Annotated in this window: 43 protein-coding genes and 2 pseudogenes (1 of these 45 running past the window's edge); 27 read left to right on the top strand and 18 right to left on the bottom strand. The window is 63.2% G+C overall.

Translation table 11 applies throughout. The annotated features are described in order from the left end of the window. From JQ641_RS33395 to JQ641_RS33380, 4 genes are all read left to right on the top strand, one after another. Positions 1 to 2,663 carry the 3' portion of a transglutaminase family protein gene (locus tag JQ641_RS33395; protein WP_212000594.1) on the top strand. Its footprint begins 613 nt before the window's first position, so only the last 2,663 of its 3,276 coding nucleotides appear in the window; the start codon falls outside the window, past its left edge; it ends in the stop codon at positions 2,661 to 2,663. A 23-nt stretch (positions 2,664 to 2,686) separates the two neighbouring features. Continuing rightward, positions 2,687 to 5,209, top strand: coding sequence for a circularly permuted type 2 ATP-grasp protein (locus tag JQ641_RS33390; RefSeq protein ID WP_212000592.1), 2,523 nt, complete (start codon positions 2,687 to 2,689; stop codon positions 5,207 to 5,209). Continuing rightward, the gene (locus tag JQ641_RS33385; protein WP_212000591.1) at positions 5,206 to 6,084 is read left to right on the top strand and encodes a transglutaminase family protein; all 879 of its coding nucleotides are present in this window, start codon (positions 5,206 to 5,208) and stop codon (positions 6,082 to 6,084) included. Before JQ641_RS33390 ends, JQ641_RS33385 begins: the two co-directional genes overlap by 4 nt. A gap of 154 nt (positions 6,085 to 6,238) precedes the next feature. Further along, complete coding sequence (locus JQ641_RS33380; protein WP_212000588.1) at positions 6,239 to 6,694, top strand: VOC family protein; 456 nt, start codon at positions 6,239 to 6,241, stop codon at positions 6,692 to 6,694. A gap of 152 nt (positions 6,695 to 6,846) precedes the next feature. On the opposite strand, the gene JQ641_RS33375 is transcribed toward JQ641_RS33380, so the two are convergent. Together JQ641_RS33375 and JQ641_RS33370 are read right to left on the bottom strand one after the other, a co-directional pair. Further along, on the bottom strand, positions 6,847 to 7,362 hold the full coding sequence (locus tag JQ641_RS33375) for an ATP synthase subunit B family protein (RefSeq protein WP_212000587.1): 516 nt from the start codon (positions 7,360 to 7,362) through the stop codon (positions 6,847 to 6,849). A gap of 186 nt (positions 7,363 to 7,548) precedes the next feature. Next, positions 7,549 to 9,255, bottom strand: coding sequence for a methyl-accepting chemotaxis protein (locus JQ641_RS33370; RefSeq protein WP_212000586.1), 1,707 nt, complete (start codon positions 9,253 to 9,255; stop codon positions 7,549 to 7,551). A 559-nt stretch (positions 9,256 to 9,814) separates the two neighbouring features. On the opposite strand from JQ641_RS33370, the gene JQ641_RS33365 reads away from it, so the two are divergent. The 5 genes from JQ641_RS33365 to JQ641_RS33345 all read left to right on the top strand — a co-directional run bounded on the left by JQ641_RS33365 (position 9,815) and on the right by JQ641_RS33345 (position 16,985). Continuing rightward, on the top strand, positions 9,815 to 10,414 hold the full coding sequence (locus JQ641_RS33365; protein ID WP_212000585.1) for a hypothetical protein: 600 nt from the start codon (positions 9,815 to 9,817) through the stop codon (positions 10,412 to 10,414). A gap of 51 nt (positions 10,415 to 10,465) precedes the next feature. Next, positions 10,466 to 11,848 (top strand): ethanolamine ammonia-lyase subunit EutB, encoded by a 1,383-nt coding sequence (locus JQ641_RS33360; RefSeq protein ID WP_212000583.1) that lies wholly within the window; start codon positions 10,466 to 10,468, stop codon positions 11,846 to 11,848. 149 nt (positions 11,849 to 11,997) lie between these two features. Then, positions 11,998 to 13,587 (top strand): B12-binding domain-containing radical SAM protein, encoded by a 1,590-nt coding sequence (locus JQ641_RS33355; protein WP_212000581.1) that lies wholly within the window; start codon positions 11,998 to 12,000, stop codon positions 13,585 to 13,587. Positions 13,588 to 13,594: 7 nt separating this feature from the next. Beyond that, on the top strand, positions 13,595 to 14,368 hold the full coding sequence (eutC, locus tag JQ641_RS33350) for an ethanolamine ammonia-lyase subunit EutC (protein WP_212000579.1): 774 nt from the start codon (positions 13,595 to 13,597) through the stop codon (positions 14,366 to 14,368). Positions 14,369 to 14,603: 235 nt separating this feature from the next. Continuing rightward, positions 14,604 to 16,985: an efflux RND transporter permease subunit gene (locus JQ641_RS33345; RefSeq protein WP_212000577.1), complete on the top strand. Its 2,382-nt coding sequence runs from the start codon at positions 14,604 to 14,606 to the stop codon at positions 16,983 to 16,985. A gap of 105 nt (positions 16,986 to 17,090) precedes the next feature. Here JQ641_RS33345 and JQ641_RS33340 read toward each other — a convergent pair whose 3' ends face one another. After that, complete coding sequence (locus JQ641_RS33340) at positions 17,091 to 17,594, bottom strand: hypothetical protein (protein WP_192737358.1); 504 nt, start codon at positions 17,592 to 17,594, stop codon at positions 17,091 to 17,093. 419 nt (positions 17,595 to 18,013) lie between these two features. Between JQ641_RS33340 and JQ641_RS33335 the strand changes: the two genes are divergently transcribed. The 6 genes from JQ641_RS33335 to JQ641_RS33310 all read left to right on the top strand — a co-directional run bounded on the left by JQ641_RS33335 (position 18,014) and on the right by JQ641_RS33310 (position 24,229). Further along, positions 18,014 to 18,250, top strand: coding sequence for a hypothetical protein (locus JQ641_RS33335; RefSeq protein WP_192737359.1), 237 nt, complete (start codon positions 18,014 to 18,016; stop codon positions 18,248 to 18,250). A 189-nt stretch (positions 18,251 to 18,439) separates the two neighbouring features. Continuing rightward, entirely contained in the window at positions 18,440 to 19,318 is an 879-nt protein-coding gene (gene hpnC / locus JQ641_RS33330; RefSeq protein ID WP_212000576.1) for a squalene synthase HpnC, read from the top strand. Then, complete coding sequence (gene hpnD / locus JQ641_RS33325) at positions 19,315 to 20,154, top strand: presqualene diphosphate synthase HpnD (protein WP_212000575.1); 840 nt, start codon at positions 19,315 to 19,317, stop codon at positions 20,152 to 20,154. Before hpnC ends, hpnD begins: the two co-directional genes overlap by 4 nt. After that, entirely contained in the window at positions 20,154 to 21,401 is a 1,248-nt protein-coding gene (gene hpnE / locus JQ641_RS33320; RefSeq protein WP_212000574.1) for a hydroxysqualene dehydroxylase HpnE, read from the top strand. The genes hpnD and hpnE overlap by 1 nt, the downstream gene beginning before the upstream one ends. A gap of 69 nt (positions 21,402 to 21,470) precedes the next feature. Beyond that, entirely contained in the window at positions 21,471 to 23,468 is a 1,998-nt protein-coding gene (gene shc, locus JQ641_RS33315) for a squalene--hopene cyclase (protein ID WP_212000573.1), read from the top strand. A 26-nt stretch (positions 23,469 to 23,494) separates the two neighbouring features. Beyond that, positions 23,495 to 24,229: a phosphorylase gene (locus tag JQ641_RS33310; RefSeq protein ID WP_349628665.1), complete on the top strand. Its 735-nt coding sequence runs from the start codon at positions 23,495 to 23,497 to the stop codon at positions 24,227 to 24,229. Positions 24,230 to 24,360: 131 nt separating this feature from the next. Here JQ641_RS33310 and hpnH read toward each other — a convergent pair whose 3' ends face one another. Next, the gene (hpnH, locus tag JQ641_RS33305; RefSeq protein WP_192737364.1) at positions 24,361 to 25,521 is read right to left on the bottom strand and encodes an adenosyl-hopene transferase HpnH; all 1,161 of its coding nucleotides are present in this window, start codon (positions 25,519 to 25,521) and stop codon (positions 24,361 to 24,363) included. A gap of 46 nt (positions 25,522 to 25,567) precedes the next feature. After that, positions 25,568 to 26,494, bottom strand: a complete 927-nt coding sequence (gene ispH, locus JQ641_RS33300) for a 4-hydroxy-3-methylbut-2-enyl diphosphate reductase (RefSeq protein ID WP_212000570.1) — start codon at positions 26,492 to 26,494, stop codon at positions 25,568 to 25,570. A gap of 445 nt (positions 26,495 to 26,939) precedes the next feature. On the opposite strand from ispH, the gene hpnN reads away from it, so the two are divergent. Continuing rightward, positions 26,940 to 29,528 (top strand): hopanoid transporter HpnN, encoded by a 2,589-nt coding sequence (gene hpnN / locus JQ641_RS33295; protein ID WP_212000568.1) that lies wholly within the window; start codon positions 26,940 to 26,942, stop codon positions 29,526 to 29,528. Here hpnN and JQ641_RS33290 read toward each other — a convergent pair. Beyond that, positions 29,496 to 30,194 (bottom strand): DUF2147 domain-containing protein, encoded by a 699-nt coding sequence (locus JQ641_RS33290; protein WP_212000566.1) that lies wholly within the window; start codon positions 30,192 to 30,194, stop codon positions 29,496 to 29,498. The two genes, hpnN and JQ641_RS33290, sit on opposite strands and share 33 nt — an antisense overlap. Here JQ641_RS33290 and JQ641_RS33285 point away from each other — a divergent pair. From JQ641_RS33285 to JQ641_RS33275, 3 genes are all read left to right on the top strand, one after another. Next, the gene (locus JQ641_RS33285) at positions 30,133 to 30,297 is read left to right on the top strand and encodes a hypothetical protein (protein WP_192737455.1); all 165 of its coding nucleotides are present in this window, start codon (positions 30,133 to 30,135) and stop codon (positions 30,295 to 30,297) included. The two genes, JQ641_RS33290 and JQ641_RS33285, sit on opposite strands and share 62 nt — an antisense overlap. A gap of 3 nt (positions 30,298 to 30,300) precedes the next feature. Beyond that, complete coding sequence (hpnO, locus tag JQ641_RS33280) at positions 30,301 to 31,692, top strand: aminobacteriohopanetriol synthase HpnO (RefSeq protein ID WP_212000565.1); 1,392 nt, start codon at positions 30,301 to 30,303, stop codon at positions 31,690 to 31,692. A gap of 141 nt (positions 31,693 to 31,833) precedes the next feature. Then, positions 31,834 to 32,238, top strand: a complete 405-nt coding sequence (locus JQ641_RS33275; RefSeq protein WP_212000563.1) for a GFA family protein — start codon at positions 31,834 to 31,836, stop codon at positions 32,236 to 32,238. Positions 32,239 to 32,274: 36 nt separating this feature from the next. Here JQ641_RS33275 and JQ641_RS38780 read toward each other — a convergent pair. The 6 genes and pseudogenes from JQ641_RS38780 to JQ641_RS33245 form a co-directional block, all read right to left on the bottom strand. Beyond that, positions 32,275 to 33,138, bottom strand: a pseudogene (locus JQ641_RS38780) (Rossmann-like and DUF2520 domain-containing protein); the annotation flags it as partial. 18 nt (positions 33,139 to 33,156) lie between these two features. Next, the gene (locus tag JQ641_RS33265; protein WP_212000561.1) at positions 33,157 to 33,999 is read right to left on the bottom strand and encodes a class II aldolase/adducin family protein; all 843 of its coding nucleotides are present in this window, start codon (positions 33,997 to 33,999) and stop codon (positions 33,157 to 33,159) included. Positions 34,000 to 34,009: 10 nt separating this feature from the next. Next, a complete protein-coding gene (locus tag JQ641_RS33260) occupies positions 34,010 to 35,695 on the bottom strand; it encodes an acyl-CoA dehydrogenase family protein (RefSeq protein ID WP_212000558.1) in 1,686 nt (561 codons plus the stop codon). Continuing rightward, positions 35,692 to 36,339 carry a TetR/AcrR family transcriptional regulator gene (locus JQ641_RS33255; RefSeq protein ID WP_212000553.1) on the bottom strand — a complete coding sequence of 216 codons (648 nt, stop codon included), beginning with the start codon at positions 36,337 to 36,339 and terminating at the stop codon, positions 35,692 to 35,694. The genes JQ641_RS33260 and JQ641_RS33255 overlap by 4 nt, the downstream gene beginning before the upstream one ends. Positions 36,340 to 36,500: 161 nt before the next feature. Further along, positions 36,501 to 37,403: an alpha/beta fold hydrolase gene (locus JQ641_RS33250; protein WP_212000551.1), complete on the bottom strand. Its 903-nt coding sequence runs from the start codon at positions 37,401 to 37,403 to the stop codon at positions 36,501 to 36,503. After that, on the bottom strand, positions 37,400 to 39,022 hold the full coding sequence (locus JQ641_RS33245; RefSeq protein ID WP_212000549.1) for a GMC family oxidoreductase: 1,623 nt from the start codon (positions 39,020 to 39,022) through the stop codon (positions 37,400 to 37,402). The genes JQ641_RS33250 and JQ641_RS33245 overlap by 4 nt, the downstream gene beginning before the upstream one ends. Before the next feature lie 290 nt (positions 39,023 to 39,312). Here JQ641_RS33245 and JQ641_RS33240 point away from each other — a divergent pair, with 290 nt between their 5' ends. The 3 genes from JQ641_RS33240 (at position 39,313) to JQ641_RS33230 (ending at position 42,110) form a co-directional block, all read left to right on the top strand. Then, positions 39,313 to 40,485, top strand: a complete 1,173-nt coding sequence (locus JQ641_RS33240; RefSeq protein ID WP_212000546.1) for a M20 aminoacylase family protein — start codon at positions 39,313 to 39,315, stop codon at positions 40,483 to 40,485. A 98-nt stretch (positions 40,486 to 40,583) separates the two neighbouring features. Further along, complete coding sequence (locus JQ641_RS33235) at positions 40,584 to 40,778, top strand: hypothetical protein (protein ID WP_212000544.1); 195 nt, start codon at positions 40,584 to 40,586, stop codon at positions 40,776 to 40,778. A 159-nt stretch (positions 40,779 to 40,937) separates the two neighbouring features. After that, entirely contained in the window at positions 40,938 to 42,110 is a 1,173-nt protein-coding gene (locus JQ641_RS33230; protein ID WP_212000541.1) for a M20 aminoacylase family protein, read from the top strand. Between the two features lie 306 nt (positions 42,111 to 42,416). Here the strand turns inward: JQ641_RS33230 and JQ641_RS33225 are convergent, their stop codons facing one another. The 3 genes and pseudogenes from JQ641_RS33225 to JQ641_RS33215 all read right to left on the bottom strand — a co-directional run. Next, positions 42,417 to 44,045, bottom strand: a complete 1,629-nt coding sequence (locus JQ641_RS33225) for an inorganic phosphate transporter (RefSeq protein ID WP_212000538.1) — start codon at positions 44,043 to 44,045, stop codon at positions 42,417 to 42,419. A 122-nt stretch (positions 44,046 to 44,167) separates the two neighbouring features. After that, a complete protein-coding gene (locus JQ641_RS33220; RefSeq protein WP_212000537.1) occupies positions 44,168 to 44,752 on the bottom strand; it encodes a GNAT family N-acetyltransferase in 585 nt (194 codons plus the stop codon). A gap of 321 nt (positions 44,753 to 45,073) precedes the next feature. Continuing rightward, positions 45,074 to 45,730 (bottom strand): annotated as a pseudogene (locus JQ641_RS33215) (TIGR03915 family putative DNA repair protein); the annotation flags it as partial. A gap of 270 nt (positions 45,731 to 46,000) precedes the next feature. On the opposite strand from JQ641_RS33215, the gene JQ641_RS33210 reads away from it, so the two are divergent. The 5 genes from JQ641_RS33210 to JQ641_RS33190 all read left to right on the top strand — a co-directional run bounded on the left by JQ641_RS33210 (position 46,001) and on the right by JQ641_RS33190 (position 53,843). Beyond that, entirely contained in the window at positions 46,001 to 46,795 is a 795-nt protein-coding gene (locus tag JQ641_RS33210; protein WP_212000535.1) for an ImuA family protein, read from the top strand. Then, a complete protein-coding gene (locus tag JQ641_RS33205; RefSeq protein ID WP_502755021.1) occupies positions 46,686 to 48,395 on the top strand; it encodes a Y-family DNA polymerase in 1,710 nt (569 codons plus the stop codon). The genes JQ641_RS33210 and JQ641_RS33205 overlap by 110 nt, the downstream gene beginning before the upstream one ends. Positions 48,396 to 48,406: 11 nt before the next feature. Further along, the gene (locus tag JQ641_RS33200) at positions 48,407 to 51,856 is read left to right on the top strand and encodes an error-prone DNA polymerase (protein ID WP_212000650.1); all 3,450 of its coding nucleotides are present in this window, start codon (positions 48,407 to 48,409) and stop codon (positions 51,854 to 51,856) included. A 355-nt stretch (positions 51,857 to 52,211) separates the two neighbouring features. Further along, positions 52,212 to 53,315, top strand: a complete 1,104-nt coding sequence (locus JQ641_RS33195) for a helix-turn-helix transcriptional regulator (protein ID WP_212000533.1) — start codon at positions 52,212 to 52,214, stop codon at positions 53,313 to 53,315. Between the two features lie 45 nt (positions 53,316 to 53,360). Next, a complete protein-coding gene (locus JQ641_RS33190) occupies positions 53,361 to 53,843 on the top strand; it encodes a hypothetical protein (protein WP_212000531.1) in 483 nt (160 codons plus the stop codon). 196 nt (positions 53,844 to 54,039) lie between these two features. On the opposite strand, the gene JQ641_RS33185 is transcribed toward JQ641_RS33190, so the two are convergent. The 3 genes from JQ641_RS33185 to JQ641_RS33175 all read right to left on the bottom strand — a co-directional run bounded on the left by JQ641_RS33185 (position 54,040) and on the right by JQ641_RS33175 (position 57,003). Further along, positions 54,040 to 54,219: a hypothetical protein gene (locus JQ641_RS33185; RefSeq protein WP_212000530.1), complete on the bottom strand. Its 180-nt coding sequence runs from the start codon at positions 54,217 to 54,219 to the stop codon at positions 54,040 to 54,042. A 120-nt stretch (positions 54,220 to 54,339) separates the two neighbouring features. Beyond that, a complete protein-coding gene (locus JQ641_RS33180; RefSeq protein ID WP_212000529.1) occupies positions 54,340 to 55,857 on the bottom strand; it encodes an ABC-F family ATP-binding cassette domain-containing protein in 1,518 nt (505 codons plus the stop codon). Between the two features lie 375 nt (positions 55,858 to 56,232). Beyond that, entirely contained in the window at positions 56,233 to 57,003 is a 771-nt protein-coding gene (locus JQ641_RS33175; protein WP_212000528.1) for an SDR family NAD(P)-dependent oxidoreductase, read from the bottom strand. Between the last annotated feature and the right edge of the window lie 668 nt (positions 57,004 to 57,671).

Here is a 57,671-nt window from a genome sequence, read left to right as displayed (position 1 = left end):
TCATTCAACTCCGCCCCGACATCGATCCGGTCGAAGGCCCGCGCGAGGTCGAGAGCGATTTCACCGACCTGCACGCCTGGGCCGAGGTCTATCTGCCGGGCGCGGGCTGGATCGGCTTTGACGTCACCTCGGGCATGCTGACCGGCGAGGGACACATCCCCGTCGCCGCCACGCCGCATTATCGCTCGGCGGCGCCGATCTCGGGCACCGCAGGATTCGCCAACACCGAGTTCGGCTTCGAGATGAGCGTCAAGCGCATCCGCGAGGCGCCGCGGATCACGCGGCCGTTCTCGGACGAATCCTGGTCGCGACTCGACAGGCTCGGCGAAGCGGTCGATGCCGATTTGAAGAAAGACGACGTGCGGCTGACGATGGGTGGCGAGCCGACCTTTGTTTCGGTCGATGATCTGGAAGCGCCTGAATGGAATATCGCCGCCGTCGGTCCCACCAAGCGCACGCTGGCCGACGATCTCATTCGTAAGTTGCGTGCGCGCTTTGCGTCCGGGGGCCTGCTGCATTACGGGCAGGGCAAATGGTATCCCGGCGAAAGTCTGCCGCGCTGGGCGTTCGGGCTCTATTGGCGCAAGGATGGCGTGCCGATCTGGAAGAACGCCGAACTGATCGCGAACATCGAAAATCCGCGCAAGGCCGAAATCGCCGACGCCGAACGTTTTGCCGAAGGCGTCGCACAAAAGCTCGGCCTCGCGACCGACTACGTGCTGCCCGCGTACGAAGACACCGCGCATTGGCTGCAGAAGGAAGCGGCGCTGCCGGCGAATGTCGATCCGACCGACTCCAAATTGGCCGATCCGGAAGAGCGCTCACGGATGGCGCGGGTGTTCGATTCCGGGCTCAACAAGCCCAAGGGATTTGTGCTGCCGATCCAGCGCTGGAACGAGGCCTTCAAGCACCCGCCCGGGCACTGGCGCAGCGAACGCTGGAAGATCCGGCGCGGCCATCTGTTCCTGTTTCCAGGCGATTCCCCGCTAGGCCTGCGGCTGCCGATCGCTTCGCTCGAACACATTCCGCCGGAAGAATATCCCTACATCGTCGAGCAGGATCCGATGGAGCCGCGCGACGAACTGGCAGCTTCCGACACCGGGACTAAAGCCAAGGACGCGAAGGCCAAGGAGAAGCCAAAACTCGAACCCGTGCGCACGGCGATGTCGATCGAAATCCGCGACGGCGTTTTGTGCGCCTTCATGCCGCCGGTCGAGAAACTGGAAGATTATCTGGAGCTGATCACGGCGGTGGAGGCGACTGCCGAAGCGCTGCAGCTGCAGGTCCATGTCGAGGGCTACTCGCCGCCTTACGATCCGCGCGTCGAAGTCATCAAGGTGACGCCCGATCCCGGCGTGATCGAGATCAACATCCAGCCGGCGCAAAGCTGGCGCGAGGCGGTCGACATCACCTTCGGCCTTTACGAGGACGCTGCCAAGACGCGCCTCGGCGCCAACCGTTTCCTGGTCGACGGCCGCCACACCGGCACCGGCGGCGGCAACCACGTCGTGGTCGGCGGCTCTACGCCGCAGGATTCACCGTTCCTGCGCCGGCCCGATCTGTTGAAGAGTCTCGTGCTGTACTGGCAGCGGCATCCGTCGCTGTCCTATCTGTTCTCGGGCATGTTCATCGGCCCGACCAGCCAGGCGCCGCGTATCGACGAGGCGCGGCATGACGGCCTCTATGAACTGGAAATCGCGCTGGCCCACGTGCCGCCGCCGGGCATCGAGGCGCCGCTATGGCTGGTCGACCGCCTGTTCCGGCACATCCTGGTCGACATAACAGGCAATACCCATCGCGCCGAAATCTGCATCGACAAGCTCTATTCGCCTGATGGCCCGACCGGCCGGCTCGGACTGGTCGAGTTCCGCGCGCTGGAAATGCCGCCCGATCCGCGCATGTCGCTGGCGCAGCAACTCTTGATCCGGGCGCTGATCGCAAAAATGTGGCGCGAGCCACAACAAGGCCAGTTCGTGCGCTGGGGCACCACGCTGCATGACCGCTTCATGCTGCCGCATTTTCTCTGGGAAGACTTTTTGGGCGTGCTCGAAGAACTCAAGCACTCCGGCTACGAATTTTCGCCGGAATGGTATTCGGCGCAGCTCGAATTTCGTTTCCCGGTGTTCGGCCGGGTCCATCACGGCGGCGTTTCGCTGGAACTGCGTCAGGCGCTGGAGCCGTGGCACGTGCTCGGCGAAGAGGGCTCGGCGGGCGGCACCGTGCGCTATGTCGACTCGTCGGTGGAACGGTTGCAGATCAAGGCGTCGGGCTTCGTCGAAGGCCGCCACGTCGTCACCTGCAACGGCCGGCGGATGCCGATGACGGCCACCGGCCGCGCCGGTGAAGCGGTCGCCGGCGTCCGTTTCAAGGCCTGGCAGCCGGCGTCCGGGCTGCATCCGACCATTCCGGTCCACGCCCCGTTGACATTTGATTTAATTGATACCTGGAACGGACGCTCGCTCGGCGGCTGCGTCTACCATGTCGCCCATCCCGGCGGCCGCAGCTATGACACCAAGCCGGTCAATTCCTATGAGGCCGAAGCGCGGCGGCTGGCCCGGTTTCAGGACCACGGCCACACCCCGGGCAAGGTCGATCTGCCGCCCGAGGAACGCACAATAGAATTTCCTTTGACGCTCGACTTGAGGACGCCGCTCCGGCACTAAAGGCGCTGAGATCGGAGAGTCGGATGGCGGGGCAAGCCGGCAGTCAGGATAACAAGGCCCGTCCGGGCCAGCGCCGGATGGCGCAATGGACCCGTGACTACGCCCGGCTGCCCGGAATTCCCGATGAATATATCGGCCCGGACGGTGCGCCCCGGCCGGCCTGGGCGCGGTTTTTCGACGCCTTTGCCGCGCTTTCGCCCGCCGACATCGAGCGCCGATTCGCCTCGGCCGACCGCCATTTGCGTGAAGCCGGCGTCACCTATCGCGCGCCCGGCGAGACCGCCGACCGGCTCTGGCCGCTGAGCCATCTGCCGCTGATCATCGACGAGACCGACTGGCGGCAATTGACCACGGGCATCGCCCAGCGCGCGCAGTTGCTCGAAATGATCCTGCGCGACCTCTATGGCGAGGGTCGGCTGGTCGCTGACGGCGCCGTGCCCGCGGCGGCGATTGCCGGCAGCAACGAATATCTGCGCGCGGTCTGCGGCGTCAAACCGCCGGGCGGGCGCTATCTGCATCTCTACGCCGCCGATGTCGGCCGCGGCCCCGATGGCCGCTGGTGGGTGCTCAGCGACCGCACGCAGGCCCCGTCGGGCGCCGGCTATGCGCTGGAAAATCGCCTGGTGCTGTCGCGCGCCTTCTCCAATCTCTACAAGTCGATGAACGTCGAACGCGTCGCGCCGTTCTTCGAGGCGTTCCGCGACGCGCTGCGCGCCAGCGCCGACCGCGACGAGCCGCGCATCGGATTGCTGACGCCGGGCGCCTTCAACGAAACCTATTTCGAACATGCGACGATCGCGCGCTATCTCGGCTTCCTGCTGGTCGAGGGCGATGATCTCGCCGTCAGCGGCGACCGCATCCATATCCGCACCGTCGCCGGCCTGAAGCGGCTCGACGTACTGCTGCGCCGGGTCGATTCCAATTTCCTCGATCCGCTGGAGCTCGATGCGTCCTCGCACCTTGGCGTGCCCGGCCTGATCGACGTGCTGCGCAAGAGCGGCGTCGTGGTCGCCAACATGCCCGGCTCCGGCGTGCTGGAGGCGCGGGCGCTGCTCGGCTTCCTGCCCAATCTGTGCCGCCGCCTGCTCAGCGAGGATCTGCTGATGCCGCACATCGCGACTTGGTGGTGCGGCCAGAAATCGGCGCGCGAGGAAGTGCTGTCGCGGCTCGACGATTTTGCGATCGAGGGCGCCTATGGCCGTTCCGTGCCGGGCTTTCCGGGCAGCGGACCCGTGCTTGCGGGCGAGTTGTCGCCGCCCGAGCGCGAGCGGCTCAGGTCTGCGATTTCCGACCGCGGCATCGACTTTGTCGGCCAGGAGCTGGTGCGGCTGTCGACGACGCCGACCTGGGAGAACGGCCGGATCACGCCGCGCCCGTTCGTGCTCCGGGTGTTTGCCGCCGCCACGCCGAACGGCTGGACCATTCTGCCGGGCGGCTTTTGCCGGATCGCCGATCAGCCCGACGCCCGTGCGGTGTCGATGGGCGACGGGGCGCGCGCGGCCGACGTCTGGGTGGTGTCCGACAAACCAATAGCGGCTTCGACGCTGCTGCCGGCGGCCGACACGGTGCGGATCAGGCGCATCGCCGGCGTGGTGCCGAGCCGTGCCGCAGACAATCTGTTCTGGCTCGGCCGCTATCTCGAACGCGCCGAGGCGACGCTGCGGTTGATCCGCGCGCTCGGCACGCCAACGCGCGAGTCCGCCAAGGGCGCACCGAGCGGGGCATCGACCGCGCTGCATTCGGTCGAGCGCATCCAGCGTCTTCTGGTGACCTGGGGGGCGACCTCGCAGGCGAGCCGGGCCAATTCCGCCAAGGTCGCCGCCGAGGCGCTGCAAAGTGCGGAAAAATTCGGCTCGGCACTGTCGCTGCTGCGATCGGCGCAGCGCACCGCGACTTCGCTGCGGGAGCGGCTTTCGCCCGATGCCTGGCAGGTCATCACCGAGATGGTGGAACGCCTCTCCGTGGAAGCCGACGACGATGACGGCATCGTTAGCGCCGCCGAATTGTCCTTGCAGGAGCTCGCGAGCTTTGCCGGGCTGGCGCAGGAGAACATGAACCGCGCCGCGGGCTGGCGCTTCCTCGAGATGGGCCGCCGCGCCGAGCGCGCGATCAACACCGCGCGGTTTGCGCGTCAGTTCGCCTATGACGAAGCCGGCGACGAAGACCTCGACGTTCTGCTGACGCTGGTGGATTGCCAGATCACCTACCGTTCGCGCTATCTGGTCGGGCCGGCGCTGGCGCCGGTGCGCGATCTGGCGGTGCTCGACCCCTATAATCCGCGCTCGGTCGCGTTCCAGGTGGCGGCGCTCAACGAGCACATTGCGAGCCTTCCGAGCCTCAAGGAGCATGGCTTGATCGAGCGGCCGCAGCGTCTGGCCGTGGCGCTGCAGGCGATGCTAACGACCGCGGAAGCCGCAGCGCTGGATGTCAAAGCCCTGTTCGCGCTGGAGCAGGATCTGCTCAATCTCGCCGACGCCATCGGCCTGCATTACTTCCCGCACGGACCCAATGCGAGCCGGCCGGAGAAGCTGACGGGCCTCGCGTGATCTACGACATCCGTCACGTCACGACCTATAGCTATGAGAGCCCGGTGAGTTTTGCGCGCTGCTCGCTGCGGCTCGAGCCGCGCAGCGGCGACGGGCAGCAACTGGTCTCGCATTCCGTCGAGATCCGACCCAAGCCGGCGGAGCGCACGATACGGCGGGATTTTTTCGGAACCCATACCGAGAGTGTGCTGATCGAAACCGCGCATCGCAGCTTGCGGATCGATTCCAGGTCGCGGGTGCAGGTATCGCGGCAGGCGCTTGGCCGCACCGCGCCGAGCCCGTCATGGGAAAGCGTGCGCGACGTCGCCCTCGAGGCATCGAGCCTCGGCCCCGCCTCGCCGGTCGGCTACGTCTTTGCCAGTTCGCTGGTGCCGGTGCTTGGGCCGGTCACCGCTTACGCCGCGGCGAGCTTTTCGCAAGGGCAGGGCATTCTCGTGAGTGCCGTCGACCTGATGCACCGCATCCGCCGCGAGTTCAAATACGACCCGAAGGCCACCGTGATCTCGACGCCGCTGAGGGAAGTGTTCGAGAAACGCCACGGCGTCTGCCAGGACTTTGCCCATGTGATGATCGCAGGCCTGCGCGGCCTCGGGCTGCCGGCGGCCTATGTCAGCGGTTACTTGCGCACCTACCCGCCGGCGGGCAAGCCGCGCCTGCAGGGCGCCGACGCCACCCACGCCTGGGTATCGGTGTGGTGTGGCCGCGAGATCGGCTGGATCGGGTTCGATCCGACCAACGACCTCTTGGTCGAGAACGACCACATCATCCTGGCGGTCGGGCGCGACTTCTCCGACGTCTCGCCGGTCGACGGCATCATCGTGGGCTCGCGCAAGCAGAAGCTCGCGGTGGCCGTGGACGTGGTGCCGGTGGAGTAATCCGGCACCGCCGCCAGTGCGCTCACGTCTTCGACGCGCTTTGGGTGGTATCCGGCGGCCCGGAATCAAAATCTCGAAAACAACCCCATGCAAAGATAGAATGAAGCCGGCCGGTGCGGCCGAGTGCGCGGTGTCGATGACAGGGAGTAACAGGATGATACTCAATCCGGATCATATCACGATCGCAGTTGCAGACGCCGACCGGGCGATCGAGTTCTTCGCGCTGCTTGGCTTCAAAAAGGGGCACGTCGCGACGATCGACGGTGGCGTTCCCGCGAGGTACATGGGCATGCCGGCCATGAAAGCGCAGCACATCACCCTCGCACTCGAAGGCGCAAATCCTCATTTCGAGATCCAGCTGCTTGAGTTCGACCCGCCACCGGGGACCGATCCGGGTGCGCACCCGACGAATCTGCGAAAACTGGGCTTCAATCATCTCGCGTTCCGCGTCGACGACATTGAGGCGGCCACCGCGGACCTCGTGGCCAACGGCGTGACCGTGCTGAGCGACGAGATGGACTACATCAGCCGAAAGCTGCGGCTCTTCGAGGGTCCCGAGGGCATCACCGTAGAGTTGGTACAGTGGGACGGCTCAGACGCTTCCGGCTAGGGTCTCCAACTCGCGCCCGCTGTCACCTGAGCTGGTTGCGATGTCGCCTTATGCATGGCAATCGCGCAGATTGGGCAGACTCATCCGCGTAGAAAAAGCGTCAAAACAAAAAACTGGAGCTCGGTTCTGATTCTATCAGAACCGACAATGTTCTATGCAGCCGAAGAGACCTTGTCTGGCTGGCAAGCGCGCTTGTCGGCGAAGGCCGTGTTGATGGCGTCGTGGAAGCGACGCAGCCAGTGCTCGGCCGTGTTCGCGCGCGCTTCGGCTTCGGCCAGTCGTTTGGTGAGTTGTTCTACGTTGGCCTCACTTGCAATCAATCTTTCCTGGAGGCTGGCAATCTGTTGTGAAGCCTCAATTCGCTTCGAACGTGAATGCTGCAACAGTTCGAACGCCTTGGCCTGGATTCTGTGGGAGTGACTTTCCACCATCTGCATGGCCTGGGCGGCGCCACTGATCAGCTCAAGGGCTTGAAGATGGTCTGGAGAATCGGCGTCTTTCGGCAGGGCCGCGACTGACGGGACTGACGGGGCCGACAGGGCCTCTTCGAGTTCGAAGCTGAATTCCGAATCACCCTGGTCCTCCGTCCGCGGTACAACGAGGTTGTAGACGTGAGGGCGACGGATTGCGTTTGGCTGCCTGTTGGTGGCTCTGCTGTCCCGGGCCATGGTTGTTCTCCTCCAATGCGCTGGGGCCGTGAGGAGACAATCGCAAGCGTATGGTTAACAAAAGGTTAATGCGCACACGCGAAAAGGATGGTTGAGGGCTTGATACCCTTTGGCGTTGCCGTCCTGGGATCAGTTCTCCGCCGGTTTGGGAAGCCGATATCGCTTCAGGAAAACCCTCATCCCGCTCTAGGTGCCGGTGCGCCTGAAATCCTCGACCGGGTCGGCGCGCAGGTTCCTGAAGAACGTTTCGACTTCGCGGGACAGCGTTTCTGCCGTCGCCGTCAGGTCGCTGGAGGCCGTGAGGACCGACGCCGCGGCAGTACTGGTCTTGCCCATGGCGTCGCTGAGCGAGCCGATATTGACCACCAGCGTGCCGTTGCCTTGCGCCGCCAGTTGCGCGTTCTGCGAGATTTCGCGGGTCGCCAGATCCTGCTGCTCAATGGCGCCGGCAATCGCCGACGTCACATCGTTGATCTCGCGCACCGCGTTGCCGATTTCGCGGACGGCTTCGACCGAATTCTTCGTCGAGGTTTGGATCAGGCCGACATTCTGACCGATCTCGGCAGTCGCCTTGGCGGTCTGCTCGGCCAGCGCCTTGACCTCATGGGCGACGACGGCAAAGCCGCGGCCGGCGTCACCGGCGCGCGCGGCCTCGATCGTCGCGTTCAGCGCCAGCAGATTGGTCTGCTCGGCGATCGCCTGGATCAGGTTGAGCACGCCGTCGATGCGTTGCGTTGCGGCGGCAAGCCCTTCGATCTCGGTGACGGATTTTTCCGTGCGAAAACCGGCCTGTTCGACCGCGCTGGCGGACTGGCGAACCTGGCGGCCGATCTCTTCAACGGAAGCGGACAGTTCTTCGGCGGCGCTGGCGACCGCGGAAACGTTGCTGGAAGCCTGCTCGGTGGCGCCTGACGCCGCAACGGCGCGTCCGCTGGCATCCGACGCCACGCTGGCGATGGTCTCGGCGGTGCCGCGCATCGACGTCGCGTTGTCGGTGACGGCGCGCAAGACGCCGCCGATCGCTTCGCGGAAGGCGTCCACCGAGGCTTCGATCTGCCGGGTGCGCTGTTCGCGGGCCTTGGAATCCTCCACTACCTGCGAGTTCAGGTTGCGGTTGCGGTCCATCGCCTCCTGGAAAATCTTGATGGCGCGCGCCAGCGCGCCGATCTCGTCGACGCGATTGGCGTGCGGCACCTCGACGCCTTCGGCGCCCTCGGCGACGCGCTTGATGGTGTCGGTGATGACGGACAAGGGACGCGCGACCGAGCGGGAAATGATCAGCACGCCGATCACGACCACGATGATCGCCAGCACGCCCAGACCCGTGAGCACAAAGGCCAGCGTATGGTTGGCGTCGGCCTGCTGCGCCAGCTTCTTGCTGCGCTCGGCGTAGACCCTGGAAAGTGCTTCGAGATCCTTGTTCAGGGCCGAGCGCACCTGGCGGTTGGCGTCATTGTCGCCCCATTCGCGGCCAGCGGCGGCGCCGATTTCGACGCCACGCCGAACCAGTTCCTTGCGGAAGTCGATGAATTGTTCGATGCGCTTCTTGAAGGTGGCGAATTGCTCGGCATCGTCGGCCTGGACCAGTGCTTCCCAGTTCTTGACGACGCCAAGAATGCTGTCGTTGAACTTGAGCAGCCCATCGCCGTACCTCTTCACGACGGCGGGCTCCGTCGACATGTAGACGCCGCGCGATTCCATCACCACCGCATAGACCAGCGAATTGACCCGTTCGACGTTCAGCGCTGCCCGGCTTGCCGTCGCGACGGCCTCGGTGAGGGCGGTGTTCTGTCGGGTGTTGTAGTCGGAGAGGGCCGTGATGGCGGCGACGAGAACCGCGAACAACGCGAAGATTGAGTACAGCTTGGCTGCAAGCGAAAGGCGGGAAAGCATCGATCTACCAGGAAAAGAGCCAGGGGATTTTATGGATTGGGTCATCGCGGCACTCCAAATGGGGCCGGTTGAGCACCGTCGGCCGTCGACAAATTGTGCAGAATTTTCATGGACAATGTCTTAACGCGCGAGATTCGCAGAGCTGCAACTTTTGGAATTATTGTATAAGAAGTTCAAATGCTTATCGGGGTGGTCGGCCAGGTGCGACACTGCGACCGGAGCACGCATGTCTTACCAAAGCGTTACTCGCGGACGAGGTGCAATTTCGATGTACCGCCAGCTCACTCGCGGCTCTCGCTCAATGCGCGCGGCAGGCCGGCTAACCGAGGTGAGGGCGCGCCAACCTGCCGTAGAATGGCAGAAGTGCTCTCTCGCAGGGTGACCCGCAATCACGGCGAACGCGAATCAAGCTAGACAGCGAATGCAGCGACGGAACGAAGACGGCTCGTCTTGCCCGGGCGGGCGAACGCGCAAACCCTGAAACCATCGTCGGGGACCATCCTGTGCGCGGTACGCCTGCTGCACCGTGTGGTTCGATTGTGATTGAGGACGAGGGCTTATGGCTCAAACTGCCGCCCTGACGGGCAATGTCGATCTCTATCTCCACATTCGCGTGCTGGTCGCCATCATTCTCGGGCTCAGCGTCACCCGCCTGATCAGCGGCATCGCGACATTGATCCAGCATCCCGGCCGCACCCCGATCTGGTCTGTTCATCTGGGCTGGGTCGCCTGGGCGCTCCTGAACGTGGTCACGTTCTGGTGGTGGGAGTTTCGGCTGAGCTTCGTGCAGCAATGGACGTTTGGCCTGTACGCCTTCATCTGCGTGTATGCGTCGATGTACTATTTCCTGAGCGCGCTGCTCTTTCCTCAGGATCTCGATGATTATCAGGGCTATCAGGACTATTTTCTCGACCGCCGCCGCTGGTTCTTTGGCTTGATAGCCCTGACGGAAGCGCTCGATGTGGTCGATACCTTGATAAAGGGCGAGCAACATCTGCGTTCCCTGGGACCTGAATATCTCCCGCGGATCGGCGCATTCGTACTGCTATGCGTGGTGGGCGCGATAACGCGCAATCCGAGATTCCATAAGCTGTTCGTGTTCGCCGCGATCGCTTATGAGATTAGCTTTTTCGGCCGCTATTACGGTACACTGAACTAGCACCGGGCGGCGGCCACGGCGTGGAGCGAGAGCAGGGGCCTGGAGATCAGCATGGTCTATCGCCAAGCCATCGATGCCACCTCATACGTCTTCGACGATTTGCGCGACCTGCTGGCCAAGGCGACGCCGCGGCGTTCCGGCGATCGCCTGGCCGGCGTCGCAGCCGACAGCGCCCAGCAGATGATTGCGGCGCGGATGGCGCTCGCGAATGTCCCGCTCAAGCAGTTCCTGAGCGAGACCGTGGTGCCTTACGAAGACGACGAGGTCACCCGGCTGATCGTCGATAGCCACGATGCGGCAGGCTTTGCCGCCATCTCGTCGCTGACGGTGGGCGGGTTTCGCGACTGGCTGCTGTCGGACGCGGCGACCTCCGCGGTGCTGAAGCAGATATCGCGCGGGATCACGCCGGAAATGGCCGCCGCCGTGTCCAAATTGATGCGCAACCAGGATCTCATCCTGGTTGCGCAAAAATGCGCCGTGACGACGGCGTTTCGCAACACCATCGGACTGAAGGGCCGCATGAGCGTCCGCCTGCAGCCCAACCATCCCTTTGACGACGCCAAGGGCATTACCGCTTCGATCCTCGACGGCATCCTGCTCGGATCGGGCGACGCCTGTATCGGCATCAACCCGGCGAGCGACGATCCGGCCGTGATCGGCGAACTCGTGCGCCTGCTCGACGGCGTCATCGCGCGGCTGCAGATCCCGACCCAGGGCTGCGTGCTCACCCATGTCACCACCACGCTCGGGCTGATCGGGCAGGGCGCGCCCGTCGATCTCGTATTCCAGTCGATTGCAGGGACCGAGGCCGCCAACCGCAGCTTTGGCGTCGATCTGGCGCTGTTGCGGGAAGCGCAGCAGGCCGGGTTATCGCTACGCCGCGGTACCGTCGGCGACAATGTGATGTATTTCGAGACCGGGCAGGGCTCGGCGCTGTCGGCGGGCGCCCATCACAATGTCGATCAGCAGACCCTGGAGGCGCGGGCCTATGCCGTGGCGCGCGCCTTCGATCCCCTGCTGGTCAACAGCGTGGTCGGCTTTATCGGCCCGGAATACCTGTATGACGGCAAGGAGATCATCCGCGCCGGGCTGGAGGACCATTTCTGCGGCAAGCTGCTCGGCCTGCCGCTTGGCGTCGACGTCTGCTACACCAACCATGCCGAGGCCGACCAGGACGACATGGACAATCTCTTGACGCTGCTGGCGGCCGCCGGCGTTACCTTCATCATGGGGGTGCCGGGCGCGGATGACGTGATGCTGAACTATCAATCCACCTCATTCCACGACGCGCTCTATGTCAGGGACCTGTTCGGACTGAAGCGGGCGCCCGAATTCGACGACTGGCTGCTGCGCAGCGGGCTTGCCGGCGCCGATTTCCGCCTTGCGGGTGACGCGGGCCTGCTACCCGAATTTGCGTCACGGCTGATCGCTTGAACCGTCCGGGCGCGCCCGGTGACTAACCTGTCACGCAACCATTGGGCCGCCAGCGCGTTATAAGGGGCCGCCACAATCTTGAAGAATTTCTGGCCCACCCTTCAATGACGTGCTTAAATTTGCGACAGGGCTTTGGCTGAGGAAGTTTGATGAGAGCTGAAGGCATTGAGACGGCACGGCGCATTCTGTGTGTCTTCCCGCGATACACGTCTTCTTTTGGCACGTTCGAGTACGCCTATCCTCTGACCGACGGCGTCCAGGCTTTCATGCCTCCGCAGGGGTTGCTGCTGATCGCGGCCTATTTGCCGGCCAACTGGCCGGTCCGCTTCGTCGACGAAAACCTTCGCCCCGCCACCCAAGAAGATTTCGAGTGGGCGGAAGCGGTGTTCGTCAGCGGCATGCACATCCAGCGCCAGCAGATGAACGACATCTGCCGCCGCGCCCACGCTTTCGACCTTGCGGTCGCGATCGGCGGGCCGTCGGTCAGCGCCTGCCCGGATTACTATCCCTCGTTCGATTATCTCCATGTCGGCGAACTCGGCGACGCGACCAATGATTTGATCGCGCGGCTGGCGCGCGACCCGTCACGGCCCGAGCAGCAGGTGGTGCTGAAAACCGCCGATCGCCTGGCGATGACGGAATTCCCAATCCCGGCCTATGAGCTCGCCGAGATCAAGAAATATCTGCTCGGCAGCATCCAGTATTCCAGCGGCTGCCCCTATCAGTGCGAGTTCTGCGACATCCCCGGCCTCTATGGCCGCAATCCGCGGATCAAGGCGCCGCAGCAGATCATTGCCGAGCTCGACCGACTGCGCGAATGCGGCATGACCGACACGGTGTATTTCGTCGATGATAATTTCATCGGCAACCGGAAGGCGGCGCTCGACCTGTTGCCGCATCTGGTCGAGTGGCAGAAAAAACACGGCTACATCACCCGGCTCGCCTGCGAGGCGACGCTCAATATCGCCAAGCGGCCCGAGATCCTCGAGAAGATGCGCGAGGCCTTCTTCGTCACGGTGTTCTGCGGCATCGAAACGCCCGATCCCGGCGCGCTGAAAGCGATGCACAAGGACCACAACATGATGGTCCCGATCCTGGAAGGCATCCACACCATCAATTCCTATGGCATGGAGGTCGTCTCCGGCATCATCATGGGTCTCGACACCGACAAGCCCGAGACCGCCGACGCGTTGCTGGCCTTTGTCGATGAATCCCGGATTCCGCTGCTGACGATCAATCTGCTGCAGGCGCTGCCGAAGACGCCGCTGTGGGATCGCCTGCAAAAGGAAGGCCGGCTGCTCGAGGAAGAGGACGGCCGCGACTCCAATGTCGATTTCCTGCTGCCCTACGATCAGGTGGTCAGTTCATGGCGCAAATGCATGGAGTTCGCCTATGAACCCGCGCGGCTGTTCGCGCGCTATCAGTATCAGTGCGAATACACCTACGCCAACCGGCTCAAAAGGCCTGTCAGCCCGGAGATGCGTAGCTGGGCCAATATCCGGCGCGGCCTGATCATGCTGCGCAATATCTTCTGGAAAGTCGGGGTGCTCGGCGACTACCGGAAGGCGTTCTGGAAATTCGCGCTGCGGCGGCTGCGGCAGGGCGACATCGAGGGCCTGATCGGGTCAGCGATGATCGCGCATCATCTGATCCTGTTCTCGCGCGCGGCCTCCGGCGGTCAGCAGAGTGCATCGAACTATTCGATCCGGCTGCGCGAGGCCTCGGTCCCCGCCGAGTAACACCGATATGAAAACGCCGGTGCTACCGTCCCGTTCGCTGAGCGATCTGCGGGAGCTGACGCCGGCGCGCGTCGGGCTTGGCCGGGCCGGCGTCAGCATGCCGACCGATGCGCTGCTCGCCTTCACCCTCGACCACGCACGGGCCCGCGATGCGGTTCATGGCGCCTTCGACACGTCGCGTCTCGTCGAGGGATTGGCCAGTCTTGGACTGGCGCCGGTTCTCCTCTCCAGCCAGGCGCGCAACCGGGGCGCTTATCTGCGCCGCCCCGATCTCGGACGCATGCTGGATCCGGCCTCGCAACGCGCGCTGGCGGATCGAAGCGACAGCCCGTGCCAGCTGGCCATCGTGGTCGGCGACGGCCTGTCGCCGGCGGCGGTCAACGTCCATGCGATCGAACTGGTTCGCAATCTGGTTCCGCGATTGCAGGAAGCCGGGATCCAGCCCGGCGGTACCGCGGTCGCCTCCGGCGCGCGCGTGGCGCTGGGTGACGAGATCGGCGCCATGTTCGGCGCGCGCATGGTCCTGATGCTGATCGGCGAGCGGCCGGGCCTGTCGGCGCCGGACAGCCTCGGGGCCTATCTGACCTTTGCGCCGCGCATCGGCCTCACCGACGCTGATCGCAACTGCGTCTCCAACATTCACGGCGCGGGCCTGAACTACGATGAAGCCGCCTTCAAGATCGCCTGGCTGGTGCGCGAGGGGCTGGCCCGGCAAATCACGGGCGTCGCACTAAAAGATGAAAGCGGCGGCGCAGCGCCTGCGCGGATCGGGGCCGATTAGTTCGAGTGTGACAAATCAGAGACTTAGCGCTGATTTTCGTGTTCCGCGCGCTGATTTCTACCCTGTCGTGAGCTTGCCGTATGCGGTCCGGGCCTGTAAAACGGCGGCGGTTAATTTACCGCGTGATTTCAAGGGCTAGCGCCGATCAGCGCCAATCAGATATGGGGCTGACTGAGCCGCATTCGCGCCCGCAACCCAAGCTACAATTCAAGCCGACGTGAGAACTGGACAGGGTATGCTCGAAAAGAACACCGAAAGTCGGGTCCACGTCGAGGAGATCGAGGAGCCGCCGCCGCCCGGGCAGAGCATCGCCTTCGGGCTCGAGCGCATGGGGCTCATCGCGATGAAGGCGCCCATCCTGTCCTGCCTCATCCTGGCCGCCCTGATGATCGCGGCGATCTTTGGCATCCAGCGCATCAAGATCGATGATTCGCTGAGCCAGCTGTTCCGCTCCGACTCCAAGGACTACAAGCAGTACGAAGCCGTCACAAAGCGCTTTCCGGCGACCGAATTCGACGTGCTGGTGGTGGTCGAGGGCAAGACGCTGATGGCGCGCCCCAACCTCGAAAAGATCCGTGACATGGTCACGGACCTGCAACTGGTCGACGGCGTGCGCGGCTTGGTGTCGCTGTTTTCGGCGCGTCAGGCGCCCGAGCGCGGCAGGCTGCCGGCGGCGCTGTTCCCCTCCGAGCTGCCGGAAGGTGCAGCCTACGACAAATTCGTCGAGACCGTTAAGACCAACGAGATCATTCGCGGCAAATTGCTGTCCGAGGACGGCACGCTGGCGCTGATGGTGCTGTCGCTCGAACCTTCGATCGTCGGCAGTTCAAGCCTCACCAAGGTGATCGCCGACATCAGGAAGATCATGGCCGACGATCTCGCCGGCAGCGGGCTCAATGCGCAGCTGTCCGGCGTTCCGGTCATGCAGCTCGAGATCCGCAACGCGGTCAAGCGCGACGGGTTGACCTACAACATCCTCGGCATCCTGGCCGGCTGCATCATCGCGATCATCTTCTTCCGCAAGATATCGTTCATGATCATCGCGGCGTTCCCGCCGATCATCGCGATCCTGCTTTCGCTCGGCGGTCTCGGCTGGGCCGGATTCAATCTCAACATGTTCCTCAACGTGATGACGCCGCTCATCATGGTGATCAGCTTCTCCGATTCGATGCAGCTGACCTTCGCGGCGCGCGACCGGCTGATCGCGGGACAGGACAAATACACCGCCTTCAAGAACGCCGTGCTGGTGGTGGGGCCGGCCTGCGTGCTCACCCACGGTACCGCCGGCATCTCGTTCATCGCGCTCCAGTTCTCCGACTCCGAGCTGATCCGCAAATTCGGCGAGGCCGGCCTTGCCGCCACCATCATCGCGCTGATCGCGGTGCTGTCACTGGTGCCCGCCTTCGGCGTGCTTCTGGTGCGTAACGAAAAGATCATGGCGGTGAAGTTTCAGGGCGCCGACGCCGGCGTTCAGGCGCTGCGCAATTTCTGCTACTGGATCGCTGTACGCATGGTCAGCCGCCCCGGGCTGTTCAGCCTGCTCGCGGTGATCCTGGTCGCCGGCCTCGGCTACATCTACGCCACGCTGGAACCGCGTTATCGTCTCGCCGACCAGGTGCCCGACAAGCGCCAGGCGGTGGCGGCGTCGAGCCGTCTCGATGCCAAGCTCACCGGCGCCAACCCGATCGACGTGCTGATCGAATTCCCCAAGGGCGCCTCGCTCTATTCGGCGGACACCTTGAAGACGATCGCCGATGTCCACGCCATGGTGGAAACGGCGGCCGGCGTCGGCAACGTCTGGTCGCTGGAAACGCTGCGCCGCTGGTTGGCCGAAAAGGCAGGGAGCAGCGATGTCGCGACGCTGAAGGAATATGTCAGCGTGATTCCCGAACATCTGGTGCGGCGCTTCATCTCGGCCGATCAGGACGCCGTGGTGGTGTCGGGCCGCGTTCCCGATCTCGATTCAAGCGAGATCCTTCCCGTGGTCGACAAGCTCGACGCAGCGCTCAACAAGGTGCGCGCCGAGCATCCAGGCTATGAGATCGCAGTGACGGGTCTGTCGGCCATCGCCGCGCGCAACAGCGCCAACATGATCCAGAAGCTCAACCACGGCCTCACCATCGAATTCCTGCTGGTCGCGATCTTCATTGGCCTCGCGTTCCGCTCGGTGGTGGTGATGTTCTCCTGCATCCTGCCCGGCATTTTCCCGGTGGTGGCATCGGGCACCGTGCTGTGGATGCTGGGGGAGGGACTGCAATTCGCCAGCGTCGTGGCGCTGACGGTGTCGTTCGGCCTCGGCCTCAGTGCGACGATCCACTTCCTGAACCGGTTGCGGCTGGAGTCGAAGCCCGGCATCAGTCCGGAACTGGCGGTGGAACGCGCGACCGTGCTGGTCGGCCCGGCGCTGATCCTGACCACGGTGGTGCTGGCCTGCGGCCTCGTCGTGACGGTGTTTTCGGACCTGCCGTCGCTGCGCCTGTTTGGCTGGCTCAGCGCGTTCTCGATGGTCGCAGCATTGGTCGCGGATCTCTTCATCCTGCGGCCGACGTCGATGTTCCTGATCAACCTGTCGGAAAAGATCCGCGGCACCGGCGCTCACGCCAAGCCGGCAAAATAGCCGCAAAATAACCGATCGGCAGCTTTTGCAAAAAGCCGTCTGCACGAGAAAGAGCCAGGTTCTGATCAACAGAACCTGGCTCTGATACTAAAGAGGATTGTTCGATCAGGTCTTCGTCAGCGTGATGTTGACGCCGCGGATTTCGCCCTTGGAACTGATCTGGACGATCTGCTTGGTGCCGTTGGTCCGCAAGTTCAAATTGGCCGCAAATCCGGACGCCTCGACGAACACGTCGATCTGTCCGCCGCCTGCGGTGCCCTGCAGGTTGCCGAAGATGTTGCGGCTCTTTTCGCTCCAGTTGCCGGAGATACGGTCACCCTGGCTGGTGACGTCGCTGGAGAGAACGAATTTGTAGCTGTCGCTGGCGCAGTTCAGGTTCTGCTTCAGGCCGAGCCCGTTGGCATTGACCTTGTAGTCGGCCTTGCAGCGGATGTTTTCCGTGGTTCCGTTGGACAGCGCGACCGTGCCTGCGCCCGCCCAATTTCCGTCAAAACCGGCAAACGGGCCTCCCGCCTGCGTGTAGCCTGCGGAGACCGACAACATCAGCGCGGCGCCAACGCCGACGGCCGTGAGAGCCTGACCAAACAGGCTGGAACCAAACATTTTCATTGTGATTTTCCCATCAAAATAGACGCTCTATCAAAGACACGTCTCGCCCACATCGAAGATTTAGTGTTCCCGCGATATGTTAGGTTCAAATGACAAAATGCCAGCTGCGGCGATAGCGTCACGACAGGCGGCATTTTCACGCACTGGAATCAAAAAATCCCGGCGAGCTTCATCGGCAGCATCTAGCTTTGCGGGGTCCGGTCCGCAACAGCCAATCAAGAAGAAAGTTATTCCGTAAATAAACGTGATATATCAATTGGTTAATGGATGGGCGGCGGCGCCGCAAATTTGGCCGCATTTACCAGCGCTTGTCGTCGGCTCATTGCTGCGCTACGCGGCGTCTTCAGACAAATCCGTCCCGGCGATGCCGAAACACGATTCGGGAACAGGATTTCTTGCTGCCGAAATGAAGGAATACGATGCGTAAACTTTTCCTGGCTCTCTCTTTATTGTCGATCGCGGTGTCATCGGATGCCTTCGCCCAGCAACAGCGCAGTGGAACGCCGGAAGAGCAAAAGGCTTGCTCCCGTGACGTGCAGCGCTTTTGCCGCGCGGTGATCGATCAGGGCGATTTCACGATCCTGGCCTGCCTGCAGCAAAATCGTCCGAAGATCACGTCGGCCTGCGACCAGGTGCTGAAAAGCCACGGGCAATAACCCCGTCCGCACCGGTTAACCGTCGTACAAGGCCCGTTTCCGGCGTATTTGCCGGGAGCGGCGGCATGGGCTTGATGCCCCAGACAGCATTGGTTTTGGCGGCGTATTCCCCTATATGGGGCTCGCGATCCGTCGCGCGCGCCTGATATCGGCGCGTGCCGCCATTTGGACCAATGTAGCCAGCCTTCGATGACCAGCGCGAGCGAACTGCGATCCGGAAAAACCCACCGTGACGAGAACTTTCCGGTCGCGTCGTGGATCATTCATCCGCGTCACCGGGCGCTGATTCTCAGCTTCTACAATTTCGTCAGGACGGCCGACGACATCGCCGATCACGCGACGCTGCCGCCAGACGAAAAGCTGAGGCTCCTCGACCTCTTTGAAGCGGAGTTGCTCGGCAAGGGCGACACCCAGAAAGAGGCGGTCAGCCTGCACCATGCGCTCGCCACGCGCGAGATGCCGCCGCGCCACGCGCTCGACGTGCTGATTGCGTTCCGGATGGACGTTACCAAGCTGCGTTACGAGAACTGGGACGACGTGATCCATTATTGCCGTTACTCGGCGATGCCGGTCGGCCGCTTCATGCTCGACGTCCACGGCGAGAGCACCTCGACCTGGGCCGCCTCGGACGCGCTGTGCGCCGGTCTGCAGATCAACAACCATCTGCAGGACTGCGCCAAGGATTTTCGCGACCTCAACCGTGTCTACCTGCCGCGCGACGCGCTCGCAGCCGCCGGTGCTACGGTCGAGATGCTGGGCGAGGCGAAGTCACCGCCGGCTTTGCTGAAGTGCCTGCAGGCGCTCGCGGTGCGGACCGAGACCGTGCTCAACGAAAGCAAATCGCTGGCGGCCGAAGTGAAGGATTTCCGCCTCGGCCTCGAGATCTCGGTGATCCAGGCCTTTGCCGACAAGATCGTAGGCATGCTGAAGGTGCGCGATCCCCTCGCTGAGCGCGTGCATCTCAGTCCGCTCGAATTGCTGGCGCAAAGCCTCGGTGGTGTCGCCGGCGAGATCGCGCGCCGCGCGGTGGGCCGGCGGCCCGTGTCGAACCCGGCGGCCGGCGCATGACATCAGAGACGGCGGCGGCCGACGCAAATTACGGCACCACCGCGTCGGGCAGTTCGTTCTATGCCGCGATGCGCATCCTGCCGCGCGACCAGCGCGAGGCGATGTTCCTGATCTACAGTTTTTGCCGGCAGGTCGACGACATCGCCGATTCCCACGAACCGCGGCCGGAACGGCTCGCCGGCCTCCAGCAATGGCGTGACGACATCGACGCGCTCTATCAGGGCCGTCCGCCGGCACGCCTGCAGGATTACGTCGCCGCGGTGCGGACCTTCGGCCTCAAGCGCGAGGATTTTCTGGCGGTCGTCGACGGCATGGAAATGGATGTGCCGCAGGACATCCGCGCGCCGGATTTCGCAACGCTCGACCTTTATTGCGACCGCGTCGCGAGCGCCGTCGGACGCCTGTCCGTGCGGGTGTTCGGGTTGCCCGAGCACGACGGCGTCGAGCTTGCGCATCATCTTGGCCGCGCGCTGCAATTGACCAACATCCTGCGCGACATCGATGAAGACGCCACCCTCGGCCGTCTGTATCTGCCGCGTGAAGCCCTGCTGCATGCCGGGATCACCAGTGACGATCCGCACAAGGTGATTGTCGAGCGCGCCTTGCCGAAAGTTTGCCAGCCGCTGGCGGAACGGGCCAAGGCGTACTTCGAGAAAGCCGACGAGATCATGAAGCGCAATTCGCGCCGCAAGGTGCGCGCGCCCCGGATCATGTCGAAATATTACCGCGCCATCCTCGAGCTGTTGCTGGAACGGGGCTTTGCCGCGCCGCGCGCGCCGGTCCGCGTCACCAAGATGGCCAAGATCGGCATCCTTCTCCGTTACGCGATCATCTGATGCAAAAAACCGCTCACATCATCGGCGCCGGCATTTCCGGCCTCTCCGCCGCCGTCCGGCTGGCGAACGCCAATTACAAGGTGTGCGTCCACGAGGCGACGCAAACGACCGGCGGCCGCTGCCGTTCCTATTTCGACGCCGCCACCAATTTGATGATCGACAATGGCAATCACCTGCTGTTGTCGGGCAACAGCCATGCGCTGGCCTATGCGCGTTCGATCGGCACCGAGGCGGGACTGGTGGGACCGAAGCGCGCGCAGTTTCCCTTCTGCGACGTCTCGACCGGCCAGCGCTGGCAGCTCGATCTCGGCGATGGCCGGCTGCCGCTGTGGGTGTTCGACGAGGCGCGCCGGGTGCCCGACACGTCCTTGCGCGATTATCTCGCACTGATGCCTCTGATCTGGGCAGGGACGGACAAACTGGTCGGCAAGGCGATCCCCTGCGAGGGCACGTTGTACCAGCGGCTGGTGCAGCCGTTGCTGCTGGCCGCGCTCAACGTCGATCCGCCGGAGGGCTCGGCGGGGCTGGCCGGCGCGATCGTCCGTGAAACGCTGCTCGCCGGCGGTCAGGCCTGCCGGCCGCTGATCGCCCGCGAGGGCTTAAGTTCGGTGCTGATCGAACCTGCGATCAAGCTCTTGCAGGACAGGGGCGACACAGTTCAGCTCGGCCACGAGTTGCGCGAGTTCGTGATGAACGGCAGCCATGTCGGCGCACTGAAGTTCGGCGATGACGCGATTGCGCTGGCGCCTGACGATGTCGTGGTGCTCGCCGTTCCGCCGCGTCCCGCCGCCTCGTTGCTGCCGGGTCTCAAGACGCCGACGAAATACCGCGCCATCGTCAATGCGCATTTCCGCTTCGATCCACCAAGGGATGCGGTGCCGATCCTTGGCGTCGTCGGTGGATTGGTGGAATGGCTGTTTGCATTCCCGCAGCGCCTGTCGGTCACCATCAGCAATGGCGACCGTTTGGTCGATATGCCACGTGAAGAACTCGCACAGGCGATCTGGCGGGATGTCTGCAAGGCAGGTGGCGTGCAGGGCGAGTTACCGCCCTGGCAGATCGTGCGCGAACGCCGTGCTACATTCGAGGCGACGCCGGAGCAGAACGCGCTGCGGCCGGGCCCGGTCACCGCTTACAAGAACCTGTTTCTCGCCGGAGACTGGACTGATACGGGGTTGCCGGCAACCATCGAGGGATCGGTGCGGTCGGGTGACCGCGCGGCCGATCTGGTTCTGGCCAGGGCATGATGGCCTGACTGGAAGAGCGCGTGACCGGCTTTACGGTGCGCGATCGCGAACAGAGGGATGTCTGACGAAATGTCTTCCGTCGATCAAAGCGTTGTTGCCGATCCCGTCGCGGCAGCCGATGCCATCGCGGCAGTCGACCCCGTCGCGCTGGAGAAATCGATCTCCTCGGCGACGCAGGCGCTGCTCGGCTATCGGCAATCCGACGGGCACTGGGTATTCGAGCTGGAAGCCGACAGCACGATCCCGTCGGAATATGTGCTGCTGCGCCACTATCTCGCCGAGCCCGTCGACAGCGAACTCGAAGCCAAGATCGCCAACTATATCAGGCGCACGCAAGGCAATCATGGCGGCTGGCCGCTGGTGCAGGACGGTGCGTTCGATATGAGCGCCAGCGTGAAGTCTTACTTCGCGCTGAAGATGATCGGCGATTCCGTCGATGCGCCGCACATGGTGCGGGCGCGCGAGGCGATCCGTTCGCGCGGCGGGGCCGCCAAGGTCAACGTGTTCACCCGCTTCCTGCTGGCTTTCTACGGCGTGCTGACCTGGCGCGCGGTACCGGTGCTGCCGATCGAGATCATGCTGCTGCCGATGTGGTCGCCGTTCCATATCAACAAGATCTCCTACTGGGCGCGCACCACGATCGTGCCGCTGATGGTGATGGCGGCGCTGAAGCCGCTGGCAAAGAATCCGAAAGGCGTCGGGATCGACGAATTGTTCCTGCAGGATCCGAAGTCGGTCGGCATGACGGCGAAGGCGCCGCATCAAAGCACGGGCTGGTTCCTGCTGTTTCGCGGCATCGACGCCATCCTGCGGGTCGTCGAACCGATGTTTCCGAAAAAGCTTCGCGCCCGCGCGATCGATGCGGCACTTGCCTTTATCAACGAGCGGTTGAACGGCGAAGACGGCATGGGCGCGATCTATCCGCCGATGGCCAACATCGTCATGATGTACGAGGCGCTCGGCAAGGGACCGGATTTTCCGCCGCGCGCGATCACCCGCAGAGGCATCGACAAGCTCCTGGTGATCGGCGAGCACGAGGCCTATTGCCAGCCGTGCGTGTCGCCGGTGTGGGACACGGCGCTCACCTGCCACGCACTGGCTGAGGCCGGCGGCGAAGAAACGCTCGCGAAGATGAAGCAGGGTCTCGACTGGCTGAAGCCGCTGCAGGTGCTCGACCTCAAGGGCGATTGGGCGGTGAAGGCGCCCGATGTGCGGCCGGGTGGCTGGGCGTTCCAGTACAACAATGCGCATTATCCCGATCTCGACGACACCGCCGTCGTTGTCATGGCGATGGACCGCGCGCGCAAGCAGTCCGGAAGCTCCGAATACGATATCGCGATCGCGCGCGGCCGCGAGTGGATCGAGGGCATGCAGAGCCGCGATGGCGGCTGGGCCGCCTTCGACGTCAACAACCTCGAATACTATCTCAACAACATTCCGTTCTCCGACCACGGCGCGCTGCTCGATCCGCCGACCGAGGACGTCACCGCGCGCTGCGTCTCGATGCTGGCGCAACTCGGCGAAACCGCCGCGACCAGCAAGGCTGTTGCCGACGGCATCGACTATCTGCGCCGCACCCAGCTTGCCGAAGGCTCGTGGTACGGCCGCTGGGGGCTGAATTACGTCTACGGCACCTGGTCGGTGCTCTGTGCGCTAAATGTCGCAGGTATCGATCATCAGGACCCAATGATTCGCAAGGCGGTCGATTGGCTGCTATCGATTCAGAATCAGGACGGCGGCTGGGGCGAGGATGCGGTCAGCTACCGGCTGGACTACAGGGGATTCGAGGCCGCACCATCGACCTCCTCGCAAACGGCATGGGCCTTGCTTGGACTGATGGCAGCGGGCGAGGTCGGGAACCCGGCAGTTGCGCGCGGTGTGGAGTACCTAAAAACCACACAGACCGAAAAAGGGCTGTGGGATGAGCCGCGCTACACGGCTACGGGGTTTCCGCGGGTGTTTTATTTGCGTTATCATGGCTACTCGAAGTTCTTTCCGCTCTGGGCGATGGCGCGGTATCGGAATTTGAGAAGCACCAACAGCAGGGTGGTAGGGGTCGGGATGTGACTTGGGGGGCGGGGGCCGCCGCGATCGTGGACAATTCGAGTGACCTCAATTCGGGTGATCTCAATCAAATTGATCCGCGGCCGGTTTTGATCGTTACAGGCTTGGTACAAGAGGCCCGCATTGCGGCCGGTCCAGGCATGATCGTGATCTGCAGCAGTAGCGATCCGCAGCAATTGCGCGCGCTGCTCGCGACACTGGATTCATCGACATTCAGGGGCGTCATCTCCTTCGGCGTCGCTGGCGGGCTCGATCCGTCGCTGAAGTCGGGCGATGTCGTGGTCGCGACCGAGGTTCTGGCCGGCGATACCCGTTTTCTGGCCGGTCTGGCGCTCAACGAGGAAGTGATTGCCAGCGCCGCGCTGCGGCGGCGTCGCGTGATTCGTGGCGGTCTGGCCGGAGTGGAGCAGGTGATCGCGGCGACCGCCTGCAAGGCCGCGCTGCATTCGGAGACGGGGGCTGCGGCCGTCGACATGGAAAGCCATATCGCGGCGGCCTATGCGGCCAAGGCAGGCATTCCGTTCGCGGCACTCCGCGTCATCTCTGATCCTGCCAGCCGCTCGCTGCCGGCTTTGGCCAAGAGCGCAATCAAGCCGAACGGCGACATCGACCTGCGCAAGGTGCTGCGCGGCGTCGCGCGCAATCCGAGGACGTTGCGCGCGCTGGTGTCCACGGGCATCGATTTCAATCGTGCGCTGCGTTCGCTGCGCGGCTGCCGCGGTTTCATCTCCGGCGGCGAGGGGCTGGCTGCGGCCAACGCCTGACGACCGCTGAATTAGTTCGCTGCAATGAAAAATGCCGTCGCATGTGCGACGGCATTTTTGTTTTGTGCTCTTCGTTTTGAATCTCAGCCTTCACGCAACGCGGGCTGGCCGCGTTGCGCTCTCGGTCGCCCTCAGGCGGCCGTGGAGGCTTTCTGCTGCTGCTTGGCGGCTGCGGCAGCCGCCTCGTCCTTGCGGATCTCCGACAGGCGCTTCTGTACTTCCGATGAGAAGATGTACTGCGCCGGACGCTGTTTATCGAGGTTGATCTCCGGCGCCATCGGACCTGACGTCCGGACGCCGCGCAGCGCCACCCACATCGCCTTCAACGGATTGACCAGCGCGGCATTGGCGGCGGTCGGCTCATAGCCGCAATGCGCCATGCAGTCGGCACACTTCTCGTATTTGCCGGTGCCGTAGGTCTCCCAGTCGGTGGTCTCCATCAATTCCTTGAAGGTCTTGGTGTAGCCCTCGCCGAGCAGGTAGCAGGGCTTCTGCCAGCCGAAAATGTTGCGCGCCGGCATGCCCCACGGGGTGCATTCGTAGCTCTGGTTGCCGGCCAGGAAGTCGAGGAACAGGCCGGAATGCATGAAGTTCCACTTCTTGCCCTTGCCGAGGGCAAAGACGTCGCGGAACAGCTTCTTGGTCTTGGTGCGGTTGAGGAAGTGCTCCTGGTCCGGCGCGCGCTCATAGGCGTAGCCCGGCGACATCGAAACACCGACACCGAGTTCGGTGGTGAAGTCGAGGAACTTGGCGATCTCTTCCGCCGCGTGCCCGTCGAAGATCGTGGCGTTGACGTTGACGGTGAAGCCGCGCGCCTTCGCAGCCTTGATCGCCGAAACCGCGCGGTCGAACACGCCCTTCTGCGACACCGCCTTGTCGTGGTGATCCTTCAGGCCGTCCAGATGCACGGAGAAGAACAAATAGGGCGAGGGCTCGAACAGATCGAGCTTCTTTTCCAGCAGCAGCGCGTTGGTGCAGAGCGAGACGAACTTCTTGCGCGCCACGAGGCCGCGCACGATTTCGCCGATCTCCTTGTGGATCAGCGGCTCGCCGCCGGGGATCGCCACCATCGGTGCGCCGCATTCATCGGCCGCGTCCCAGCACTCCTGCGCCGACATGCGGCGATTGAGGATCGCATCGGGATAGTCGATCTTGCCGCAGCCGACGCAGGCGAGGTTGCAGCGAAACAACGGTTCGAGCATCAGCACCAGCGGGTAGCGCTTACGGCCAAGCAGCTTTTGCTTGATCAGATAGCCGCCGATACGCAACTCCTTGAAGAACGGTATTGCCATTACAGGATTTCTTTCTGGACCTTAGTCGTCGTAACTCGTGAATGGATCAGCCCGCAGTCAGTTCGGCTGGAAGCCGGAATTCGATATTTTCTTCCCTCCCAGGAAGCACCGATACCGTGACGGGTCCGATACGCCTCAAAGCCTCGATCACGTCGTCGACCAAAACTTCGGGCGCCGAGGCGCCCGCCGTGATGCCGACGGCTTTCGCATCCTTAAGCCAATCAGGGTTCAACTCGCTGCCATCGGCAATGAGATAACTCGCGACCCCGACCTCGGTGCCGATTTCGCGAAGCCTGTTTGAGTTGGAACTATTGGCGGCCCCCACCACCAAAATGACGTCCACCAGTTTGCTCAGGTCCCTTACCGCAGATTGGCGGTTCTGTGTCGCATAGCAGATATCCCGGATGTCGGGGCCTTGAATATCTGTAAAACGGGCCTGAAGGGCCGCAATTATGTCCTTTGTGTCGTCAACACTCAGTGTTGTCTGGGTGATATAGGCCACCGGGGTGTCGATCGGCAGCGTCAGGGAGGCCACATCGTCGACGTTTTGGACCAAAAGGACGGTTCCGGGAACCTGACCCATGGTTCCCTCGACCTCGGGGTGGCCGGCATGGCCGATCAGAATCAGGGCCCGGCCCTTCGACATATACCGTTTGCCCTGATTGTGGACCTTGGTGACGAGGGGGCAGGTGGCATTGAGGACGGGCAGGCCGCGGGCGGCAGCCTCCTCCTCGACGCTGCGGGCCACGCCATGGGCGCTGAACACGGTAACGGCGCGCGGTGGAACTTCCGACAGGTCCTCGACGAAGATCGCACCCTTGTTTTTCAGGCTTTCGACCACGTATTTGTTGTGCACGATCTCGTGACGCACATAGACCGGCGGGCCGTATTTCTGCAGCGCACGCTCGACGATCTCGATGGCGCGCACGACGCCCGCGCAAAATCCGCGGGGCTGCGCAAGATATACTTCCATGGGACGCTCATTACCCAAGTTGCACCAAATTCAAACAAATGCCTTCGCGCAGTCAGTCCTGCCGGGCCCGGCCGAACAAACTGCAATAACCGCACCACCGTTCCGGGGGTAATCCACCCAAGCACATGGAAGCACAGGGCTTTGTGTCAAAAAATTAGCGTCTAGAAAAGCCGGAACGCAAAAGGCCGTGTTCGGCTTGGGGGCGACGGAAGTATCATAATACCTGAATTAAGTGCCATTCCTCACCGTTTCGTCACTTTCTCGCCCGCACTGGGCGTCTATATGGGGTTTCTCAATGCCATTTCGGCCCGTTTTGCCTTCTCTGAGCGGGCCTTTCTGACAGTAACCACAACAATAGATCGCCCGATGTAGATCGCCCCCGGGAACTCCGCTAGACAGCGGACGTTTTCGGCAAGCTCCCTATTAAGACTTAGAAAGAAATGATGTGCTGACCAGCCTGGTTGTCTCAATTGTTAGAACGTGCACGCGGTTTGCCACCCTCATCGTCGTCGTCTCGCTGCTCCTCGCGATTGGCGCGGGCTTCTATGCGGCCCGCAACTTCGTCATCAATACCGACATCAACACGCTGATTTCGCCCGACCTGGACTGGCGCAAGCGCGACAACCAGTTTGAGAAGGCGTTCGATCGCGAAAAGCTGATTTTGGCCGTCGTCGAGGGCCCGACCCCCGAGCTCACCAGTGCCGCCGGCAAGGCGCTGGCCGATAAGCTTGCGGGCGACACCAAGAATTTCGAATCGGTGCAGCCGCTCGGTTCCGGCGAGTTCTTCGAGAAGAACGGGCTGCTGTTCCTGCCCGTGGAGGAGGTCGGCAAGGTCGCCGGCCAGCTCGAAGCCGCCGCGCCGCTGATCGAAATCATGGCCGGCGATCCGTCGATCCGCGGTCTGACCGGCGCGCTGGAAACCGGCCTTGCCGGCATCAAGCGCGGCCAGGTCAAACTCGACAATACGGAACGGCCCTTCAACCAGATCTCGCAGACCGTCGAGAACATCCTGAGCAAGGGAACGGCGACGTTCTCGTGGCGTGAACTCGTCAGCGACAAGCCGCTCGCCGATTCCGACAAGCGCGCTTTCATCGAATTCAAGCCGAAGGTCGACTACAACGCGCTCGAGCCCGGCAAGGAAGCCACCGACGCGATCCGGCAGGCGGCCAAGGACCTGAATTTCGCGGGCGAGTATGGCGCGCGCGTGCGGCTGACCGGACCGATTCCGATCGCCAATGAGGAATACGCCACCGTCCAGGACGGTGCGATCGTCAACGGCATCGGCACCGTCGTGATCGTGCTCGTGATTCTCTGGATGGCGCTGCATTCCGGCAAGATCATCTTCGCCGTGTTCGTGAACCTGTTCGTCGGCCTTGCCATCACCACGGCGGTCGGCCTGATGATGGTGGGTTCGCTCAATCTGCTGTCGGTCGCGTTCGCCGTGCTGTTTGTCGGCCTCGGCGTCGATTTCGGCATCCAGTTCAGCGTCCGCTATCGTTCGGAGCGCTTCAAGAACGATGATCTGGTGCTCGCGCTGGAGAGCGCGGCCCGCCGCTCGGCGGTCCCGCTGTCGCTCGCGGCGATGGCGACTGCCGCCGGTTTCCTGTGCTTCCTGCCGACCGATTACAAGGGTATTTCCGAACTCGGCAAGATCGCCGGCGCCGGCATGCTGGTGGCGTTCATTACCAGCATCACGACGTTGCCGGCGATGCTGACGCTGCTCAACCCGCCCGGTGAAAGCGAGCCGGTCGGCTACGCCTTCCTGGCGCCGCTCGATGATTTTCTCGAGCGCCACCGCGTCATCATCATATCAGGCACGATTTTGGTCTCGCTGGCCGGTCTGCCGCTGCTCTACTTCATGAAGTTCGACTTCAACCCGATCAATCTGCGCAACTCGCAGGTGGAGTCGATCGCGACCTTCCTCGATCTGCGCAAGGATCCGAACACCGGCGCCAACGCCATCAACGTGATGACCAATTCGGACGCCGACGCCAAGAAGATCGAGGCGAAGCTGGAGAAGGTGCCGGAAGTGCTTCGCGTGATGTCGCTCGACAGTTTCGTGCCGGAGGATCAGCCGGCCAAACTGAAGCTGATCGCGCAGGCCGCCAAGGTGGTGGGCCCCGCGCTCAATCCGGATTCCGTCGATGCGGCGCCGACCGATGCCGAGAACGTCGAGGCACTCAAGAGTTCGGTCGACAACCTGCGCAAGACCGCCGGCGACGGCAAAGGCCCGGGTGCGGTCGCAGCACGGCGGCTGGCTGATGCGCTGTCGAAGCTGGCCGAATCAACGCAAGCGGTCCGCGACAAGGCGCAGAATGTTTTCGTCATCCCGCTCAAGATAACCTTCGACCAGCTCAAGAACACGATGCAGGCCCAGCCGGTCACGTTGAAGACCTTGCCGCCCGAACTCGTGAGCAGCTGGAAGACCAAGGACGGCCTGATGCGCGTGGAGGCGCTGCCGAAGGGTGATCCGAACGACAATGAAGTCCTGCGCAAGTTTGCCGATGCGGTTCTCGCCGCCGAGCCGACTGCGATCGGCGGACCGGTCTCGATTCTCAAATCCGGCGATACCGTCGTCAAGGCATTCATCCACGCCGGCATCTGGGCGTTGATCGTGATCAGCGTGCTGCTCTGGCTGGCGCTGCGGCGGGTCGCCGACGTGCTGCTGACGCTGGTGCCGCTGCTGGTGGCCGGCGCGGTGACGATGGAGATCTGCGTGCTGATCGGGCTGCCGCTCAACTTCGCCAACATCGTCGCGTGGCCGCTGATGCTCGGCATCGGCGTCGCGTTCAAGATCTATTACGTGACGGCATGGCGCTCCGGCAGAACCAACCTGCTGCAGACCAGCCTGACGCGCGCGATCTTTTTCAGCGCGCTGACGACCGCCACGGCTTTCGGAAGCCTGTGGCTGTCCAGTCATCCCGGCACCGCCAGCATGGGTAAATTGCTGGCGCTGTCGCTCATCACCACGCTGGCGGCGGTGCTGCTGTTTCAGCCTGCGCTAATGGGCAAACCGCGCGATATCGGGGAGTAGGCAGATATCGCCGACGGGATCGGCGGCCGCCTGCTTCTGGCCGCCGACGGGCTTTTGACCCGGCGCCGGGTTCACGGCACCGGTGGTCTTCGGCGCGGCGGTTGCCGCCGGCGAGCCGGGCGCGGGCGTCAGACCCGGCGCCGTCGCCGAGCCGCCAGCCTTCGGTGCCGCACCTGCCTGATTTTTCGGCGCGGCGCCCTTGGCCATGCTGTTGCTGGGGCTTGAGGGTATAGGCGGCCCGACGCGGGTCCAGGTTTCGCCGCCGCACAGGAAGCCGAGCACGCAGCCTTGAATCTCGAGCTGGTCGGTTCCGATCGGCTTGATGGTCGAGCTGTAAGACTGTCCGTCCTTGGCGTTGTAGACTTGGCCTTCCCACGCATCGACGCCGGGTTTCTTCTTCATGTTGATCAGGATCGGCATGCCGAGCGTCGGTCTGCTCTGCTTTGAGGCATCCGGATTATTCGTATCGCGGCCACCCGGCGTCTTCTCCCAGGCGACGGCACCCCACATGTTGCCGTTACATTGTGCTACGCGAATGTTGGCGACGCCGTCGGCCACTTTCCAATCGCCTGTGGGGTCGGCGGCCAGTGCGGAAGTAACACCTGTGGCAAAAATGAATCCGGAAAAAACTATTCTGCGCGCGACAGTTCTTGGGCAGTGCAACATGGTTCAAACCTATGCTTATGCTTATGTAGATGATCCGAGAGGGGTCAAAACGCCGCATTGGGCGTTTTCAGTTGACGAAATGGCCATCAACCGACGTATGTAGCGAATGCTAAGTTCAAATCTAGACGTTTCCGAGATGTTTGTGGAGCGCCAGGCGCAACGCAGTTCCATGCACTCGCGCCATTTGAACGAGCAGCTCGTCCGCGTGCTCAAGACGATTGGCTATGATGTCGGCTTTCAGAAGGGTCAAGGTCAATACCTCTTCGATCGTGACGGGGCCCGTTATCTCGACCTACTGAGCGGATTTGGCGTTTTTGCGATTGGCCGCAACCATCCGGCGTTGCGCCATGCGTTGAAAAGCGTGCTCGACGCCGATTTTCCGAATCTGGTGCAGCTCGACGTCTCGACGCTGGCCGGGGTGCTGGCGGAACGTCTGTTCGAGCATGTGCCATATCTGGACAAGGTGTTTTTTGCCAATTCCGGCGCCGAAACCGTCGAAGCGGCGATCAAATTCGCCCGTGGCGCCACCGGGCGGCCCGGCATTGTCTCCTGTTCCCATTCCTTTCATGGATTGTCCTACGGCGCCTTGTCGCTGATGGATGATTCGAACTTCCGCGGCGGTTTCGAACCGCTGCTGCCGGGATGCACCCAGATCCCGTTCAACGATCTCGCCGCCCTTGAGCAGGCTTTGTCGTCGCGTCAGGTCGCCGCGTTCATCGTCGAGCCGATTCAGGGCAAGGGCGTCAACCTGCCCACCGACGAGTTTCTGCCGGGCGCGCTTGCGCTGTGCCGCAAATACGGCACGCTGTTCATTGCCGATGAAATCCAGACCGGGATCGGCCGCACAGGCAAGTTTTTGGCGGTCGAGCACTGGAACGTCGAACCCGACATGGTGCTGCTGGCGAAAGCGCTATCGGGTGGTCACGTGCCGGTCGGCGCGCTGCTGACGCGCAAGAGCATCTTCGACAAGATCTTCAATCAAATGGACCGCGCGGTCGTGCACGGCTCGACCTTTGCAAAGAACGATCTGGCGATGGCGGCCGGTATCGCCACGCTCGAAGTGATGAAGGCGGAAAAGCTGGTCGAGCAGGCCGCCAAGCGCGGCGCCGAACTTCGGCTCGCGCTGACGCGCATGGTGCCCGGCTACGAATTGCTGAAGGAAGTGCGCGGCAAGGGGCTGATGATCGGTATCGAATTCGGTCCGCCGAAATCGCTGCGGCTGAAAGCATCCTGGAACGTGCTCGAGACCGCCAACAAGGGCTTGTTCTGCCAGCTCATCACGGTGCCGCTGTTCAAGGATCACAAGATCCTGACCCAGGTCTCCGGCCATGGCAGCCACACCATCAAGCTGCTGCCACCTCTTGTCATTACTGAAGAAGACTGCAGCTGGATCGAAAAGGCGTTCGACACCGTCATCGCCTCCAGTCACAAAGTGCCCGGCGCGATCTGGTCGCTCGGCAAGACGCTGGTCGACAACGCCGTGCGGAAGTCGGCGTAACGCCGACGCGCGACACGCAATCGTCATAGAGCAACTGGAAGATCGCTTCTGAATTGCGCGCGGCGTGCATGCGTTTATGCCGCAGTTTTCGGTTGATCCGCGCCATAGTATTCTCTTTCCGAAATCATGCGGAGAAGACTGATGCGCATTACCGGCGGCTGTCATTGCGGCCAGATTCGTTACCAGGTGGACGGCGACCTGATCGTTCATGCGTTGTGTCATTGCGCGGATTGCCGGCGGCACGCCGGCGCACCGATGGTCGGCTGGGCGATGTACGCCGAAGACGCAGTCAAGGTGACGCAGGGCGAGCCGAAGGTCTACGCGTCTTCCGAACACGGAAGGCGGCATTTTTGCGCCCATTGCGGCACCGGCCTGTTCTACGTCAATACGAACATGCTGCCCGGGATCATCGACGTGCAAAGCGGCACCTATGACGATCCCGATGCCGTTCCTGTGATGGCGCACATTCAGGTCGCCGAACGCGTGAGCTGGATGGAGAAGGCGCACGAACTGCCGGTGTTCGACCGCTACCCTCCGCAGACATAGCCGGCCGGCGGATCATCATCCGAAACCTCGATGGCCTCAGGCGTCCGCTTTCGCGTCGATCGCGAGCGTCTCGCCGATGCGTTCGGCGGCAGCCGCGCTCAGGCTGCCGCGGGCGAGCCCGAGCGGAATGTTGCGTTTTGCCAGCGCGCGATAGAGTTGACCTGCATCCGGATTGTACCGGTCCAGCGCCGTGAGGTGCTTGCGCACGGTTCCGATGTCGCCTCTGGCGACACACCCGCCCATGCCGTGGGCGAGGCCGCCATCGCGGACAGCGGAAAGGGTCCCCGCAAGCAGCGGCAGCATCGCATCGAGCGCTTGTTTTTCGCTCGCCCCGAACTTCCGCCACAGGTTCGCGCCTTCGGCGAGCAGCGCGATGAGGAACGGGCCGACATAGTAGGCGGAGGCGTGATACAGCGCGCGCTGTCCAGCAGGCACCTGCACCGGGATGCAACCGATGTCCGATGCCATTCGTTGCAGCGCTTCGAGAAGTTCGGCTTCGGCCTCGACCCCGACGGTGCAACCCGGCAGTCCCTTCAGCGCGACGGCGGGATTGGTGAACATCTGCATCGGGTGGAATCCGCCGATCGAGGCGCCGTGATCTTTCGCATTCTGCAGCGCGTTGATCTCGGTCGCGCCGCTGCAGTGGATGACCCGGTGCCGCGGGCTCCATGCGATGCCGTCTGCCACCGTCGCAATGGCGTCGTCGGCCACGGTCAGCCAGACGAAGTCGCAGGCATCGGCCACCGCCTGCGCGCTTGCAAGCGGCTTTAAGCCAGGCACTTCGCCGGCCATCAGCGCCAGGTCGGCCGCCTTCCGGCTCCAGGCGCCTGTCACCTTGTAACCGGCATTCGCGAAGGCCTGCGCGAGCGTGCGGCCAACGCGGCCGCACCCGATGAAGCCGTGCCTGTTCCTGCATCGTCAACTCCGGAAGGCGGGATCCATGCGATCGAGCTTGCGCAGCAAGGCGTCCCACTCCAGCCCGCCATAACCGCCCGCGTTACCGCGCGCGTCTTCATTGACGGTGGGATTGGTCTCGGCCTCGTTCAGCAGCGTGATTTCGGTGCCTGCAAAGCAGGTCACCGTATTGTCGATGGCGGCAGCGGTCGGCTGATACAAAGGACGGTTGCAGCAGAGCATGTCGACCTGGATGCGGCAGGCGTTCTCCAGCCAGTACATGGCGTTGAAGGCCTGCGGGATGCTGCGGCCGCAGGCGAGCAGCCCGTGATTGCGCAGGATCAGGATGTCGTGGGGGCCAAGATCAGAGGTGATGCGGTCGCACTCCGCCCCGCTGATCGCCGGCCCTTCGAAATCGTGATAGCCGATGCGGCCGAAAAAGCGCATCGCCGTCTGCGACAGCGGCAACAGTCCCTCGCGCAAACCGCTGACCGCCGTGCCGGCGCGGCTGTGCGTGTGGATGATGCACTGCAGGTCCGGCCGGTTCTTGTGAATCGGCGCGTGCAGATAGAAGCCCGCCACGTTGACATTGTAACCATGGTCCGGCTGCAGAAGGGTGGTGCCTTCGACGTCGATCTTGACCAGGCTCGAGGCCGTGATCTCCTCATACAGCATGCCATAGGGGTTGATGAGGTAGTGCTCTGCCGCGCCGGGGATGCGCGCGCTGATGTGGTTGTAGATCAGATCCGTCATGCCATACGCCGCCATCAGGCGGTAACACGCGGCGAGGTGGATGCGGGTTCGCCATTCTTCAGTCGATACCGCGGCTTGTACGTTTGAGATCGGGATGACTTCCATCTTGCCCATCAGGAATTCCTCAGTTGGCAGTGAGCGTGGCGCGGGCGACGATGTCGCCGATATCAGGACCGTTGGCGAGCGTGCCGATCACGCCGGCATGGCGGCTTCCGAGCCGTGAGCTTATGAAGCGATGCGCCACGCTTGCCGGGCTGTGCTTCAACATTTCGCTGGCCTGCAACGCCAGCGCCATGCGCGTGACGATGGCGCGGCCGTTGCCCTCGTCATTGACGCGGGCGCCGAGATCGTCGTTCAGGTCGGACAGGAACTGCCCGTGCGCCCGATCCACCGTTCCCTGGCCGGACACCTCCGTCATGAACGCTTCGAGCGCGCCTTCCTCACGGCTCAGCGCCCGCAGCACGTCCATGCACATCATGTTGGATGTGCCTTCCCAGATCGAGTTCAGCGGCGCCTCGCGATAGAGCCGCGCGATCGGGTTCTCCATGATGAAGCCATTGCCGCCGTGAACCCCGAGGGCTTCACAGACAAAGGTGGTGGCGCGCTGGCAGTTCCAGAATTTTACGACCGGCGTGGCGACGCGCGCGAGCAACCGTTCGCTCTCGCTCAACTGCATGCCGTCGGTCGCGCGCGCGATCCGAAGGGCGGCAAGCGTTGCCGCTTCGCTTTCCAGTGCAAGGTCGGCCAGAACGTTCGCCTGCATCGGCAGGTCGGCCATCCGGTGACCAAAACCGTTGCGCGTCGAGGCGTGGTTGATGGCCAGCGTCAGCGCCTGGCGCATCAGGCCGGCCGATCCGACCGCAAAATCGAGCCGCGTGAGGTGGGCGTGGGACAGTATCTCCCGGATGCCGCCACCTTCCTCGCCGACCAGCATCGCAAGGGTGCGGTTGAACTCGACTTCGCTCGATGCGTTGGAGCGGTTGCCGCATTTGTCCTTGAGGCGCTGCACGAAAACACGATTGGCGCTGCCGTCGGCAAGCAGGCGGGGCACGAAGAAGCAACTGACGCCGGACTTGGTCCGCGCCAGCGTGTAGAAACCGTCGCAGGTGGGGACGGAGAAGAACCATTTGTGCCCGGTCAGCAGATAGACCTGCGCGCCGTTCTCGCTGCCGGCAAACACGCCAATGGTTTGCGTTTGCCGAAGATCCGAGCCGCCCTGTTTTTCGGTCATGGCGTAACCGATCACCGCGCCGGTTTTCTGCTCGACCGGCAGGCGCCTTGGATCATATTGCGTGGACAGCGTCTTTTCGCGCCACAGCGCAAACTCGGGCTTGCCGGCAAAACCGGCGGCGGCGGCATAGGCCATTCCGGTCGGACAGCCGACGCCGCTTTCCACCTGGTTCCAGAGATAACTGAGCACCGCGCGCGCGAAATGGCCCATGGGCTGCACGGCGGTCCAGGCAAGGCTGTGAACACCGTTGCCGAACGCCAGTCCCATCAGTTGATGCCAGGATGGATGGAATTCGACCCAGTCGGTGCGGTTGCCGAAGCGGTCGTGGCTGCGCAGCTGCGGTCCATGTTCGTTGGCCAGCCTTGCGGCTTCCTGAACCTGCGCGTCACCGGCAAGCGCGCCGACCGTCGCGGCGTTGCTGGCGCTCCATGGCGCATGGCGTTCGACCATGTCGCGCAGCACGACATCGCCGGTGAACGCGTTGTACCCGCTGCAGGGACTGGCCTGATTCAGAACCTCGTGGGTTTCGACAGGCGGAAGTTGCTGATCCGCGCGCTGCGCCTGGAGCGTCGCGTTCATTGGGCTCTCCGGGGTTTCTTGAGGCTGGTCAGCTTCGGCGTATTGGCGCGGACCATGCGAACGCACGCGATCGCCACCTGTTCGGCAAGCGCCTCGATCTCCTGCTTCCGGGGTCTCGTGGCGCGTGCGAGCGGCCGGATCAGTGGCTCCATCATGGCGCCGGTCACGCAGGTGGAGATGACGTCGCTCGGCATGTCGATGAATTCGCCGCGGCGGATGCCGTCGTCGATCAGCCGGGCAAACTGCTTGGCGAGCGCATCGCGGTATTGGAGTCTGGCTTCGTCGAGCGCGGGCTCGCAGGGTTCGGCAATCAGGGCGTAGGCCAGGCGGGGCTCGCGCGCGGCCCGCCGTACGAACGTCGCCACGGCGTCATGCATCCGCGAGGTGGCGTCGCCTTCGGAATCGATGATCCCGGCTACGACTTCGGCCTCGCGCTTCGAGACTTCCGAGAGCACCTGCACGCACAGATCGACCTTGGAATCGAAGTAGCGGTAGACCGAGCCGGTCGCGAGACCGGCGCGGCTTGCAATCACGGAAATCTGCGCCGCCGACCATCCGCCCTCGGCGATCAGGTCGCGCGTGACCTTGATGACGTTCTTGAGCGTGTCCTCGATCTGCTGCCGCCGTATCTGCGCTTGCGCCATTGTGAATCCAGGCTTCTAGTATCGTGAATTTATACTCAGGAAAAATGAACCTATATTCATTCCGCGAGCGAGTCAAACAGGCGTGCGCACGCGCGACAGGGTTCGCGCAACGCGGCAACCGTTTCGCGACATCATCGCAAGCGCTGGATTGTGATGGTCCGTTATCCGACCTGTGCTGCGAACGCCTTCAACGCCCCGAGCACGAGTTCAGGCGCTTCCTGGGCCACGCTGTGGCCGGCGCCGTCGAAGGTCCATTGGCTCGCGGCCGGAAGCAGGGCGACCGCGCGCGACGCCATCTCTTTGTAGATCGACCAGGATTTTTCCGTGGTGGCCACGCGCACCGGACATTCGATTTCGGACAGCCACATGAACGGATTGCCGCGCGCGTCGCCGGTGTAAACCTGTTCCATCGCCTCCATGATCGGAAGCAGCACCGCTGATTCAATTTCAGGCGTGCAAAGCAGCCGCACCCGGCCATCGTCTTGCTGTACGAAGCCGTGCCGGATGTAGGCCCGCAGCGAATTCTCCGTCCATTTTGCAAAGGCCGGCGCGGCGCGGTAGCGCGCGAATGCGGCGTCCGCGCTTTCGAATTCAGCCTGTCGGCGCAGCGCGCCGTGCACGGCGCTTTTGCCGAAGTCGCTCAAGCCATCCGGTCGAGCCGTGCGCGGATCCATCACCGTCGGTTCGATCACGAACAGCCGTGCAAAGCGCGCAGGCATCAGTTTCGCCGCCAGTAACAGATCGGTCGCGCCGGCACTGTGCCCGATGCCGTAGATATCGGCGAGATCGAGCGCCTCAACGACCCCGCACACATCTTCGGCAAAATCCCGGAAGTGATAATGGTTGGCCGCAGGCTTGTGGCTGTCGCCATGACCGCGGCGGTCAAGTGCATAGACCGTGTGGTCCGATGCGAGTTCGCGGGCGACGTCGTCCCAAACCTCGGCGACGAAACCGGTGCCGTGGAGCAGCAGGGCAGGCGGCTTATCTCGATCCTCCGCACCCCATCGCGCCAGCGCGATGCGTGTGTTGGTATCGCCGACCGAAATCCGCTGCGAACTCGTCAAGCGCGCGCATCCTCCAAAATCATGGTCGCACCCTTTTCGGCGATCATCGCGGTCGGCGTATTCGTGTTGCCTGACGTGATCGTCGGCATGACGGAGGCGTCGGCGACGCGCAAGCCTGCAATGCCGTGAAAGCGCAGGCGCTCGTCGACGACGGAAGTGGCATCGGATGCTGATCCCATCTTTGCGGTGCCGACGGGATGAAAGATCGTGGTGCCGATATCGCCGGCGGCTTTCGCCAGCGCCGCATCGTCGTCGCCGACGCCGGGACCAGGCAGATATTCCTGCGGCTTGAATTGCGCCAGCGCCTGCTGCTTCATCAGCCGCCGCGTGGTGCGGATGGCGTCGGCCGCGACCTGTCGGTCTTCATCGGTCGACAGATAGTTCGGCGCGATCGCGGGCGCCTTGTCGGCCTCCGCGGTTCGGATGCGCACGGTGCCGCGCGAGGTCGGCCGCAGATTGCAGGCGCTGACCGTGATGGCGGGGAAACGGTGCAGGGGATCGCCGAATTTATCGAGCGACAGCGGCTGCACGTGGAACTGGATGTTGGCGCGCTCGCGATGCGGATCGGAGCGGGTGAAGATGCCGAGCTGCGACGGCGCCATGGTCAACGGACCGCGGCGGCGGAACGCGTAGTCGAGCCCCATCAGGCCGCGCCGGAACAGATTGTAATAGGTCTCGTTCAGGGTGCGGACGCCCTCGACCTTGTAGATCGCGCGCTGCTGCAGATGGTCCTGCAGATTGCGGCCCACGCCCTGACGATCGAGCGTGACGTCGATGCCGAGCGGCGAGAGCCAGTCGGCCGGACCAATGCCGGAACGGTGCAGCACCTGCGTCGATCCGATGGAGCCTGCGCAGAGAATGACTTCGCCTTTGGTGCGGGCTTCGACGAGCTCGTTGCCCTGATAGAAGCGCACGCCGACGGCACGGCCGTTCTCGACAATCAGCCGATCGACCAGCACGTTCTTTTCCAGCCGCAGATTCTGGCGGTTCAACACCGGCTTGAGGAAGCCCCGCGCGGACGACCAGCGGCGGCCGCGCTTCTGGTTGACGTGGAAATAGCTGATGCCTTCATTGTCGCCGGTGTTGAAATCGGGGATGCGGCGGATGCCCATCTGTTCGGCGGCGTCGCCGACCGCATCCAGCACGGCCCAGGACAGCCGGGGCGCTTCGATACGCCAGCCGCCGCCGGCGCCATGATGTTCGCTCTTGCCGAGGAAATGATCTTCGAGCGCCAGGAAGTGCGGCAGCACGTCGTCATAGCCCCAGCCGGCAAGGCCGAGCTGGCGCCAGTGGTCGTAATCGGCGGCCTGGCCCCGCATCGAGATCATGGCGTTGATCGCCGACGAACCGCCGATCACCTTGCCGCGGGGATAGGCCAGCGCGCGGCCGTTGAGGCCCGCCTCCGGCTCGGTCTTGAACATCCAGTCGGAGCGGGGATTGCCGATCGCAAAGAGGTAGCCGACCGGAATGTGAAACCAGATCCAGTTGTCGTTGCCGCCGGCTTCCAGGATCAGCACGCGATTGTTGGGATCGGCCGAAAGCCGGTTGGCCATGATGCAGCCGGCGGTGCCTGCGCCGACGACGATATAGTCGAAATCACCTTCAAGCTTGGTCGGCATCTTCTTTGGTTTCCGCCCATTGGTGCCGTCATGCCCGGGCTTGCCGCCTTCGCTTAAGCTTCGGCGGGCCAGTCACTCGTGGCCACGTCGGAGCTTTAGCGGAGGCGGGTCCCGGGCATCCACGTCTTTGTTGGAAGTATTAGTCAGACGTGGATGGCCGGGACAAGCCCGGCCATGACGACTTTGGTTGATTGCTGGGCGGATGGGGGCTCTGCGGCCGAGTGTGTTGGGTGGTTCGCGTCTTGCATGCTACAGAGGCACAAACGTTCAACCAGAAAACGATCAGTTCCATGCCCATTGTCAACCGCGTCGCCGATCTGCAACCCGATATCCAGGCCTGGCGCCGCGATATCCATCAACACCCCGAGCTGCTGTACGAGGTGCACCGCACGGCGGCGCTGGTGGCGGACCGGTTGCGGGAATTCGGTTGCGACGAGGTGGTCACCGGTCTCGGCCGCACCGGCGTGGTCGGGGTCATCAAGGGCAACAGGCCCGCCGGCAAGGGCGAGGTGAAGGTGATCGGGCTGCGCGCCGACATGGATGCGCTGCCGATCGAGGAAGCGACCAACCTGCCTTATGCCTCGAAGAACCCAGGCCTGATGCACGCCTGCGGCCATGACGGCCACACCGCGATGCTGCTCGGCGCGGCGCGCTATCTCGCCGAGACCCGCAATTTTGCAGGCGATGCGGTCGTGATCTTCCAGCCGGCCGAAGAGGGCGGCGCGGGGGCCGTTGCGATGCTCGAGGACGGGCTGATGGACCGCTTCGGCATCGAGCAGGTCTACGGCATGCACAACGGTCCGGGCATTCCGGTCGGCAGCTTCGCCATTCGCCCCGGTCCGATCATGGCCGGAGGTGACGCCGTCTTCATCCGGATCGAGGGGCAGGGCGGACATGCCGCGCGTCCGCACAAATGCATCGACTCCGTGCTGGTAGGCGCGCAGTTGATCAACGCGCTGCAGTCGATCGTGTCGCGCAGCGTCGACCCCCTGGAATCGGCGGTCATCTCGATCTGCGAATTTCACGCCGGCCATGCCCGCAACGTGATCCCGCAAACCGCTGAACTGGCGGGCACCGTCCGGACCCTGGACGCCGAGGTGCGGAAACTGGTGGAAAAGCGCGTGCGCGAGGTCGTCGCCGGGGTGGCGCAGATCACGGGCGCGAAGATCGACCTGACCTACAACCGCGGCTACCCGGTGACGGTCAACCATTTCCCGCAGACCGACGTGGCAGTCCGGGCCGCCCGGGAAATCGCCGGCGACGCCAATGTGAACGAGATGCCGCCGCTAATGGCCGGCGAGGATTTCGCCTTCATGCTGGAACAGCGGCCGGGTGCGCTGATCTTCTGCGGCAACGGCGACAGCGCCGGGCTGCATCACCCCGAATACAATTTCAACGACGAGGCCCTCGTGTTCGGCACCTCGTACTGGATCAAGCTGGTCGAGAACACGCTAGCGGCGTGAGGCCGTTCACCGGGATTTCAACGAGGTCGGCTTGACGGCCGGTCGCCGCGTGGCCAACTCTATGCTATGCCTTCCGCAAGGCACATCGGGGCCTGCAAATGAGCGCCAACGCAACCTTCGTATTGCTGATGATCGGAACGGTCCTTTCGATCTATCTTGCCGGCCGGCTGGCCGAGCGTCGCGGACGCAGCTTCAAGGTTTGGGCGTGGATTGCTGCGTTCATCGGGCCGCTGGCACTGCCTCTGGTGTTCCTGTTTCCGAACCTGCACCGCAGGAACCGTGGCCCGGCCTGAGGGCCGCCGACGCGCAAGGCGCTAAGACGGGCAACCCCGGCCCCGGCCCCCCTCGGCAAGCGGTCCGGATGGATAGGGCCTCTGCGGCAGGGTGCTGGGTGGAGCGCGTCTTGCATGCTAGACAGGGCAGGCGTTCAACCCGGAAGCAGAGAATTTGCAATGCCCATCGTCAACCGCGTCGCCGATCTTCAACCCGATATTCAGGCCTGGCGCCGCGATATCCATCAACACCCCGAATTGCTCTATGACGTGCACCGCACTGCGGCATTCGTGGCGGACCGCTTGCGCGAATTCGGCTGTGACGAGGTCGCGACCGGCCTCGGCCGTACCGGCGTGGTCGGCGTCATCAAGGGCAAGAAGCCGGCCGGCAAGGGCGACATCAAGGTGATCGGACTGCGCGCCGACATGGATGCGCTGCCGATCGAGGAGGCGACCAATCTGCCTTACGCCTCCAGGAGTCCCGGCAAGATGCATGCCTGCGGCCATGACGGCCACACCGCGATGCTGCTCGGGGCCGCCCGCTATCTCGCTGAGACCCGCAATTTCGCCGGCGATGCGGTCGTGATCTTCCAGCCCGCCGAAGAGGGGGGCGCGGGCGCCGACGCGATGATCAAGGACGGTCTGATGGACCGTTTCGGCATCGAGCAGGTCTTTGGCATGCACAATGGTCCGGGCATTCCGGTCGGCAGCTTCGCCATTCGCACCGGTCCGATCATGGCCGCCACCGATGAACTCGACATCAAGATCACAGGGCTCGGCGGCCACGCGGCACGCCCGCACATCTGCATCGATTCCGTGCTGGTTGGCGCACAGGTGGTCACCGCGCTGCAGTCGATCGTGTCGCGCAGCATCGATCCGCTGGAGTCGGCGGTGATTTCGGTCTGCGAATTCCAGGCCGGCAACGCCCGCAACGTGATCCCGCAAACCGCCGAATTGCGCGGCACGATCAGGACGTTGACTCCGGAAGTTCGTGCATTGGTCGAGAAGCGCGTGCACGAAGTGGTCGCCGGCGTGGCGCAGATCACCGGCGCCAAGATCGACCTTACCTACAAGCGTGGTTATCCCGTCACGGTGAACCATGCTTCGCAAACCGAGTTCGCCACGCGGATCGCCCGGGAGATCGCCGGCGAGGCGAATGTGCACGAGACCCCGCCGCTGATGGGCGCGGAGGATTTTTCCTACATGCTGGAAGCGCGGCCGGGCGCGTTCATCTTCTGCGGCAATGGCGATACCGCGGGCCTGCATCACCCCGAATATAACTTCAACGACGAGGCGATCGTCCACGGCACGTCGTACTGGATCAAGCTGGTGGAGAACGCGCTGCCGGCGTGACGGCCCAACGGCTTGATGAAGTTTCGCAAGAACTTGAGAGAACGCCTGCATGTCCATGCAGGCGTTTTGTTTTTAGCGAAATGATTGAGGGCGTATGAGGCGAAGCGGATACTGGTTCGCGTAACAAATGATGCGTATCAATCGCGAGCTTCGGTTCTACTTCAAGAGCCGATCATGCCCGAATTTCCTTTCGTGTTGGTTTAGTCGCAGGACGATTCAGTCGGCGCTGGCTCACACGTGAAAAGGCCCGCGGGGTGGCGCGGGCCTTTCTGTTGCGTTGCAGCGGAAGAGACCGCCACGGTCTCGTCAGAACACGTACGAGAACAGCACGTAGAGGCTGGCCGACAGACAGATCGCGGCCGGCAGTGTCAGCACCCAAGCCATCAGCAAGTTGCGGATGGTGGCTAGCTGCAGGCCGGAGCCGTTGGCCGCCATCGTTCCGGCGACACCCGACGACAGCACGTGGGTGGTCGAGACCGGCAGGCCGAAGATGTCGGCAGCGCCGATGGTGCCGGCGGCAACGAGTTCGGCGGAGGCGCCCTGCGCGTAGGTCAGGTGGGTCTTGCCGATCTTTTCGCCGACGGTGATGACGATGCGCTTCCAGCCGATCATGGTGCCGAGGCCGAGCGCGATCGCGACCGCGATCTTGACCCAGGTCGGAATGAACTTGGTGGCGCTGTCGAGCGAGGCCTTGTAGGCCTTGAGGGTCTCGACCTCTTCCTTCTTGAGGTCGTTTTCCTTGTCCTTCATCAAAAAGCGGATCGCTTCCGAGGTCAGGTACATGTCGTTACGGGTGTTGCCGACGGCTTCCGCCGGCACCTTGTTGAGCGAGCCGTATTTCGCGACCTGGTCGCCGACGTCCTTCACCAGCACCGAGAGCGACGGGTAGGTGCCTTCGCTGATCTTGCGGGCGGCGACATATTGCGTCACCGCAGGACGGGGATCGCCGATGATGCTGTGGCCGGCGCCCTTGGCCGCGACCACCTTGGAGGCAGCCTCGGAGGTCTTCTGGAACTGGGCGATCTGCGATTCCGGCAGCGCGCGGTTCAGGGCGTAGGCGGTCGGCACGGTGCCGATCAGGATCAGCATGATCAGGCCCATGCCCTTCTGGCCGTCGTTCGAACCATGCGCGAAGCTGACGCCGGTGCAGGTGGCGATCAGGATGCTGCGGATCCACAGCGGCGGCGGCTTGTTGGCTTCGGGCGCGGCGTACAGCGCCGGGTTGCGCACGACGAACTTCAGGACCAGCAGCAGGATAGCGGCCATGCAGAAGCCGAACAGCGGCGACAGCAGCAGCGCGTAACCGATCTCGGTGGCCTTGGTCCAATCGACGCCCGAGGTGCCGTCGCGGCCGCGCATCAGCGCGTTGGCGATGCCGACGCCGATGATCGAGCCGATCAGGGTGTGCGAAGAGGAGGCCGGCAGGCCCAGATACCAGGTGCCGAGATTCCACACGATCGCGGCGATCAGGAGCGCGAACACCATCGCAAAGCCGGCGCCGCTCCCGACCTGCAGGATCAGCTCGACCGGCAGCAGCGAGACGATGCCGAACGCGACCGCGCCCGAGGACAGCAGCACGCCGAGGAAGTTGAAGAAGCCCGACCACATCACGGCGAATTCGGCCGGCAGCGAGTGGGTGTAGATCACGGTCGCGACTGCATTGGCGGTATCATGGAAGCCGTTGACGAACTCGAAACCGAGCGCGATCAAGAGCGCGACCAGCAGCAGGATATAGGGCAGGTAGGTCGTCACCTTGGCGCCGGTGGCTTCGACGTCGACATAGATGCTGTACATCACGAACAGGAACCCGGCCGCGAGAATGCCGAAGAACAGGATCATCGTGAGCGGGTTGAAACCCTTGTCGAGATTGGGCCTGGAAGCCGGCTGGATCGGCGCTCCCTCGGCCATCGAAGAATTGAGCGTCATATCGGTCATTGCAAACCCCCTGAAATACTAACGGCGGTTAATCTTTGACCGATGGAGTTGAAGGTTAGATGACAGGATGTCGCAGCGCCGACGAGTTGGCGCGATGCAGGGGTGCGCTGATGGGCGGCAGGTCAGGGGCGCGCTGCCCATTCTCCGCTGAGCAAGGACATCAGGCGCATCGAGCGGAAGCTGCCGTCGGGGTCGCGGTGCAGGTCGCGAACCACGCCTTCCTCGACAAACCCGGTCTTGAGGTAAGCCCGATAGGCCCGTTCATTCTCAACGAATACAAAGAGTTCGACGCGATGCGCCGCCAGATCTTCGAAACAGATTTGCAGCACCGATCGCAGCAGGTTCGATCCGACGCCGCAGCCGGGAGTTCCAACCGCAATGCGCCTGAGCCGGACGCATTGGTTGGCGCTTCCGATGCCTTGTAAAATGGCAAATCCGGCAATCTCCGTTCCACTGCACGCCACCAGATATCGGGAAGACGGGTTTTCGATTTCAGTGGCGTGCTGTTCGGCGTCCCATCGGCCGACGAAACGCACATAGCCTTCCACGCGTTCGATGCGCATGATGGCGGGTATGTCGGATTTACGCGCGGTTTGAATCAGCATGGCGGCAGTTTGGGGTTGCCGCGCCTGCCGGGCAATGCTCAAGGCAAGAAGCTGCAAGCAAGGTCGATCGCCGCAAGGGATGATGGCCAAGATGATGGCCAAGAGATGATGGCCAAGACAGGTCGCGCGCTGCACGGCACCGGGGCTAGAGGAAACCGCACAGCGCGCCGACCCCATGGGAAACGTCATGGCGTGAACAGGACGTCCCAACCCCTCCCCAAGAGAATGAGATAGTATCATCAATCAATTGAAGGTTGTACATTTATTTGTCAGTTTTCGAGGGGGCGGTAACGGGAATTTGCGGTTCCGGAATGTGCGGTTCCGTCCTCGCTCCAAATGCTGAGCAGCGTCCGCTATTGTTTCCCGGAAATAGCGCTACCGTCGCTGGCGGAACCTTCACTTTCCCGCGCCGGTTGGCGTCGTCTTGGTTTTCAGCCGCGCTGGATTGAAGATGCCGGCGCACATGCGCCGCCAGGTTTCCTCCAGCCGATCCTCGGTCGACGCCTCGGTGTCGTTGACGCCTGACGTGATCAGGACGGCATGGCCATCCCAATGCGCGCAGACATCGGGCGTCAGGATCGACCAAGGCATGTCGGCGAAGCGATGAGCGAAGAACGGCGCTGTCGCCTGCACGATGTGATGGTCGGGCTCGAACCAGGCGAGGTAATGCGATTTCTGCTCGCGTCCGATTTCGCGGAAGCGGATGGAAGCCCGCATCCTGTATTGATCGCAATGCACAGCCTTCGCCATTGCGATCGCCTGCGAAACGTCCGGATCGCTCGCGCGCAGCAACAGATCGTGGTCGCCGCGCAGCCGCCACAGCAGGCGATAGAGGAGGGCGAAGCGCAGGGGATCGCGATGCAGGATCGCGGATTGCGCCAGGGTTATGAATTTTGCCGATACGCTGAAAGTGCCGTGTGGCCGTTCGGGCAGAAGTGCGGAAGGTTCGACCGGTTCAGGCGCGTTGCCGCGCACGCGCCATGTCACATCGGACGGGCGCACTTCACTCAGCACCAGTGCCCGCGCGGCTTTGCGCCAGCCGTCGAAATCGGTTTCGCATTCGAGGGTGATGGTGGGCACGATACCTCGCCTCTCGTCATGCCCGGGCTTGTCCCGGGCATCCACGTCTTCCTTTCGGCAGGAGCAAAAAGACGTGGATGGCCGGGACAAGCCCGGCCATGACGGCTGGTCTAAAATCCCTTTGATTTCGTTGATGAATCTCCTACAGCGCCAATGCCATTGACTCCTTGGGCCCTGTTAGCTTTATATTAGAACATATCATGAACAAATGAGCCAGCAGCGGGTTCATTTCAAAACCAGCAATGGCCCACAATTTCCAAGGAGCGGCGCATGACCGGCGCACGCCTAAACACGCTTGCGCGTTTGCGCGGCCGCATCGAGCGCATCGAGGCGGGCGCGGATACGCACGCGCTTCATAAAGTGGCGCTCGGCCATGCCGAGGCCGATGCGACGCTGTGCGGCGGCCTTGCCCGCGCCGCGGTGCATGAAGTCTTTGCCGAAGGACATCAGGGTGCGGCGGCGACGGGATTCATCGCGGGCCTTGCGGGGCGGGTGACGTCGCGCCGGCCGCTGGTCTGGGTGCGGCAGGATTTTTCGGAAATCGAATCCGGCGCGCTGTCGATGAGCGGGCTCGCCGAACTCGGCCTCGATCCGCGGCTGCTGGTCACCGTGCGCGCCGCCGATGCCGACGCGGCGCTACGGACCGCCGCCGATGCGCTGGCCTGCGATGCGCTGGGCGCCGTGGTGCTGGAAGTGTGGGGCGAGCCGCGCCAGCTCGATCTCGTCGCCAGCCGCAAACTGACTTTGGCCGCGCAAGCCTCCGGCGTCACCGCATTGCTGTTGCGGCTGGCGGCAACGCCGCAGCCCTCGACCGCGGAGACAAGATGGATCGTGCGTGCGGCGCATTCGCCGCCCTCAGCCCCCTGGCATGCGTGGGGCGCGCCGGTGTTCGACGCCGAGCTCGTTCGTAACCGTCATGGCCCGGTTGGGCGGTGGATCATGGAATGGAAATGTGATGAGTGCCTTTTCAGCGAACCGGCGGCGAATTCTCAGCCTGTGGCTGCCACGCCTGCCCATCGACCGCATCAAGCGGCAGCACAAAGCGTTTTCAGACGAAGCGCGTGAGCACGACGCTCGCAACACGAACGGTGCGCTCCCTCTCCCGCTTGCGGGGGAGGGTCGGGGTGGGGGTGTCTCCGCGAGTCATACTGTTCGTGTGTCCCCGCAAGCCGGAGAGGTGCACCCCACCGTCGTCGTCGCCAAGCAAAACAACGCGCTGCAGATCTATGCGCTCGATGATTTCGCGGCGCGGTCCGGCCTCGAGATCGGCCTGCCGCTCGCCAATGCCCGCGCGATCTGTCCGGAATTGACGGTGTTCGATGCCGATCCGGTTGCGGACGCCAGGACGCTTGGCGATATCGCCGACTGGTGCGATCGCTTCACACCGCTGGTGGCGCTCGATCCCCCGCACGGGCTGTATCTCGACATCACCGGCTGCGCCCATCTGTTCGGCGGCGAACGCGCGCTGCTGCAGACCCTGTGCGGCGCGCTGACCCGCAGGGGGTTTGTCGTCAGCGCTGATATCGCCGGCACCTCGATCTGCGCACGTACGATGACGCGCCATGTGTCAGGGAAAATCATTGCCGATGGCGAGGAGGCCGGCGCCGTCGGCCCGCTGCCGGTCTCGGCGCTCGGCGCCGATGTCGCCATCACCAGCGGCCTGCGCCGCGCCGGACTGAAAACCATCGGCGATGTCGATGCGCGCGCCCGCCACGAGATCACGGCGCGATTTGGCGCAAACTTCACGACGTTGCTCGAACACGCGCTGGGGCAGGGCGATGCGCCGATCAGCCCGCGAAAACCCTTGCCGGATTACATCGTCGAAAAACGCTTTCCCGAGCCTGTCGCCACCGACACTGTGATCGCGATGAACCTGTCGGCGCTCGCAGGCATGCTGGTCACGGCGATGGACAAGCAGGGCAAGGGCGCGCGGCGGCTGGAGGCGAGTTTCTTCCGCACCGACGGCGCAGTGCGCAACATTACGGTCGATACCGGCCGTCCGGTGACCAGGCCTGAGGTGATCGACCGGCTGTTTCGCGAGCGGCTCGATGCCCTGAACGATCCGCTCGATCCCGGCTTCGGCTTTGACCTGATACGTCTGTCCGCCAGCCGCACCGAAATCGTGGTGCAGCAGCAGCGCGATCTCGACGCCAATGTCCATGACAATGATGAACTCGCCGCCCTGATCGACCGCATCGCCGCGCGGATCGGGGGAAAGCGCGTCGTCGTGCACCTGCCGCAGGACACCCATATCCCTGAAAGAGCGGTGCTGGCGGTATCGGCGCAGCATCATCTGGCGGCCGCGACAGAGGCCGCCTGGCCTGATCGCATCGCGAGCGAGCCGCCGCTGCGGCCGTTGCGGTTGTTCGAAAGGCCCGAGCCCATCAACGTGCCGTTTGCATCCGTGCCCGACGGGCCGCCGCATCAATTCACCTGGCGCCGCGTCACCCATGCGGTGGTGCGGGTGGAAGGCCCCGAACGCATCGCGATGGAATGGTGGAAGCAGAATGGCGAGGCGCTGACGCGGGATTATTTCCGCATCGAGGACGCGGAAGGGCTGCGCTTCTGGATTTTTCGCGATGGGCTCTATGAAGGCGAACTCAGAAGCGACGAGGAGGGTGAACCTGTTCTGCCCAAATGGTTCGTGCACGGGCTATTCGCATGAACGGCCCCGGTGTGCCAGCGCCTGCCTATGCCGAAATCGGCATCACCACGAATTTCTCCTTCCTGCGCGGCGGGTCCGATCCGCGCGCCTATGTGCAGGAGGCGAGCCGGCTTGGTATTCCCGTGATCGGCATTGCCGATCACAACACGCTGGCTGGCGTGGTGCGCGCCTGGAAGGAGCTCGAAAATCCGGAGCTTCACCACAAGCCAAAACTTCTGATCGGTTCGCGCATCGTGTTCATGGACGGCACGCCGGATATTTTTGTTTATCCGCGCGACCGTGCCGCTTATGGCCTTCTGTGCCAGTTGCTTACCCGCGGCAAACGCGGCGGCGATGCCGAGCGGATCGCCAAGGGCGAGTGTCATCTGAAACTGGATGACCTCCTGGAATTTTCCGAGGGCCAGCTCCTGGTGCTGACGCTGCCGCATCGCTTCGACTCGGCCGGCGCCTTGAAAATCCTGGACCGCCTGAAGGACAGCCGCGCCGATGGCGTGTGGCTGGCTGCGAGCCTCCTGTACCGCGGCGACGATCGCCGCCGGTTGGCGCGGCTGCATCTGGTCTCGCTGACATCCAAGGTGCCGCTGCTGGCGACCAACGAGGTGCTGTATCACGATGCGGCGCGCCGCCCGCTGCAGGACGTGCTGACCTGCATCCGCGAAAAGACCACCATCGATGCGGTCGGCAAGCGGCTCGAGGCCAATGCGGAACGCTATCTCAAGCCGCCGCATGAAATGGCGCGGCTGTTTCGCGATCTGCCGGACGCGATCGCCGAGACCATGCGCTTTGCCGGCCGCATCAATTTCTCGCTCGACCAGCTCAAATATCAATATCCGGACGAGCCGGTGCCGCCCGGAAAAACCGCGCAGCAGCATCTGGAAGACCTGACATGGCAGGGTGTGAACAGGTATTTCGGCGGTGAGATCGACGACAAGCTCGACACAACCTTGCGCAAGGAACTGGCGCTGATCGCCGAACTCAACTACGCGCATTATTTTCTCACCGTGCACGACATCGTCCATTATGCGCGCAGCCAGAACATCCTGTGCCAGGGCAGGGGATCGGCGGCGAATTCGGCGGTCTGCTATGTGCTTGGGATCACCTCGGTCGATCCGACCAAGGTCGATCTGTTGTTCGAGCGGTTCATTTCCAAGGAACGGCTGGAGCCGCCCGACATCGACGTCGACTTCGAGCACTCGCGCCGCGAAGAAGTGATGCAATATGTCTACCGGCGCTACGGCCGCCACCGCGCCGCGATCATCGCCACCGTCATCCATTACCGGCCGCGCAGCGCGATCCGCGATGTCGGCAAGGCGCTGGGGCTGACCGAGGACGTCACCGCGGCGCTGGCCGATACGGTGTGGGGCAGCTGGGGCAAGGGCCTCAACGAGATGCAGGTCCGGCAGGCCGGGCTCGACCCTGCGAATACGATGATCGAGCTTGCGGTGGCGCTCGCGACCGACCTGATCGAATTCCCAAAGCATCTGTCGCAGCATGTCGGCGGCTATGTGCTGACGCAGGACCGGCTCGATACTTACGTGCCGATCGGCAACGCCGCGATGGACGACCGCACCTTCATCGAATGGGACAAGGACGACGTCGACGCCTTGCACATGATGAAGGTCGACGTGCTGGCGCTGGGTATGCTGACCTGCATCCGCAAATGTTTTGATCTGATCGCCGATCACAAGGGTGAGCGATACGAGCTGGCCGATATCAAATCGCAGGACGACGACGAAGTTTACCAGATGCTGCAGCGGGGTGAATCGCTCGGCGTGTTCCAGGTCGAGAGCCGCGCGCAGATGAACATGCTGCCGCGTTTAAAACCGCGGACCTTCTACGATCTCGTCATCGAAGTTGCGATCGTGCGGCCCGGCCCGATCCAGGGCGACATGGTGCATCCCTATCTCAAGCGCCGCAAAATGCGGCCTGAGGATATCGAATATCCCTATCCGAAGGGCGGCAACAAGGATGAGCTGCGCAACGTGCTGCACAAGACGCTGGGCGTTCCCTTGTTCCAGGAACAGGCGATGCGTATCGCGATCGAGGCGGCGGAGTTTACCTCCGAGGAGGCCAATGGATTGCGCCGCGCCATGGCGACCTTTCGCAATCTCGGCACCATCGGCAAATTCGAAGCCAAGATGGTCGGCAATATGATCCGCCGCGGCTACGATCCCGAGTTCGCCAATAATTGCTTCAACCAGATCAAGGGTTTTGGCTCCTACGGCTTTCCGGAAAGCCATGCCGCGAGTTTTGCGCAGCTCGTCTATGTCTCGTCATGGCTCAAGCATTACCATCCCGACGCATTCTGCTGCGGGCTCTTGAACTCGCAACCGATGGGCTTTTATGCCCCGGCCCAGATCGTCGGCGACGCCCGCAAGAACGGCGTCGAGGTGCGCGGGATCGACGTGTCGCACAGCTTTGCGCAGAACACGCTGGAAGAGGGCGAAGGAAAATATTGCGCCGTGCGGCTTGGGTTCAGGCAGATCGATGGCTTCAAATGGGCCGATCCGGATGAGGAAGGGTTGAAGGCCCTCCAGTCGTCATTCCGGGGCGTCGCGTCAGCGACGAACCCGGAATCCATTGTACCGCACCCGCGTAGCAAGATGGATTCCGGGTTCACGCTTCGCGCGCCCCGGAATGACGGAGACGACTGGGCCGACCGCATCATCGCCGCCCGAACGCGCCGTCCCTTCACCTCGCTGGAGGAATTCGCCCGCGACACCGCACTTCCAAAACGCGCGCTGATCCTGCTGGCGGATGCCGATGCGTTCCGCTCCCTCGGGCTCGATCGCCGCGCCGCGCTGTGGGCGGTGCGCCGGTTGCCGGACGACGTGCCGCTGCCGCTGTTCGAGATAGCAGTGGCGCGCGAGCAGCCGGACGAGAACGCAAAGCCGCTGCCTGACATGCCGCTGCCGGAGCAGGTGGTCGCCGACTACCAGACCATCCGGCTGTCGCTGAAGGGCCATCCGATGGAATTTTTGCGCGCGAAGTTTTCAAAGGAGCGCATCGTGCCCTGCGAACATATCGCGCATCGCAACGACCGGCGTCATGTCCGCTGCGCCGGCGTGGTGCTGGTGCGGCAGCGTCCGGGCAGCGCCAAGGGCGTCGTCTTCATGACGCTGGAGGATGAAACCGGGATCGCCAACATCGTGGTGTGGCCGGCGGTGATGGAAAAGTACCGCAAGGAAGTGATGGGCGCGCGCCTGATCCTGGTCGAGGGCTACATCCAGAGCAGTCCGGAACACGTGACGCATCTGGTCGCGCAGCGGCTGTTCGACCGCTCGCACGATCTGATCGGCCTCGCCAACGACGCACTGAGCCGCAAGCATCCGGTGCCGGCGGGCCCTGCACTGATCGAGCCGCTCAACGACGACCGCCGCGACCACCCCGAGACACCGGCGCAAAAGATCCGCCATCCGCGCAACGTCCGCATCCTGCCACCGTCGCGGGATTTTCATTGAGGTGCGGAGCCACGCACGCCTTAAAACGACAGGCCTTAACGGCATGCCGCAAAATGAAATGGCCGCTGGAAGTGAATCCAGCGGCCGCCCGGGAAGAACAAAATTGATTGTTTAAGAATCCTCTAGCCCCCGGTGACCTTTAATTTAGCCGACGCGGTGCGATGCTTCGAGTCAAAATTGGCCACCTGCTACGAAAGCACAGGTAACGTTACCTGCCGGTCTCACCCAAATGGGGGTGGCGTTGGACGGCTCCTTGGCGGAACCTGCAGCAGCGCAGAATCATTGTCGGTAGAACTCCTCTTGCACGTTGCACGCCGGTTTCGAAGCGCGTGGCTGAAGTGGCATAGGCTGACCAATGGGGACGAAGGTGGACGTTGGCCGGTTGCAATCGATCAGCACCCGGCTGGGCGATGCAGTGATCGATCCTGCGATGTGGCCTGCCTTGATGCAGGACATTTGCAGCGCCAGCAACTCAGCGTCGGCATGCCTGCTTCAAAGCGACGTCCGGACGCCCGACGTGCCGATGACGGAGTCCGGGCGCGAATTTTTCAAATCCTACTTCGACAACCGCTTCCACGAAAACGACATCCGCGCGGCGCGCGCCGTGCCGCTGTTGCTCGCGGGCCGTCAGATCGTCAGCGACCAGGACATCTTTAGCTCCGAAACCGAAATGCTTCGTGATCCGCTTTACGCGCATGCGAACAATTTCGGGCTGCGCTGGTTCGCGGCCGTGGGATTTTTTGCAGGATCGGCGTTGTGGGGTTTTTCAATCCAACGCACGATCGCTGAGGGAGCTTTTGAAGAATCCGAAAAGGCGGCGCTTGCCAGCCTGTCCCAACGATTGACGGAGACCGCCACGCTTTCCACTGCTGTCGGAAGGGGCGTGCTGTCCGGCATCACCAATGCCTTGGCCTTCATCAAGCGCGCCGCGATCGCGCTCGACCGGTTCGGATCCGTCATCGACATCAATCCGTCTGCGGAAGCAGCCCTTGGCGGCGATATTAGGATCATCGGGCAGCGCCTCGTCATATCAGACAGACGGGCGCAGGCCGCCTTCAACAATTTCCTCGACCGGCTGAGAACGGCCTCCGACGTCGATGCGCTCGGCGTCGCGCCCATCGTGGTCCGCCGTGCCGGCAAGCCGCCGATCGTCGTCCGTGTGCTGCCGGTCGATGGCGCGGCGCGCAGTCCGTTTCTCGGGGCCCGCGCCATTCTCATCCTGTCCGGCTTCGACGAAGGCGAGGCCGAACAGTTGGTGATGCTTCGCCAGGCCTTCCGCCTGACGCCGTCGGAAGCGCGCATTACCCTGTGTCTGGCCGGCGGCAAGTCGCTGGAAGAAGTCGCGCAGGAAATGGGAGTAGCGCATGAAACCGCGCGGTCGCATCTGAAGGCCATCTTCCGCAAGACCGACACCCACCGGCAAGGTGAGCTGATTGCACTGGTCAGCCGGCTGCGATAAGGCGTTGACCACACGCCGCCTGCGAGAAGCCGAATGGGGGTTTTTATGATGGCTCGATTGGCCGCGCCGGCCGTGCTGGTTCTGATCGCCACGACCTTGGCTGCGCATGCCCAGCCCGCCGACAAGCGAACATGGCGGCTCCGGACCGTGGATGGCCAATCCATGCTGTCCTACGGCACCGACAACGCCGAAGACACCCCGATCACGTTCCGCTGCAAACCGGGCCAGGGCGTCGTGAAGGTCTTCATCAACGAGACCGGCAACGGCGTGAAGCCGCGCCAGGCGATGTCGGCGTCGCTGATCGCCGGGAGCGTCACCGCGAAACTGCCAGGACGGACGCTTGTGAACGAGGAAGCCGGCACGCCGAGCTTCGATGGCTCGCTTCCGGGCAGCGACCCGCTGTTCCCGGCGCTGCGGCAGGCGAAGTCGCTGGTGATGGTGGTGGGGCCTTCGCGCCAGCAGGTCCCGCTTCGCGAACTCGGCGACAAGGCGGACAAGTTCGAGGGGCTGTGCCGGAAGCGCGCGTGAAAAAGGCCGCCAGGTGAGGCGGCCTCATTCGTGACCGGTGGAACATGGCGGCCCGTCGCCGCCGAGACCAATATCGTGCGCAAATCGAGAAGTGTTAGAGCGTTTTCCAGCGAAGTGGACACCGGTTCGCGTCAAGAAAACGCGTCAAAACAAGAACCTGGAGCCCCGTTCCGATTCCATCGGAACGGAAAAGGCTCTAGTGATAGGTGCCGAGCGTCGGCCGGGTCCAGATGTCCTGCATGATCCATCCGCCAACGGCACGCTCCGCAAGCATCTTCGCAAGCCTCGTGTCCATCGCGCCGCCCACCACGATCTCGAGCTGCGCGTCGTCGAGGGCCGACTGGTTGTTGCGATCTGAATTCCTGGATTTGGTCATTGTCGTCTCCCGTGTTCCCTGCAGCGAGACCATTCCCGCTATCCCTGATGACAGGAATACGACGCGTGCCGGGGCGCCACCGTGACGCATGTCACACAGCAAACGGGCTGTCTCGCAGCGTTAACTGACCGCTGCAAACAGCCCTTCCGGTTCCTCCAGTTCGACCAGCTTCTTCTTTTCGATCAGCCAGAAACGATTGCCCACCGTCCGCACGAAGTTGCGGTCATGTGACACCAGCAGGCAGCTTGCCTGATGAACCATCAATTCAGCCTCCAGTGCTTCCTGCCCCTCGATATCCAGATGGTTGGTGGGTTCATCGAGCAGATAAAAGTTTGGCTGGGCCAGCCGCAGTAACAGCATGCCCAGACGCGCCTTCTGTCCGCCGGAAAGCTGGCCGATCGGACGGCTCTGCATCTCGATCGAGAGGCCGGCACCCGCGAGCAACGTGCGCGCACGCTGATCGCCGACATCGAAGCGGCGGACGATCGTGTGTGCCGGAGTATCGGCATCGGCAAGACCGGCAAGCGCCTGATCGCAATAGCCGAGAACCAGCGACTGCGTGGCCTTGATGCCGGCATTCACCGCGTCTCGATCTTCGATTGCCGCGCGCAGCATGGCGACGAACCGGGTCTTGCCTGCCCCGTTCAATCCCAGCAACACGATCCGGTCTCCCTTGCAGATGAACTGCTTGCCGGTCCGAAACAGCAGCCTGCCATCCGGCGTCTCCACCGTGGCGTCGTCCAGCGTCACCATCACCTTGGCGTGGGTTCCGCGATTGGCAAGCCTGATGGTGCCGGCGGATCGTTCGAGATGCGCGGGCTTTGCGGCATCTTCCAGTTTCCCGGCCCGCTGCTTCAACTGCCTTGTCTTCGACAACAGCAGGTCGCTGCCGGAATTGATGCCGATGTTGCTCAGCTTCGCAGCTTGCTGGCGCAGCAGCTGGGCGGTCTTGAGGTCATGCTGATAGCGCCGCTCGTCGGAAGCGTCCACTTCACGGAGTGCGGCGCGTGCCCGCGTATAGGGCAATGAAAACAGCTGCGACTGCTCCGGCCGCAGGAACAGCGTCCGGTTCGTGGTCGCATCGAGAAAGGCGCGGTCGTGGCTGGATATGACGACGGGCATCTCGCGCGGCAGCGCGTTCAGCCAGTTTTCAAGCTGGCTGATCCTGGTCAGGTCGAGATGGTTGGTCGGCTCGTCGAGCAGCAGCACGTCGGCCTCCGTCATCAGCACGCGCGCAAGCATGGCAAGCCGCTGCCAGCCGCCGCTCAACTGCTTCAGCGGCCTCTGCCGCAACGCCTCGGGCACCTCAAGCGATTCCAGGGCAACATCGACCCGCCAGCGTTCGCTGTGGCGTTGTTCGGCGGAGAGCGCCTCGAGCACGGCTGTATAGAGGGGTGTCTCCATCAGAGCTTCCGGCACGTTCTGCTCGACACAGCCCACCGTCAGCCCGCGCGACCTTGTGATCTCGCCCTCGCTCGCTTCCATGGTGCCCGCCATACAGCGCAGCAGGGTGGATTTTCCGCGACCGTTGGCGGCGACAAGCCCGATCCGGTCGCCGGGATTGACGACGAGGTTCAGCCGGGAAAACAGCGGTGCGCTCAGCGTCACGCCGAGATTGCGGATGGTAATAAGCGTCATGATCGTTCTCTGGTCTTGCCGGCGATCACGATATCCGGGGCACGCAGCCATCGTCGGACGTCGGTGTCAAAGCGCGGCGATGAATGAGAATGCGGCGCGAGCGCAAGAACGCGCAACGCCGCATGGCCACGAAGGGCAGACCAGGAAGAAGTTCAGAAGTCTCTGGTCAGCCCTGCAAACGCATTTGCAGGGCGTTGACCGGGCCACGCTGGCGATAGTGCCGGAAAAACGTCGTCATCGCGCGGCCCTCCTTTCTCGGTTGAGTGACGTCAAAATAACGCGCTCCGCACAGGAGAGCAAGCTAAAGCAGAGCAAGCCAAAGTCTCGCCGAGTCAGTTGTCGAGTCAATCCCGGCAACTGGCGACGGGTAACCTATCAGAAATTCACCCGGTTCGAGATCGCGCCATCGACGAGGAGGTTCGACCCCGTGGTGAATGACGACGCCGGGCTCGCCAGGAACACGGCGGCATTGGCGATTTCCTGCGGCGTCGCCATGCGGCCGGTCGGGTTGCGCGTCAGCGCGTCCTGATAGCGCTTCGGCATGTTCTGCTCGATCATGTTCCAGACGCCACCCTTGAAATAGACCGTGCCGGGCGACACCACGTTGACGCGGATTTTCTTTGACGCGTATTGCCGCGCCAGGCCCTTGGCCATGTGGACCAGCGCCGCCTTGATCGGACCGTAGGAACTGGCGTTGTCGGCCTGTGCCGCCGAGACCGACGAGATGATCACAAAGGCGGCGTCGCCGCTCTTCTCGCCGCTCGCTTCGAGGAACGGCCGCGCGGCTTCGAACGCATTGACGGCGCCCAGCACGTCGAGCCGGAAATTCTGCTCCCAGGATGCGACATCGCCGCCTTGCGCCATGGCGCCGGCATTGGAGAACAGCATGTCGATGCCGCCGAGTTCTTGCGCGGCGCCGCCGATCCATGATTTCAGCGCCGCTGCGTCGGTGATATCGACGGAAGCGCCGGTGGCCTTGACGCCCCGCGCTTTCAGTTCCGCAACGGCGCCCGTGACCTGATCGGCGTTACGCGCGCAAACCGCGACATTGCCGCCATCGCCGGCCAGCGTGTCGGCGATCGCCCGCCCGATGCCGCGCGTTCCGCCGAGTATGACGGCGTTTCTTCCCTTCAAGCCCAGATCCATTTTGTTCTTCCTTTGTTGGCGATCGACACTGTAGCAGAACCACAGGGCAGGCAAAACGATCCTTACGCAAGACGCGAGACCACAGAACGTCCAGGCCTTCTCGGCGTCGTCGAAGCGGGAGTCAGTGTAGCCACCTCGCTCTCGTCATTCCGGGGCGCGCGAAGCGCGAGCCCGGAATCCATCAGGCTGCAGGCTCTGTCTCCCAATGGATTCCGGGCTCGATGCTGCGCATCGCCCCGGAATGACGATGGAGAGAGATGCGACAAAGTAACCCGACGGGCAAATCACTTCTGATTTACGGAAGTCATGTCAAGCCCCGAAATAAAAAATATTTCTGTTTACCAGAATGGCAAATCAGGTGCATATCTTTGGCCATCCCGTCCCACTCAGAGGGCGTCGGCCGTCGTCACGGACGTTGGACGGGTTGCGGTGGACGCTGGTTTACGCCTCGACGACGGCGTGGACTTAGCGTACGGCAAAACCGTGTGGTCCTGGCGCCCGTTGCAGGCGTCAAGCTGCCGGCTAGGCGCAAGCTGAACCGGTGGTGACGGAGTCAACCAAGAACTCGTCTCCGGGGAGATCACGGCATAAGCCGTAAAGCCATTGCGCAGGGAAGGCCGGGTGTTCACCGCTGCCCTGTATGCTCGTGTGCACTTTGTTTTGTGCAA

The sequence above is a fragment of the Bradyrhizobium sp. JYMT SZCCT0180 genome, assembly GCF_018130165.1.
GTDB lineage: Bacteria > Pseudomonadota > Alphaproteobacteria > Rhizobiales > Xanthobacteraceae > Bradyrhizobium.
The sequence above is the reverse complement of the archived record's forward strand: the minus strand, read 5'-3'. Positions and strand labels throughout refer to the sequence as shown.

Bases quoted from the DNA above. Each gene is read 5' to 3' on its own strand.
- JQ641_RS33390 (WP_212000592.1), top strand. From the start codon at position 2,687: ATGGCGGGGCAAGCCGGCAGTCAGGATAACAAGGCCCGTCCGGGCCAG.
- JQ641_RS33380 (WP_212000588.1), top strand. From the start codon at position 6,239: ATGATACTCAATCCGGATCATATCACGATCGCAGTTGCAGACGCCGAC.
- JQ641_RS33375 (WP_212000587.1), bottom strand. From the start codon at position 7,362: ATGGCCCGGGACAGCAGAGCCACCAACAGGCAGCCAAACGCAATCCGT.
- JQ641_RS33370 (WP_212000586.1), bottom strand. From the start codon at position 9,255: ATGCTTTCCCGCCTTTCGCTTGCAGCCAAGCTGTACTCAATCTTCGCG.
- JQ641_RS33365 (WP_212000585.1), top strand. From the start codon at position 9,815: ATGGCTCAAACTGCCGCCCTGACGGGCAATGTCGATCTCTATCTCCAC.
- JQ641_RS33360 (WP_212000583.1), top strand. From the start codon at position 10,466: ATGGTCTATCGCCAAGCCATCGATGCCACCTCATACGTCTTCGACGAT.
- JQ641_RS33355 (WP_212000581.1), top strand. From the start codon at position 11,998: ATGAGAGCTGAAGGCATTGAGACGGCACGGCGCATTCTGTGTGTCTTC.
- eutC (WP_212000579.1), top strand. From the start codon at position 13,595: ATGAAAACGCCGGTGCTACCGTCCCGTTCGCTGAGCGATCTGCGGGAG.
- JQ641_RS33345 (WP_212000577.1), top strand. From the start codon at position 14,604: ATGCTCGAAAAGAACACCGAAAGTCGGGTCCACGTCGAGGAGATCGAG.
- JQ641_RS33340 (WP_192737358.1), bottom strand. From the start codon at position 17,594: ATGAAAATGTTTGGTTCCAGCCTGTTTGGTCAGGCTCTCACGGCCGTC.
- JQ641_RS33335 (WP_192737359.1), top strand. From the start codon at position 18,014: ATGCGTAAACTTTTCCTGGCTCTCTCTTTATTGTCGATCGCGGTGTCA.
- hpnC (WP_212000576.1), top strand. From the start codon at position 18,440: ATGACCAGCGCGAGCGAACTGCGATCCGGAAAAACCCACCGTGACGAG.
- hpnD (WP_212000575.1), top strand. From the start codon at position 19,315: ATGACATCAGAGACGGCGGCGGCCGACGCAAATTACGGCACCACCGCG.
- hpnE (WP_212000574.1), top strand. From the start codon at position 20,154: ATGCAAAAAACCGCTCACATCATCGGCGCCGGCATTTCCGGCCTCTCC.
- shc (WP_212000573.1), top strand. From the start codon at position 21,471: ATGTCTTCCGTCGATCAAAGCGTTGTTGCCGATCCCGTCGCGGCAGCC.
- hpnH (WP_192737364.1), bottom strand. From the start codon at position 25,521: ATGGCAATACCGTTCTTCAAGGAGTTGCGTATCGGCGGCTATCTGATC.
- ispH (WP_212000570.1), bottom strand. From the start codon at position 26,494: ATGGAAGTATATCTTGCGCAGCCCCGCGGATTTTGCGCGGGCGTCGTG.
- JQ641_RS33290 (WP_212000566.1), bottom strand. From the start codon at position 30,194: ATGTTGCACTGCCCAAGAACTGTCGCGCGCAGAATAGTTTTTTCCGGA.
- hpnO (WP_212000565.1), top strand. From the start codon at position 30,301: ATGCTAAGTTCAAATCTAGACGTTTCCGAGATGTTTGTGGAGCGCCAG.
- JQ641_RS33275 (WP_212000563.1), top strand. From the start codon at position 31,834: ATGCGCATTACCGGCGGCTGTCATTGCGGCCAGATTCGTTACCAGGTG.
- JQ641_RS33265 (WP_212000561.1), bottom strand. From the start codon at position 33,999: ATGGGCAAGATGGAAGTCATCCCGATCTCAAACGTACAAGCCGCGGTA.
- JQ641_RS33260 (WP_212000558.1), bottom strand. From the start codon at position 35,695: ATGAACGCGACGCTCCAGGCGCAGCGCGCGGATCAGCAACTTCCGCCT.
- JQ641_RS33255 (WP_212000553.1), bottom strand. From the start codon at position 36,339: ATGGCGCAAGCGCAGATACGGCGGCAGCAGATCGAGGACACGCTCAAG.
- JQ641_RS33245 (WP_212000549.1), bottom strand. From the start codon at position 39,022: ATGCCGACCAAGCTTGAAGGTGATTTCGACTATATCGTCGTCGGCGCA.
- JQ641_RS33240 (WP_212000546.1), top strand. From the start codon at position 39,313: ATGCCCATTGTCAACCGCGTCGCCGATCTGCAACCCGATATCCAGGCC.
- JQ641_RS33235 (WP_212000544.1), top strand. From the start codon at position 40,584: ATGAGCGCCAACGCAACCTTCGTATTGCTGATGATCGGAACGGTCCTT.
- JQ641_RS33230 (WP_212000541.1), top strand. From the start codon at position 40,938: ATGCCCATCGTCAACCGCGTCGCCGATCTTCAACCCGATATTCAGGCC.
- JQ641_RS33225 (WP_212000538.1), bottom strand. From the start codon at position 44,045: ATGACCGATATGACGCTCAATTCTTCGATGGCCGAGGGAGCGCCGATC.
- JQ641_RS33210 (WP_212000535.1), top strand. From the start codon at position 46,001: ATGACCGGCGCACGCCTAAACACGCTTGCGCGTTTGCGCGGCCGCATC.
- JQ641_RS33205 (WP_502755021.1), top strand. From the start codon at position 46,686: ATGAGTGCCTTTTCAGCGAACCGGCGGCGAATTCTCAGCCTGTGGCTG.
- JQ641_RS33195 (WP_212000533.1), top strand. From the start codon at position 52,212: ATGGGGACGAAGGTGGACGTTGGCCGGTTGCAATCGATCAGCACCCGG.
- JQ641_RS33190 (WP_212000531.1), top strand. From the start codon at position 53,361: ATGATGGCTCGATTGGCCGCGCCGGCCGTGCTGGTTCTGATCGCCACG.
- JQ641_RS33185 (WP_212000530.1), bottom strand. From the start codon at position 54,219: ATGACCAAATCCAGGAATTCAGATCGCAACAACCAGTCGGCCCTCGAC.
- JQ641_RS33180 (WP_212000529.1), bottom strand. From the start codon at position 55,857: ATGACGCTTATTACCATCCGCAATCTCGGCGTGACGCTGAGCGCACCG.
- JQ641_RS33175 (WP_212000528.1), bottom strand. From the start codon at position 57,003: ATGGATCTGGGCTTGAAGGGAAGAAACGCCGTCATACTCGGCGGAACG.